The organism is Mycolicibacterium sarraceniae (genome assembly GCF_010731875.1).
Classification (GTDB): Bacteria; Actinomycetota; Actinomycetes; order Mycobacteriales; family Mycobacteriaceae; genus Mycobacterium; species Mycobacterium sarraceniae.
The window spans coordinates 955,593-1,010,677 of the sequence record NZ_AP022595.1 but is presented as its reverse complement, the minus strand read 5'-3'; the positions used below and the strand labels follow the sequence as shown (position 1 = coordinate 1,010,677).

General features: G+C 65.3%; 56 protein-coding genes and 2 pseudogenes (2 of these 58 cut by a window edge). 31 read left to right on the top strand and 27 right to left on the bottom strand.

The features are described 5' to 3' along the window. Both G6N13_RS05295 and G6N13_RS05290 read left to right on the top strand, forming a co-directional pair. Nucleotides 1–285, top strand: the 3' end of a protein-coding gene (locus G6N13_RS05295) for an SDR family oxidoreductase (protein ID WP_163695101.1). 495 nt of this gene lie to the left of the window's left edge; the window shows 285 of its 780 coding nt (coding positions 496–780); its start codon lies beyond the left edge, outside the window; its stop codon occupies nt 283–285. A 13-nt stretch (nt 286–298) separates the two neighbouring features. Then, on the top strand, nt 299–1,204 hold the full coding sequence (locus G6N13_RS05290; RefSeq protein ID WP_163695100.1) for an SDR family oxidoreductase: 906 nt from the start codon (nt 299–301) through the stop codon (nt 1,202–1,204). 61 nt (nt 1,205–1,265) lie between these two features. Here the strand turns inward: G6N13_RS05290 and G6N13_RS05285 are convergent, their stop codons facing one another. The 4 genes from G6N13_RS05285 to G6N13_RS05270 form a co-directional block, all read right to left on the bottom strand. Then, nucleotides 1,266–2,084 carry a hypothetical protein gene (locus tag G6N13_RS05285; protein ID WP_220096771.1) on the bottom strand — a complete coding sequence of 273 codons (819 nt, stop codon included), beginning with the start codon at nt 2,082–2,084 and terminating at the stop codon, nt 1,266–1,268. A 184-nt stretch (nt 2,085–2,268) separates the two neighbouring features. Next, nucleotides 2,269–2,748 carry a nitroreductase family deazaflavin-dependent oxidoreductase gene (locus G6N13_RS05280; RefSeq protein ID WP_163695098.1) on the bottom strand — a complete coding sequence of 160 codons (480 nt, stop codon included), beginning with the start codon at nt 2,746–2,748 and terminating at the stop codon, nt 2,269–2,271. Nucleotides 2,749–2,757: 9 nt separating this feature from the next. Further along, the gene (locus tag G6N13_RS05275) at nt 2,758–3,132 is read right to left on the bottom strand and encodes a DUF8021 domain-containing protein (RefSeq protein WP_163695097.1); all 375 of its coding nucleotides are present in this window, start codon (nt 3,130–3,132) and stop codon (nt 2,758–2,760) included. Further along, on the bottom strand, nt 3,132–4,295 hold the full coding sequence (locus G6N13_RS05270) for a steroid 3-ketoacyl-CoA thiolase (RefSeq protein ID WP_163695096.1): 1,164 nt from the start codon (nt 4,293–4,295) through the stop codon (nt 3,132–3,134). Before G6N13_RS05270 ends, G6N13_RS05275 begins: the two co-directional genes overlap by 1 nt. A gap of 145 nt (nt 4,296–4,440) precedes the next feature. Here G6N13_RS05270 and G6N13_RS05265 point away from each other — a divergent pair, with 145 nt between their 5' ends. The 8 genes and pseudogenes from G6N13_RS05265 to G6N13_RS05230 all read left to right on the top strand — a co-directional run bounded on the left by G6N13_RS05265 (nt 4,441) and on the right by G6N13_RS05230 (nt 11,254). After that, complete coding sequence (locus tag G6N13_RS05265; protein WP_163701741.1) at nt 4,441–5,682, top strand: cytochrome P450; 1,242 nt, start codon at nt 4,441–4,443, stop codon at nt 5,680–5,682. 40 nt (nt 5,683–5,722) lie between these two features. After that, complete coding sequence (locus G6N13_RS05260) at nt 5,723–6,730, top strand: acyl-CoA dehydrogenase family protein (protein WP_163695095.1); 1,008 nt, start codon at nt 5,723–5,725, stop codon at nt 6,728–6,730. Continuing rightward, complete coding sequence (fadE29, locus tag G6N13_RS05255; protein WP_163695094.1) at nt 6,730–7,893, top strand: acyl-CoA dehydrogenase FadE29; 1,164 nt, start codon at nt 6,730–6,732, stop codon at nt 7,891–7,893. The genes G6N13_RS05260 and fadE29 overlap by 1 nt, the downstream gene beginning before the upstream one ends. After that, nucleotides 7,890–8,864, top strand: a complete 975-nt coding sequence (locus G6N13_RS05250) for a bifunctional MaoC family dehydratase N-terminal/OB-fold nucleic acid binding domain-containing protein (RefSeq protein WP_163695093.1) — start codon at nt 7,890–7,892, stop codon at nt 8,862–8,864. Before fadE29 ends, G6N13_RS05250 begins: the two co-directional genes overlap by 4 nt. Then, the gene (locus G6N13_RS05245) at nt 8,861–9,262 is read left to right on the top strand and encodes a MaoC family dehydratase (protein ID WP_163695092.1); all 402 of its coding nucleotides are present in this window, start codon (nt 8,861–8,863) and stop codon (nt 9,260–9,262) included. Before G6N13_RS05250 ends, G6N13_RS05245 begins: the two co-directional genes overlap by 4 nt. Next, nucleotides 9,262–10,428: a 17-hydroxy-3-oxo-4-pregnene-20-carboxyl-CoA lyase gene (locus tag G6N13_RS05240; RefSeq protein ID WP_163695091.1), complete on the top strand. Its 1,167-nt coding sequence runs from the start codon at nt 9,262–9,264 to the stop codon at nt 10,426–10,428. The genes G6N13_RS05245 and G6N13_RS05240 overlap by 1 nt, the downstream gene beginning before the upstream one ends. A gap of 107 nt (nt 10,429–10,535) precedes the next feature. Further along, nucleotides 10,536–10,988: pseudogene (locus G6N13_RS05235) on the top strand (hypothetical protein); the annotation flags it as partial. A gap of 23 nt (nt 10,989–11,011) precedes the next feature. Beyond that, the gene (locus tag G6N13_RS05230) at nt 11,012–11,254 is read left to right on the top strand and encodes a hypothetical protein (protein ID WP_163695090.1); all 243 of its coding nucleotides are present in this window, start codon (nt 11,012–11,014) and stop codon (nt 11,252–11,254) included. 84 nt (nt 11,255–11,338) lie between these two features. Here G6N13_RS05230 and G6N13_RS05225 read toward each other — a convergent pair. Then, a pseudogene (locus tag G6N13_RS05225) lies at nt 11,339–12,740 on the bottom strand (IS1380 family transposase). Nucleotides 12,741–13,221: 481 nt separating this feature from the next. Further along, nucleotides 13,222–13,803, bottom strand: a complete 582-nt coding sequence (locus G6N13_RS05220) for a plasmid pRiA4b ORF-3 family protein (RefSeq protein WP_235677938.1) — start codon at nt 13,801–13,803, stop codon at nt 13,222–13,224. 404 nt (nt 13,804–14,207) lie between these two features. Between G6N13_RS05220 and G6N13_RS05215 the strand changes: the two genes are divergently transcribed. After that, entirely contained in the window at nt 14,208–15,032 is an 825-nt protein-coding gene (locus G6N13_RS05215; RefSeq protein WP_163695089.1) for a sulfotransferase family protein, read from the top strand. Nucleotides 15,033–15,036: 4 nt separating this feature from the next. Here G6N13_RS05215 and G6N13_RS05210 read toward each other — a convergent pair whose 3' ends face one another. Next, nucleotides 15,037–15,897, bottom strand: coding sequence for an enoyl-CoA hydratase ChsH3 (locus G6N13_RS05210; protein WP_163695088.1), 861 nt, complete (start codon nt 15,895–15,897; stop codon nt 15,037–15,039). A gap of 1 nt (nt 15,898) precedes the next feature. Next, nucleotides 15,899–17,611 carry a 3-oxosteroid 1-dehydrogenase gene (gene kstD / locus G6N13_RS05205; protein ID WP_163695087.1) on the bottom strand — a complete coding sequence of 571 codons (1,713 nt, stop codon included), beginning with the start codon at nt 17,609–17,611 and terminating at the stop codon, nt 15,899–15,901. Nucleotides 17,612–17,763: 152 nt separating this feature from the next. Here kstD and G6N13_RS05200 point away from each other — a divergent pair, with 152 nt between their 5' ends. Genes G6N13_RS05200 through G6N13_RS05180 form a run of 5 tightly spaced genes read left to right on the top strand, consistent with a single transcriptional unit; the run spans nt 17,764 to nt 23,011 of the window. After that, nucleotides 17,764–18,549, top strand: coding sequence for a 2-keto-4-pentenoate hydratase (locus G6N13_RS05200; protein WP_163695086.1), 786 nt, complete (start codon nt 17,764–17,766; stop codon nt 18,547–18,549). Nucleotides 18,550–18,562: 13 nt separating this feature from the next. Further along, on the top strand, nt 18,563–19,480 hold the full coding sequence (locus tag G6N13_RS05195) for an acetaldehyde dehydrogenase (acetylating) (RefSeq protein WP_163695085.1): 918 nt from the start codon (nt 18,563–18,565) through the stop codon (nt 19,478–19,480). Next, complete coding sequence (gene dmpG, locus G6N13_RS05190; RefSeq protein WP_163695084.1) at nt 19,477–20,529, top strand: 4-hydroxy-2-oxovalerate aldolase; 1,053 nt, start codon at nt 19,477–19,479, stop codon at nt 20,527–20,529. The genes G6N13_RS05195 and dmpG overlap by 4 nt, the downstream gene beginning before the upstream one ends. A gap of 39 nt (nt 20,530–20,568) precedes the next feature. Next, the gene (locus G6N13_RS05185) at nt 20,569–22,677 is read left to right on the top strand and encodes a RecQ family ATP-dependent DNA helicase (RefSeq protein WP_163695083.1); all 2,109 of its coding nucleotides are present in this window, start codon (nt 20,569–20,571) and stop codon (nt 22,675–22,677) included. After that, a complete protein-coding gene (locus G6N13_RS05180; RefSeq protein ID WP_163695082.1) occupies nt 22,619–23,011 on the top strand; it encodes a hemophore-related protein in 393 nt (130 codons plus the stop codon). The genes G6N13_RS05185 and G6N13_RS05180 overlap by 59 nt, the downstream gene beginning before the upstream one ends. Here G6N13_RS05180 and G6N13_RS05175 read toward each other — a convergent pair whose 3' ends face one another. Next, nucleotides 23,012–23,917 carry an IclR family transcriptional regulator gene (locus G6N13_RS05175; protein WP_163695081.1) on the bottom strand — a complete coding sequence of 302 codons (906 nt, stop codon included), beginning with the start codon at nt 23,915–23,917 and terminating at the stop codon, nt 23,012–23,014. A 123-nt stretch (nt 23,918–24,040) separates the two neighbouring features. Here G6N13_RS05175 and G6N13_RS05170 point away from each other — a divergent pair, with 123 nt between their 5' ends. The 3 genes from G6N13_RS05170 to G6N13_RS05160 are packed head-to-tail and all read left to right on the top strand — an operon-like array spanning nt 24,041 to nt 27,105. Beyond that, nucleotides 24,041–25,168, top strand: a complete 1,128-nt coding sequence (locus G6N13_RS05170; protein ID WP_163695080.1) for a hypothetical protein — start codon at nt 24,041–24,043, stop codon at nt 25,166–25,168. 3 nt (nt 25,169–25,171) lie between these two features. Further along, the gene (locus G6N13_RS05165) at nt 25,172–25,954 is read left to right on the top strand and encodes an SDR family oxidoreductase (protein ID WP_163695079.1); all 783 of its coding nucleotides are present in this window, start codon (nt 25,172–25,174) and stop codon (nt 25,952–25,954) included. Continuing rightward, entirely contained in the window at nt 25,954–27,105 is a 1,152-nt protein-coding gene (locus tag G6N13_RS05160; RefSeq protein ID WP_163695078.1) for a sulfotransferase family protein, read from the top strand. The genes G6N13_RS05165 and G6N13_RS05160 overlap by 1 nt, the downstream gene beginning before the upstream one ends. Here G6N13_RS05160 and G6N13_RS05155 read toward each other — a convergent pair. Next, a complete protein-coding gene (locus G6N13_RS05155) occupies nt 27,102–27,569 on the bottom strand; it encodes a hypothetical protein (protein WP_163695077.1) in 468 nt (155 codons plus the stop codon). The two genes, G6N13_RS05160 and G6N13_RS05155, sit on opposite strands and share 4 nt — an antisense overlap. Then, a complete protein-coding gene (locus G6N13_RS05150; protein ID WP_163695076.1) occupies nt 27,566–28,711 on the bottom strand; it encodes a 3-ketosteroid-9-alpha-monooxygenase, oxygenase component in 1,146 nt (381 codons plus the stop codon). Before G6N13_RS05150 ends, G6N13_RS05155 begins: the two co-directional genes overlap by 4 nt. Nucleotides 28,712–28,823: 112 nt before the next feature. Here G6N13_RS05150 and G6N13_RS05145 point away from each other — a divergent pair, with 112 nt between their 5' ends. Further along, nucleotides 28,824–29,108 (top strand): hypothetical protein, encoded by a 285-nt coding sequence (locus G6N13_RS05145; RefSeq protein WP_163701738.1) that lies wholly within the window; start codon nt 28,824–28,826, stop codon nt 29,106–29,108. Nucleotides 29,109–29,185: 77 nt separating this feature from the next. Here G6N13_RS05145 and G6N13_RS05140 read toward each other — a convergent pair whose 3' ends face one another. From G6N13_RS05140 to G6N13_RS05120, 5 genes are read right to left on the bottom strand one after another with little or no spacing between them, the layout of a single operon-like run. After that, on the bottom strand, nt 29,186–29,587 hold the full coding sequence (locus G6N13_RS05140; RefSeq protein WP_163695075.1) for a nuclear transport factor 2 family protein: 402 nt from the start codon (nt 29,585–29,587) through the stop codon (nt 29,186–29,188). 13 nt (nt 29,588–29,600) lie between these two features. Continuing rightward, nucleotides 29,601–30,479 carry a TIGR03619 family F420-dependent LLM class oxidoreductase gene (locus G6N13_RS05135; protein ID WP_163701735.1) on the bottom strand — a complete coding sequence of 293 codons (879 nt, stop codon included), beginning with the start codon at nt 30,477–30,479 and terminating at the stop codon, nt 29,601–29,603. A gap of 5 nt (nt 30,480–30,484) precedes the next feature. After that, nucleotides 30,485–31,663, bottom strand: a complete 1,179-nt coding sequence (locus G6N13_RS05130; protein ID WP_163695074.1) for a thiolase family protein — start codon at nt 31,661–31,663, stop codon at nt 30,485–30,487. Next, complete coding sequence (locus G6N13_RS05125) at nt 31,663–32,727, bottom strand: thiolase family protein (RefSeq protein ID WP_163695073.1); 1,065 nt, start codon at nt 32,725–32,727, stop codon at nt 31,663–31,665. Before G6N13_RS05125 ends, G6N13_RS05130 begins: the two co-directional genes overlap by 1 nt. Before the next feature lie 13 nt (nt 32,728–32,740). Continuing rightward, nucleotides 32,741–33,733, bottom strand: a complete 993-nt coding sequence (locus tag G6N13_RS05120; RefSeq protein WP_179965083.1) for a Zn-ribbon domain-containing OB-fold protein — start codon at nt 33,731–33,733, stop codon at nt 32,741–32,743. 67 nt (nt 33,734–33,800) lie between these two features. On the opposite strand from G6N13_RS05120, the gene G6N13_RS05115 reads away from it, so the two are divergent. After that, nucleotides 33,801–34,832 carry an LLM class F420-dependent oxidoreductase gene (locus G6N13_RS05115; RefSeq protein WP_163695072.1) on the top strand — a complete coding sequence of 344 codons (1,032 nt, stop codon included), beginning with the start codon at nt 33,801–33,803 and terminating at the stop codon, nt 34,830–34,832. A 55-nt stretch (nt 34,833–34,887) separates the two neighbouring features. Here G6N13_RS05115 and G6N13_RS05110 read toward each other — a convergent pair whose 3' ends face one another. Next, nucleotides 34,888–35,607, bottom strand: a complete 720-nt coding sequence (locus G6N13_RS05110) for an acetoacetate decarboxylase family protein (RefSeq protein ID WP_197746826.1) — start codon at nt 35,605–35,607, stop codon at nt 34,888–34,890. Between the two features lie 57 nt (nt 35,608–35,664). Here G6N13_RS05110 and G6N13_RS05105 point away from each other — a divergent pair, with 57 nt between their 5' ends. Both G6N13_RS05105 and G6N13_RS05100 read left to right on the top strand, forming a co-directional pair. Beyond that, a complete protein-coding gene (locus G6N13_RS05105; protein WP_163695071.1) occupies nt 35,665–36,876 on the top strand; it encodes a cytochrome P450 in 1,212 nt (403 codons plus the stop codon). Nucleotides 36,877–37,143: 267 nt separating this feature from the next. Next, nucleotides 37,144–37,833 (top strand): cutinase family protein, encoded by a 690-nt coding sequence (locus G6N13_RS05100; RefSeq protein ID WP_170310474.1) that lies wholly within the window; start codon nt 37,144–37,146, stop codon nt 37,831–37,833. Here the strand turns inward: G6N13_RS05100 and G6N13_RS05095 are convergent. Beyond that, nucleotides 37,830–38,630, bottom strand: coding sequence for a crotonase/enoyl-CoA hydratase family protein (locus tag G6N13_RS05095; RefSeq protein WP_163695069.1), 801 nt, complete (start codon nt 38,628–38,630; stop codon nt 37,830–37,832). The genes G6N13_RS05100 and G6N13_RS05095 overlap by 4 nt on opposite strands. A 68-nt stretch (nt 38,631–38,698) precedes the next feature. On the opposite strand from G6N13_RS05095, the gene G6N13_RS05090 reads away from it, so the two are divergent. The 3 genes from G6N13_RS05090 to G6N13_RS05080 are packed head-to-tail and all read left to right on the top strand — an operon-like array spanning nt 38,699 to nt 43,064. Next, nucleotides 38,699–40,351 (top strand): medium/long-chain-fatty-acid--CoA/3-oxocholest-4-en-26-oate--CoA ligase, encoded by a 1,653-nt coding sequence (locus G6N13_RS05090; protein WP_163695068.1) that lies wholly within the window; start codon nt 38,699–38,701, stop codon nt 40,349–40,351. Further along, a complete protein-coding gene (locus G6N13_RS05085) occupies nt 40,351–41,472 on the top strand; it encodes an NAD(P)H-dependent flavin oxidoreductase (RefSeq protein WP_163695067.1) in 1,122 nt (373 codons plus the stop codon). The genes G6N13_RS05090 and G6N13_RS05085 overlap by 1 nt, the downstream gene beginning before the upstream one ends. A 35-nt stretch (nt 41,473–41,507) precedes the next feature. Beyond that, nucleotides 41,508–43,064 carry an acetolactate synthase large subunit gene (locus tag G6N13_RS05080; protein WP_163695066.1) on the top strand — a complete coding sequence of 519 codons (1,557 nt, stop codon included), beginning with the start codon at nt 41,508–41,510 and terminating at the stop codon, nt 43,062–43,064. Nucleotides 43,065–43,070: 6 nt separating this feature from the next. On the opposite strand, the gene fadD17 is transcribed toward G6N13_RS05080, so the two are convergent. From fadD17 to G6N13_RS05065, 3 genes are read right to left on the bottom strand one after another with little or no spacing between them, the layout of a single operon-like run. Beyond that, nucleotides 43,071–44,600: a long-chain-fatty-acid--CoA ligase FadD17 gene (gene fadD17 / locus G6N13_RS05075; RefSeq protein WP_163701725.1), complete on the bottom strand. Its 1,530-nt coding sequence runs from the start codon at nt 44,598–44,600 to the stop codon at nt 43,071–43,073. Nucleotides 44,601–44,608: 8 nt separating this feature from the next. After that, nucleotides 44,609–45,706 carry an acyl-CoA dehydrogenase family protein gene (locus tag G6N13_RS05070; protein WP_163695065.1) on the bottom strand — a complete coding sequence of 366 codons (1,098 nt, stop codon included), beginning with the start codon at nt 45,704–45,706 and terminating at the stop codon, nt 44,609–44,611. A gap of 33 nt (nt 45,707–45,739) precedes the next feature. Continuing rightward, entirely contained in the window at nt 45,740–46,924 is a 1,185-nt protein-coding gene (locus tag G6N13_RS05065) for an acyl-CoA dehydrogenase (protein ID WP_163695064.1), read from the bottom strand. A 174-nt stretch (nt 46,925–47,098) separates the two neighbouring features. Here G6N13_RS05065 and G6N13_RS05060 point away from each other — a divergent pair, with 174 nt between their 5' ends. Beyond that, nucleotides 47,099–47,290, top strand: coding sequence for a ferredoxin (locus G6N13_RS05060; RefSeq protein ID WP_163695063.1), 192 nt, complete (start codon nt 47,099–47,101; stop codon nt 47,288–47,290). Between the two features lie 13 nt (nt 47,291–47,303). After that, complete coding sequence (locus G6N13_RS05055; protein WP_163695062.1) at nt 47,304–48,227, top strand: 3-oxoacyl-ACP reductase; 924 nt, start codon at nt 47,304–47,306, stop codon at nt 48,225–48,227. 3 nt (nt 48,228–48,230) lie between these two features. Here the strand turns inward: G6N13_RS05055 and G6N13_RS05050 are convergent, their stop codons facing one another. From G6N13_RS05050 to G6N13_RS05040, 4 genes are read right to left on the bottom strand one after another with little or no spacing between them, the layout of a single operon-like run. Then, nucleotides 48,231–49,688, bottom strand: coding sequence for an alpha,alpha-trehalose-phosphate synthase (UDP-forming) (locus G6N13_RS05050; RefSeq protein WP_163695061.1), 1,458 nt, complete (start codon nt 49,686–49,688; stop codon nt 48,231–48,233). A 3-nt stretch (nt 49,689–49,691) separates the two neighbouring features. Then, a complete protein-coding gene (locus G6N13_RS24080; protein WP_170310435.1) occupies nt 49,692–49,856 on the bottom strand; it encodes a hypothetical protein in 165 nt (54 codons plus the stop codon). Between the two features lie 31 nt (nt 49,857–49,887). Beyond that, the gene (locus G6N13_RS05045; RefSeq protein WP_163695060.1) at nt 49,888–50,319 is read right to left on the bottom strand and encodes a hypothetical protein; all 432 of its coding nucleotides are present in this window, start codon (nt 50,317–50,319) and stop codon (nt 49,888–49,890) included. A gap of 29 nt (nt 50,320–50,348) precedes the next feature. Beyond that, nucleotides 50,349–50,732: an intersectin-EH binding protein Ibp1 gene (locus G6N13_RS05040; protein ID WP_163695059.1), complete on the bottom strand. Its 384-nt coding sequence runs from the start codon at nt 50,730–50,732 to the stop codon at nt 50,349–50,351. Between the two features lie 471 nt (nt 50,733–51,203). Between G6N13_RS05040 and G6N13_RS05035 the strand changes: the two genes are divergently transcribed. Further along, nucleotides 51,204–52,034 (top strand): SDR family oxidoreductase, encoded by an 831-nt coding sequence (locus tag G6N13_RS05035; protein ID WP_163695058.1) that lies wholly within the window; start codon nt 51,204–51,206, stop codon nt 52,032–52,034. On the opposite strand, the gene G6N13_RS24885 is transcribed toward G6N13_RS05035, so the two are convergent. Together G6N13_RS24885 and G6N13_RS05025 are read right to left on the bottom strand one after the other, a co-directional pair. Further along, complete coding sequence (locus G6N13_RS24885; protein ID WP_235677937.1) at nt 52,017–52,268, bottom strand: NAD(P)-binding domain-containing protein; 252 nt, start codon at nt 52,266–52,268, stop codon at nt 52,017–52,019. The two genes, G6N13_RS05035 and G6N13_RS24885, sit on opposite strands and share 18 nt — an antisense overlap. Nucleotides 52,269–52,328: 60 nt before the next feature. Continuing rightward, the gene (locus G6N13_RS05025; protein ID WP_163695057.1) at nt 52,329–53,897 is read right to left on the bottom strand and encodes an LCP family protein; all 1,569 of its coding nucleotides are present in this window, start codon (nt 53,895–53,897) and stop codon (nt 52,329–52,331) included. Nucleotides 53,898–54,162: 265 nt separating this feature from the next. Here G6N13_RS05025 and G6N13_RS05020 point away from each other — a divergent pair, with 265 nt between their 5' ends. Then, nucleotides 54,163–54,663 (top strand): DUF427 domain-containing protein, encoded by a 501-nt coding sequence (locus G6N13_RS05020; RefSeq protein WP_163695056.1) that lies wholly within the window; start codon nt 54,163–54,165, stop codon nt 54,661–54,663. Nucleotides 54,664–54,750: 87 nt separating this feature from the next. Beyond that, nucleotides 54,751–55,085 carry the 5' end (the start) of an ammonium transporter gene (locus G6N13_RS05015; protein WP_163695055.1) on the top strand. The gene runs 967 nt beyond the window's last position, so the window shows 335 of its 1,302 coding nt (coding positions 1–335); the start codon lies at nt 54,751–54,753; the stop codon falls past the right edge of the window.

The window sequence follows — 55,085 nt, the reverse complement described above, 5'->3', positions numbered from 1 at the left end:
ACCACGCTCGCCGTGGAATGGGCTCCGAAGGTCCGGGTCAACTGCGTCGTCGTCGGCATGGTCGAGACCGAGCAATCCGAACTCTTCTACGGTGACGCCGATTCGATCGCGGCGATCTCGAAGAACGTGCCGCTGGGCAGGCTGGCCAAACCCGAGGATATCGGTTGGGCCACCGCATTTTTGGCTTCTCCCGCGGCGTCCTACATCAGTGGCGCGTCGCTGGAGGTACACGGTGGCGGGGAACCGCCGCACTACCTGTCGACCACGACTGCCGACATCAAATAAGGAGACAAGACAAATGGGACTTCTCGACGGTCGCGTGGTCATCGTGACGGGTGCCGGTGGTGGCCTCGGGCGGGCACACGCACTGGCATTCGCCGCTGAGGGCGCGCGTGTGGTGGTCAATGACATCGGCGTCGGCCTCGACGGCTCACCGGCCGGCGGCGGTAGCGCCGCCCAAGGCGTCGTCGACGAGATCACCGCTGCCGGTGGGGAAGCCGTCGCCAACGGCTCCAACGTCGCCGACTGGGCGCAAGCCGAGGGACTCATTCAGACCGCCGTGGACAATTTCGGTGGGCTCGACGTGTTGGTGAACAACGCCGGCATCGTCCGGGACCGGATGTTCGTCAACGCCACCGAAGACGAGTTCGACGCTGTCACCGCCGTGCACCTCAAGGGGCACTTCGCCACCATGAAGCACGCCGGCGCTTACTGGCGTGCGCAGTCCAAAGCCGGCAATGCCGTTGACGCCCGGATCATCAACACCAGCTCGGGTGCCGGGCTGCAGGGCAGCGTCGGGCAGGCGACCTACAGCGCCGCCAAGGCCGGTATCGCCGCGCTGACGTTGGTCGCCGCCGCCGAGATGGGCCGCTTCGGTGTGACCGTCAACGCCATCGCCCCGTCGGCGCGCACCCGGATGACCGAGACGGTCTTCGCCGACATGATGGCCACGCAGGACAGCGATTTCGACGCCATGGCGCCGGAGAATGTCTCGCCGCTGCTGGTCTGGCTCGGCAGCGTCGAGTCCAAGGACATCACCGGCCAGGTTTTCGAGGTCGAGGGTGGCATCATCCGGGTGGCTGAAGGCTGGAACCGCGGCGGGACCATCGACAAGGGCGCCCGCTGGGATCCCGTCGAGCTCGGCCCGGTGGTCCGCGACTTGATCGCGAAGTCGCGGACCCCGCTGCCGGTCTTCGGGGCCTAAGCCTGAATCCACCGCCCGTCGGTGGATTCAGGCGAAGGTGCCCAGGATCGCCGTTCGCGAATCACCCGCCGGCGCGCGGGCTGCGCGCGTGAGCGGACGTGGACTTGGTCGCTGTGCCGGTACGGTTCGTCGCGGTCGGCTTGCCCGCCTGCCGCGCGGACCGGGCAGCGGCCGACGGTTTGGCCAGGCCGGATGCGGATTGTTGGGGACTGTTGAGCTGGCCTGTGACGACCTCGTGAAACGTCTGAACTGCGGCTTCCAGCTTGTCGAAGTTGTTGTCGAAGCGGCCTTCTGCCTGATCGAACCAGCTGTTGACTTGGCCTGGGTGCAGCTGAACGCCCAGCGTTTTCGAGACCTCGCCGAGCGCCTTCGAGAGGTTCAGCTTGGCCCTTTCGAACTCCGCGTCGGTCAGCTTCTGTCGCCGTTCGAGTCGGCCTTGGAGCGTTGTCAGCGTCTTGTCGAGGTTCGTCAGGTTCGCTGTGCGCTGCGCATGGAGCAGCGTCGTGATTACCCCACCCTGTGCGCTCAGCACACGGGTCACGGCATCGACCGCGCGATCGAATTGAGGCGGAAGGATCTGCCTCTTGAGCTCTTCGGCGGCCTTGGCGATGGGCTTGGCGAGCCATTCCCTCTGCGACCAGACGAGTGCGACTCCGACTGACACAACGCCGACTGGACCGGAAACAAGTCCGGCAACTACTGCGACCGTCGCCCCGATCGTCGGCAGATAGTCCGAAATCTGCTTCCGCGTAGCGGCGCGGGCCGGCGCGACGATGGGCACAGCCGCCAAGGCGACCGCTCGGTGCGTGACGGCCTGGTCGGACTGGGCCGGCGTCGGGGGTGTCGCCGCAATCAAGCCGGCTGCGGCCGTGATCGCCACGGCCGTCGCAAGTGTGTGCCGCCCGACCAACAAACCCCGCATGGATTCCCCAACCCAACTCTCGTCGGCACGCCCGCCTGGCGGCCGGGAGTCACGAGTATAAGCGCAAGCCAGCAAACTCTGCCAACGGGTAGTTGAACTGTGGGAAAAGGTGGTTGAAGTGGTCAGCAACCCATCGGCAGCGTCAGGCCGGGTCGCAGATGATGATCGGGATCTTGCGCTCGGTGTAGGACCGGTAGTTCGGGAAGTCGGGATACATCTCGTCGAGCTTGGGCCAGTACTCATCGCGCTCGGCGTCGGTGGCCTCGCGTGCGACGAGCGGGAATACGCCCTTCTTCGTCCGGAACGAGATGGCCGGATTGGCCTTGAGGTTGAGATACCACATCGGGTCGGTCGCCCGGCCGCCTTGGGACGCAACGAGAACGATCCGCTGCCCTTCCTGCAGGAACAGCAGGGGGCTCTCGCGCAGCTGCCCGGACTTGCGTCCCGTCGTCGTCAGGATGCCGACCTCAGCGCCATGCAGGAATTTGTCGCCGAAGCGCCCGTTCGTCTTCTTGAAGATCCACGTGTTCGCCTTCGACATCCATTTGATGGCTATGCCGGCGAACGGGGAGTTCAGGTTCTTGATCTGCCTGGGGCTCAGGGGGCGAGGGGTATTGGTCATTGGAGGAACCTATCGCGCCAGGAACGGGCGGATGTCCGCCCGAATACGGTGGATCAGGCCGTCGGAGGCCGGAATCAAGAACGTCTCGTCGATATGCGCGCCGACACGTCGTCCCGCCAGCGAGGGTTTGGTGACGAGGTCAAAGCGGGCGTGGACCTCGTCACCGACCACGCTGAACTCTGGCTCGGTGACCGATGCGATCACTTTGTACTGCGGTCCGTTATTGAGGCTGCGGCGCAGGTGATTTCCGGAGAAGCCGGTCTTGAGCCCGACCTCGACGCGCGTGCAACCCGGGGCGAACGGCACCTGGTCAGCCCGGTGGCTGGCCAATGCCTCGATATAGGCCAGGGCCGCCGCGATCCGCTCTTCCTCGCTTGCGGCCACTAGATCCGCTCGATGATGGTGCCGGTCGACAGCGCGCCGCCGGCGCACATGGTGATCAGGGCGGTGCTCTTGTCGGTGCGCTCCAGCTCGTGCAGCGCGGTGGTGATCAACCGGCTACCGGTGCTGCCGACGGGGTGGCCCAGCGCGATGGCGCCGCCGTTGACGTTGACCTTCTCCATATCGGCGTCGTGGACCTGGGCCCAGCTCAACACGACTGACGCGAACGCCTCGTTGATCTCGACCAGGTCGATATCGCCCAGCTTCATGCCGGCCTTGTCCAGCACCCGTTGGGTGGACTGCACCGGGCCGTCGAGATGGTAGTAGGTCTCGGAACCGACCAGGGCCTGGCTGACGATCCGGGCGCGGGGTTTCAGTCCCAGTGCGCGAGCCTTGTCTTCGTCCATCCACAGCACCGCCGCGGCACCGTCGGAGATCTGCGACGAGGTGCCCGCAGTGTGGATGGCGCCTTCCATCACCGGGCGGAGCCCGGCGAGGCCTTCCATCGTGGTATCGCGCAGCCCCTGGTCGCGGCTGACGAAGTGGCGCTCCGCGGTGGGCTGCTTGTTTTCGTCGATCACCGGTGCCTCGATCGGGGAGATCTCCCGGTCGAAGCGGTGCTCATCCCAGGCTCGCTTGGCTCGTTGCTGCGAGAGGAATCCTAGGTGGTCGAGGTCTTCGCGGGTGATGCCGCGGCGCTTGGCGATTCGCTCGGCCGCGGTGAACTGATCGGGCATATCGATATCCCACGACGCGGCGCGGATCAGCGACCGATCCGGCCCGGCGTTGGCGCCGAGGCCGACCCGGCTCATCGCCTCGATACCGCAGGCGATGCCGACGTCGATCGCGCCGGCGGCAATCAGGCCGGCAATCAGGTGATTGGCCTGCTGCGCGCTGCCGCACTGACAATCGACGGTCGTCGCGCCGATCTGCTCGGGCAAGCCCGCGGTCAGCCACGCCACCCGGGTGATGTTGTTGGACTGCTCGCCGAACTGGGTGACGCATCCACCGATGAGCTGCTCGACCTCGTTGGCGTCGATACCGGCCTTGTCGATCACGGCCTTTTGAACTGCGCCCAACAATTCGGTCGCATGCAGTCCGGACAGCCAACCGCCCCGCTTACCGATCGGGCTGCGGGTGGCTTCGACGATGACAGGATTACCCATGACGTCAGGCTAGAACACGTTCCATTACTCTGACAAGCGAGGATGCCGCGGTGCCTTTTTTCTGCGGTGAAGCCATGTTTTACTGGCACTAGAACACGTCATTTTGATTGGCACTAGAACACGTCGTATTGAGGAGCGCATGACTATGCCAACCCCCAACATCCCGTCCGGCTTCGACTTCCTGGACCCCGACCTCTGTGTCCAGCGGCTGCCGGTCGAGGAACTCGCCGAGCTGCGCAGGGTCGCGCCGATCTGGTGGTGCGAGCAGGCTATCGGTAAGGGTGGCTTCAACGACGGCGGCTACTGGGTCGTCTCCAAGCACAAGGACGTCAAGGAGGTCTCGCGCCGTAATGACGTCTTCCTCAGCAATGACAACACTGCGATCCCGCAGTTCCCGGACGAGATGGCGCGCGAAGACATCGACGTGCAAAAGATTATGTTGCTCAACATGGACGGCGAGCACCACGACCGGTTGCGCCGAATCATCTCCAAGGGCTTCACACCGCGGGCGATCAATCAGCTGCGCGACGAGCTCGACCGTCGGGCCCAGAACATCGCCAAGGAGGCCGCCGCTCAGGGCAGTGGGGACTTCGTCGAGCAGGTGGCCTGCGAGCTGCCGCTGCAGGCTATCGCCGATTTGCTGGGTGTGCCCCAGGAGGATCGCGACAAGCTGTTCCGCTGGTCGAACGAGATGACTGGTAACACTGACGAGGAATTCGACGTCGACCCCAAGCAGTCGTCGATGGAGGTGCTGGCCTACGCCATGCACATGGCCGAGGTGAAGGCCAAGAACCCCGGCGGCGATATCGTCACCGCGCTGATCAACGCCGATATCGACGGCGAGAAGCTCTCCGACGACGAGTTCGGCTTCTTCGTCATGATGCTGGCCGTCGCCGGCAACGAGACCACCCGCAACTCGATCACCCACGGGATGATCGCCTTCGCGAACAACCCCGACCAGTGGGAGCTCTACAAGAAGGAGCGCCCCGAGACCGCTGCCGATGAGATCGTCCGCTGGGCTACGCCGGTCACCGCCTTCCAGCGCACCGCCGCCGAAGATGTCGAGTTGTCCGGCGTGCAGATCAAGAAGGGCCAGCGGGTGGTCATGTTCTACCGCTCGGCCAACTTCGACGAAGAGGTCTTCGAAGATCCGCACACGTTCAACATCCTGCGCAACCCCAACCCGCACGTGGGCTTCGGTGGCACCGGGGTGCACTACTGCGTCGGGGCGAACCTCGCCAGGATGACGATCAACCTCATCTTCAACGCCGTTGCCGACAACATGCCCGATCTCACACCACTTGGCGAACCCGAGCGGTTGATGTCGGGTTGGCTCAACGGAATCAAGCACTGGCAGGTCGATTACACCGGCGCCGGAGCCAGCTGAGCGCAACGCGCCGGCCGCAACGAATCAAGGAGGATTCTTCGTGGATTTCAGTCCGGACGAAGGGCAGCAGGCTGTCACCGATGTGGTGACGTCCGCGCTCGAACGGGACAACAGCTGGGACGCGCTGGTCGCGGGCGGCATCGTGGCGTTCGGCGTCCCGGAGCGGCTCGGCGGTGACGGACTCGGGCTGGCCGAGATCACGTCGGCGCTCACCCAGATCGGTAGATTCGGCAACGTCAGCCCGGCCTTCGCGACCCTGGGTCTTGGCCTGCTTCCCTTGCTGGACTTGGCTTCTGACGAGCAGCAAGATCGCTACTTGGCCGGCGTGGCCGAGGGCGCGGTGCTGACCGCGGCGCTCAACGAGCCGGGGCACTCGCTGCCCGAGCGGCCCGCCTCGCGGCTGACGGACGGCAAACTCAACGGCACCAAGGTCGGCGTTCCCTATGCGGAACAGGCGGAGTGGATCGTTGTCAGCACCGACAGCGGCGTGGTCGTGGTCTCGCCCAAGGCCCCGGGTGTGAGCTTGACGAAGACCCCGACATCGAATCACTCGGACGAATACGTCGTCGCGTTCGCTGACACCCCGGTCGCCGATGCAGATGTGTTGGGCGGCAGTGATTCCGTGCGCCGACTGAGTCAGCTGGTGGTGGCCGCCGTCGGCGCCTACGCGTCCGGTCTGGTCGCGGGCGCGCTGCGGCTAACCGCCGATTACGTCGCCAACCGGCACCAATTCGGCAAGCCGTTGTCGACGTTTCAGACCGTCGCCGCTCAGCTTGCGGAGATCTACATCGCCTCGCGGACGATCACGCTCGCGTCGACGTCGGTGTCCTGGTTGCTGTCCGAAGGTCGCGATGCCGCCGAGGATCTTGACGTCCTCGGCTATTGGGTGACATCCCAGGCGCCGCCTGTCATGCAACTGTGCCACCATTTGCACGGCGGCATGGGGATGGACATCACCTATCCGATGCACCGGTACTACGAGTCGATCAAGGACCTCACCCGGCTATTGGGTGGCCAACAACATCGCCTTGAACTGGTGGGAGCGTAATGTTTATCGAGCTGACGCCCGAGCAGAAGCAGCTGCAAGCCGAACTGCGCGAATACTTTTCGAATCTCATTTCCCCTGAGGAAGCTCAGGCGATGGAGTCCGACCGGCATAACGAGGCCTATCGGGCGATCATCAAACGAATGGGTTCCGACGGAAAGCTGGGCGCCGGCTGGCCCAAGGAGTACGGCGGGCTCGGCTACGGACCAATCGAGCAGTCGATCTTCGTCAACGAGGCCCAGCGTGCCGACGTGCCGCTGCCCGCGGTGACTCTGCAGACCGTCGGACCCACGTTGCAGCAGTACGGGACCGACGCTCAGAAGAAGAAGTTCCTGCCCGCGATCCTGGCCGGTGACGTGCATTTCGCCATCGGTTACAGCGAGCCGGAGGCCGGTACAGACCTTGCGTCGCTGCGCACCACGGCGATCAAGCAGGGTGACGAGTACATCGTGAACGGCCAGAAGATGTGGACTACCGGCGGGCACGACGCCGACTACATCTGGCTGGCCTGCCGCACGGACCCCGATGCGGTGAAACACAAGGGCATTTCGATCCTGATCGTCGACACCAAGGATCCGGGGTATTCCTGGACGCCGGTCATTCTGTCCGACGGTGCCCACCACACCAACGCGACGTACTACAACGACGTACGGGTGCCTGCAGACATGCTGGTCGGTGAAGAGAACGGTGGCTGGCGGCTGATTACCACCCAGCTCAATAACGAGCGGGTCATGCTCGGTCCGGCCGGGCGGTTCGCGGCGCTCTACGACCGGGTGCACGCGTGGGCGTCCAAGCCCGGTAGCACGGGGGACACCCCCCTCGACCACGACGACGTCAAGCGCTCGCTCGGCGAGCTCAAGGCGATGTGGCGCATCAATGAGCTGCTCAACTGGCAGGTCGCGGCGTCGGGGGAGACCATCGACGTCGCGGACGCGGCCGCCACCAAGGTTTTCGGCACCGAGCGCATCCAGTACGCGGGCCGGTTGGCCGAAGAAATTGTTGGTACACATGGGAATCCGGCGGATCCGGAAACTGCTGAGCTGCTGCAGTGGCTGGACAGCCAGACCAAACGCAATTTGGTGATCACATTCGGTGGCGGAGTGAATGAAGTGATGCGGGAAATGATCGCGGCCGCTGGTCTGAAGGTTCCGAGGGTGCCCCGATGAGCGCAGTCGACGACATCAAGGCTGCGGCTGAACGGGTCAAGGCCGAGGGTAAGAGCAAGCCCCGGGTCGGCCGGCATCCGGTCAACCAGCCGATGATCGACCACTGGCTCGACGCGATCGGCGACAAGAACCCGATCTACCTCGATGAGGATGCCGCCAAGGCGGCTGGCCATCCCGGTCTCGTCGCGCCGCCCGCGATGATCCAGGTCTGGACGATGATGGGTCTCGGCGGCGTTCGCCCCGACGACGATCCGCTGGGCAAGATCCTCGAATTGTTTGACGAGGCAGGCTATATCGGCGTCGTCGCCACCAATTGTGAGCAGACCTACCATCGGTATCTCCGCCAGGGTGAAGAGGTCAGCGTTGCCGCCGAGCTGACCGATGTGGTCGGCCCGAAGCGCACCGCCCTCGGTGAGGCGTTCTTCGTCACGCAGACCATCACCTGGTCCGTCGGCGACGAGGATGTCGCCGAAATGATGTGGCGGATCATGAAATTCATCCCCGCTGACAAGGATGGCGCTAAAGAGCCCGCCGTTTCGTCGGTGCCCGATGACCTTGACGCGGATTCCGCAATGCGGCCGGCGTCATCGCGGGACACCAAGTTCTTCTGGGACGGCGTCAACGCACATGAGTTACGCATCCAGAAGCGAGATGACGGCACGCTGGTGCATCCGCCGATTCCGGCGGTGTGGCTGGACAAAGAGCAGGAGACCGACTACGTCGTCGCCAGCGGAAAGGGCACCGTCTTCAGCTTCGTGGTGCACCACGCACCCAAGGTGCCTGGCCGCACGCTGCCGTTCGTCATCGCCCTCGTCGAGCTCGAGGAAGGCGTGAAGATGCTCGGCGAGCTGCGCAACGTCGACCCCTCGACCGTGGAGATCGGAATGCCGGTTAGCGCACTGTATATCGACTTCCCGGCCAACGATGTCGGCCCCGCCTGGACCAACTACGCATGGGAGCCGGCCAAATGAGCGCGCCCGCTATTGAGGTCGGCACCAAGCTGCCCGAGCTCAAGTTCTACGGCGACCCGACGTTCATCGTCTCGACGGCGATCGCCACCCGGGATTTCCAGGATGTGCACCACGACCGAGACAAGGCGCAAGCCAAGGGCTCCAAGGACATCTTTGTCAACATCCTCACCGACACCGGTCTGGTGCAGCGGTTCATCACCGACTGGGCCGGGCCGACCGCCGTCATCAAGTCGATAGGTTTGCGCCTGGGTGTGCCCTGGTACGCCTACGACACGGTGACGTTCACAGGTGAGGTCACCGCAGTGGAAGACGGTTTGATCACATGTGCGATCGTGGGCAGCAACAGTCTTGGCGATCATGTGATCGCCAACGCCACGCTCACGGTGGGGGCCGCCTGATGCCGGGCGAGCTGTCGGGGAAGGCCGCGATCGTCGGTATCGGCGCGACTGATTTCTCCAAGAACTCTGGTCGCAGTGAGCTGCGGCTGGCCTCGGAGGCCGTGCTGGACGCGCTCGATGACGCCGGCCTGACCCCCGCCGACGTCGATGGTATGACCACCTTCACGATGGACTCCAATACCGAGGTTGCCGTTGCGCGGGCCACCGGAATCGGTGACCTGAAGTTCTTCTCCAAGATCCACCACGGCGGTGGCGCGGCCTGCGCCACCGTGCAGCAGGCGGCCATTGCCGTGGCCACCGGTGTCGCGGATTGCGTTGTCGCATACCGCGCTTTCAACGAGCGCTCCGGGATGCGGTTCGGCCAGGTACAGATGCGGCTGGTCGAGAATTCCGACTCCACCGGCGTGGACAATTCGTTCTCCTACCCGCATGGGCTGTCGACGCCGGCGGCGCAGGTGGCGATGATCGCCCAGCGCTATATGCATCTGTCGGGTGCGACCAGCCGCGATTTCGGCGCGGTGTCGGTCGCGGACCGCAAGCACGCGGCCAACAACCCGAAGGCGTACTTCTACGAGAAGCCCATCACCATCGAGGATCATCAGGCCTCACGGTGGATCGCCGAGCCGCTGCGGCTGCTCGACTGCTGCCAGGAGACCGATGGCGGTGTGGCACTGGTGATCACCTCACCGGAGCGGGCCAAAGACTTGAAGCACCGGCCTGTCATCATCGAAGCGGCGGCGCAGGGGTCGAGCCCGAATCAGTACTCGATGACGAGCTACTACCGGCCCGAACTCGGACTGCCCGAGATGGGGCTGGTGGGCAGGCAGCTATGGGAGCAGTCCGGGCTGAGCCCGGCCGATATCCAGACGGCGATCCTCTACGACCACTTCACTCCGTTCACGCTGATTCAGTTGGAGGAGTTGGGGTTCTGTGCGCAGGGCGATGCGAAGGACTACATCAAGGACGGCGCGTTGGAGCTCGGCGGACGGCTGCCGATCAACACCCACGGCGGCCAGCTCGGTGAGGCCTACATCCACGGTATGAACGGCATCGCCGAGGGCGTGCGGCAGCTGCGCGGAACGTCGGTCAACCCCGTGCCGAACGTCGAGCACGTGCTCGTCACCGCCGGCACCGGCGTGCCGACGTCCGGCCTGATCCTCGGCTAGCTTTTCGGAACGTCACTCCAGAGTCGCGTTCGGCGTCCACCGTGACTTTGGTGCGACGCTCGCGGGGGTTGTCGGTGGGTGGAGGCCCACTTCCGCCATCGGTGAGCGGCCGGCGCGGAATTCGGGCGGCCCGCGAGACCATGGGGCTCGTCGACGGGGGAGCCCAGTCGCCCAAGGAAACCTGGCTCAGACTGCTCTTGATCGACGCCGGCCTGCCACGCCCTCAGACCCAGATCCCGGTGTTCGACGAGTTCGGCGAACTGGTCGGCTATCTCGACATCGACTGGGAGGACATCAAGGTCGCGGCCGAGTGTGACGGGGAACAACATCGCAAAGACCGCTGGCAATACACGCGCGACAACCGTAGGCGCGAGTTTCTGGAACAGCCTGGTTCGATCATCATTCGAGTCTTGGCGGGCGATCGGCAGGCGGACATCATCCGACGGGTCCGGGAGCCGTCGCCCGCCGAACGTGACACCAGAGCCAGGTTCAGCGTTCAGCGTGACACTGGTGTGACGCTCGGCGAAGGAGTCGAAATGCTCAGGTCAGGTTGTTCTTGACCTGGGAGTCTTACATCTCAGCGATGGCCAGCGCCGTCTCCGGCAGCACGGGATCGTTTGGTGAGCTGGAGAACTCGATGTTCGCCAGGGCCGTGCCCTCGGTGAATTACACCTCGGTGATCCCCTTCGAGCCGTCGGGTGACCTACCGGTGGCGATGAGTCCGTTGTCGCCGTCGCCGACATCAGCGGGCTGCTGGTGCCCCGTCAACGTCCTTAGCCTCGATCCACCGATGTTCGTTGGTAGTGGTGGTGGGGTTGAGTTTTGATCGTGGTTGCTGTTGCCGGCAGGGGGTATCTGCTGGTCTGCCCAGCTTTTCCTGTGTTGTTCGGTCGGGCCTTTCGGCGGGTGGTCAAAAGGTCGTGGTGGCTGGCGGGCTGTGGCCGATGGTGTTGCGCCACTGGGTGAGCCAGTGATCGACCCAGGGCCAGTGGGCTGGTAGGTGCAGGATGGGTCGGCGTTGCGGCCGTGCCAGTCGGGCTGCGATGTTGATGATCTTGCGGCGCAGGGTGGTGCCGCGGGCGGCGGCGTTGGTGCCGCCGGCCAGGACGCCGGTGGCGCGCAGCAGGTTGTGGGCGATCGCGGCGCATAGGATCCAGGCGCTGTTGGCGTCGAAGCGCCCGGAGGGGATGTGGGCCAGTGGGCCGTCGATGAGGTCGGCGAACACGGTTTCGATGATGGCGTGGCGGCGGTGGGTGATATCGGCGGCGTCGATGGGTTCGTCGGTGTCGGTGAAGAACGGGTGATAGCGCCACACCGGGAACAGGGCGTCACGGTAGCGGGCGTCTTTGACGCGGCGCACGATCAACCGGGCAGTCATCGGGTGATCGGTGGAACCGAAAGCGGTGTAGGTGGTTTCAGCGACTTCGGCATCGCAGATCCAGTCCCCGGTATCGGGGTCACGCACCGCGCCGGGGTAGTTGACCGGCCTCCACGCATCATCGGCGATGGTGTCGATGGCTGCCGTCACAGCCCGGGTTTTGGTCAGCACCAGCGAGAACCGGGCCCCGGCCCGTTGGCGGGCCGCCACCACGGTGCTGTTGCCGTAGGCCGAGTCTGCGCGCACCAGGATCTGACCACCGACTCCGGCGGCACGCGCGGTCACCACGGCGTGGGCGATCATGGACGCCGCGCCCCGCCCGGAGTTCGCTCTGCCGGCCCGCAGCCGGGCACCGGTGATCACCGGGGCGCTGTGGTCGGTGCTGATCGTGGTGATCAATGGCGAGAGTCCTTTGCGCAGGATTCTGCGTGCCGGCGATCGTGGTGTGCCCGTAGGGGCCCTGCTTGGCGTGTCCATACACCGGGCGCAGCAGGGAGTCGATGTCGATGAAGGCCCGCTCATCGGCCCCAGGCAACAGTGGCACCCGCTGACACAGCGCCCCCAGGTGTTCGCGCAGGACCGATTCGAGTTGCCGTGCATGACCGAAGGTGAACTCCCGCAACAGGGTTCCGATGATCGAGGGTGCATACACATCCCCGAACAGGGTCTTCATCCCACCGGCACGCACAATATCGAGGTCGTCGATACTGTCCGCGCCAGCGCACATCCCGGCGATCAGCGTGGTCAGCTTCGGTGACGGATTGGCCGCACCGGATTTGATCCGCTCGCCGATGAACGCGATCTTGCGCTCCAACAACTCTGACAGCCCGGTTTGAGCGGCCAGCGTCATCACCGCCACCAGCCCGGCGCACGACACGAGATGCTCTTCATCGAACACCGCAGACTCGGCGGCGAACCTATGGGAAACTTGCACTCGAAGTGCCCTTCCGAGTTGGTCCGATTGTTTGTGTAAGAACTTCAATCATCCCAGTTCAAAGGGCACTTTTCTAATACCGACACCCGAACCCTCATCAAGTCAATCGGTGGATCGAGGCTAAGACGTTCGGCTCACCGCTCGGCGCCGCAGCGTAGAAGACCGCGGCACCGGCTGGCCGCCCTCGGACGTATGCAGTGTCGAGCAATCAATCGTGTTGTCTCACAGCTGCTTTCAGCATCAATTGAGGTGTAGAACCTCGTCGAGTGGCGCACGCGGGTCGGGCGATGACGGCCGTACTGATCACCACGCTGAGCATCAGTGTTCCTACGCCGCTGCGGGAACTGATCATCCCCGGGGTTTCGCAACCGCACCACCTCCGTCGCTCGATCCACCTCCGTGGCCCGATCCCTGCTGGTGACGGGAGGCTTGCGAACCCAGCTCCGTGGACCTGGGCAGTCGTGCAGGGCTTAACTCGTCATCAGCGCGGACAGGGCGTCGTTGGTCTCGGCCACCGAGAACGGTCGGGGTGCCAGCCCGGGGGCAGCCAATCCCGCATGTCCGGAGCGGTGAGCCCCATCGGCGTTGCGTGCGGGTCGTACCCGCCGCGAACCCACGCAGCCAACTCCTCGTAGCCGCCCAGGCCGCCACAGTCCTCCGGCGGGCAGGCCATCTTGCCGGTGAGGCAGACCGGCGCCGGGGGCGGATCATCGAAAACGTCCTCGACCACCAGCACGTGCTCCCATCCGTCGCCGAAGTCATAGTCATAGAACAACCGGTCGCCCTTGTCGGACACCACCTGGTCAAGCCGCACACTGTCTTCGGTGACACCGTCGTCGCCTTCGCTGAGATCGAACCCGGTGACGAAGTAGGCACGAGTACGCCGGTCCGGCCCGACACCGAATTTATGCAGATGACCGTCCTGCCAGCCCCTCGCAACCTGCAGCACGACATGCAACTCATCGAGCACGAGATCGCCCGCCAGGTCCAACCGACGCCAGATCGGCGGCGTGGCGTACATCAGATCCACCCGCACCCGCAAACCCCGCGCACGCTCCGGCACAGCCCGCACCTCGGGCGTTGGCTCGTCGAACACCCCCGCGAATACGTCCCGGCCAGCGCCACGCCCACGCTGTCCCCGGGCACCCCACTCTTGCTCTTGCTCTTGCGCTTCCGCTGCGGCACACCCCCACCCGACCAGCCCCCTCAATCACTCGCGACCAGCGGGCTCACCGACCCCAGCTCCTACACCCTCAACCGTGAAGAGCCATCTTCAGCTCGTGACATCGGCCGAGCGGGTCGTTATCGCGAATAGATGATTGGTTCGGGCATTGGCTGCATCAACGTCAAGCGCCGGAGGTAGCCTGCGTGGAAATGGCGTCGTGTCAGGTTCGCAACGTGGATCGAGGCTGAGCTGCCGTCTTAGCCGCGACGCGCGCGGGTCATGAAAATCGACGGGAGGGCTGGATGCGCAACGGTATTCATTTCATTTCTGGTTTACCGCGGTCGGGCTCGACGTTGTTGGCCGGCATCTTGCGGCAGAACCCGCGCTTTCATGCTGGAATGACCAGCCCGGTCGGATCCATGTACATGGGTCTGGAGCAGTCGATGAGCCGGCGCAATGAAACGGCGGTGTTCATCGACCCTCAGCAGCGCCGAGAGGTCTTGTCGGGTCTGTTCACCAACTATTACGGCGACATCCAGTCGTCCAAGGTCGTGTTCGACACCAACCGGTTGTGGTGCGCCAAACTGCCGGCGCTGACTCAGCTCTTCCCTGATGCGAAGACCATCTGCTGTGTGCGTGACGTGAACTGGATCATGGATTCCATCGAGCGTCTGGTTCGCCGCAACGCTTTTGAGCCATCGGGCATGTTTGGCTTCGAGTCCGGAGGAACGGTGTTCTCGCGTATCAGTGCCGCTGCCAGTTCGGACGGGCTGGTCGGGTACGCCCTCGACGCGCTCAAGGACGGCTTCTTCGGTGAACAGGCCCCCAGCATGATTCTGGTCGAGTACGAGGCGCTGGTCAGTAACCCCGGCCGGGCCCTGAAGATGATCTACGACTTCGTCGGCGAACCGTGGCTCGCCCACGATTTCGACAATGTCGAATATGCGGCTGACGAGTTCGATCTGGCTTTGGGAGCGCCGGGACTGCACACGATCCGACGCAAGGTCGAGTTCATCGGCCGCCAAACCGTATTGCCGCCGCAGCTCTTTCATCGGTTCGACGATGACATGTTCTGGCGTAACCCTGAGGCCAACCGCCACCAGGTCACCATCATCCGCCCAGGCTGAACCTTCAGATCGGGATGAGCTCCACGTCGGAGAGCACGACGGCGTCGTCCCGGCTTGGTGCGGTGACCACGCCCACGTAGCGGCCGTCGTCCTTCCACACGTTGACCGTGATGGTCTCACCGGGGTACACCACCCCTGCGAAGCGCGCGCCGTAGGTCTGCACCTGCGACACGTCGGAATCCAGCAGCGTGTCCACCAGCGCCTTGCAGGTCATCCCGTAGGTGCACAGGCCATGCAGGATCGGCTTGGGAAAGCCTGCCGCAGCGGCGAATTCGGGATCGGAGTGCAGCGGGTTGCGGTCCCCGCACAGCCGGTACAGCAGCGCCTGCTGGGGCAGTAGCGGTACCGAGATCTCATAATCGGGTGCGCGATCCGGGGCGGCCACCGACGTCGACGGGCCCCGCTGGCCACCGAAACCGCCCTCACCGCGGGCGAAGATCGACCGTTTGGTGGTCCACAACAGCGTGCCGTCGGGGTCGGTCACCGTCGTCTCGCTGACGATGACAGCCGCCTTGCCCTTGTCCCAGATCTCGGTGAGCCGCTGCGTTGAGCGCGCGGTACCGCTGGGCGGCAGCGGAGCCGGCACCGTGACTGACTCGCTGGCGTGCAGCACCCGGCTCAACTCGATGTCGATACCGGGGTACTTCACCTCGGGCGGCTCGGTCATGTGGAAATTGGCCGCCACGTTGCCGAAGCTGGGCAGCACCTGCGGGGTACGGTCGGCGAGGTAACGCAATTCCTTGGCGTCCAGGGGATCCGCACCAGCACCAAGGCTGAGCTGATAGAGCTGCACATCGCTGCTCGTCCAGGTGAACTCGACAGGTTCCAGTTCGGCCGCGAGTGCGACGGAGACGTCGATCGGCATGTCAGCCCTTCCCTGTGCTCGATGTCGCCGGCCCAGCGGCTCCGGCGATATGCAACGCGGCGAGGTACCCGAACGCCATCGCGGGGCCGATGGTGCCGCCGGGTCCGGGATAGGTGTGGCCCATCACCGGCGAGCTGACATTACCGGCCGCATACAGGCCGTCGATCACCGAACCGTCGTCGCGCAGGGCCCGTCCGTGCACATCGGTGCGGATGCCACCCTTGGTGCCCAGATCGCCCGGCACCATCTTGGCGGCGTAGAACGGCCCGTGCTTGATCTCGCCGAGGTTGGGATTGGGCTTGTTGGTCGGATCGCCGTAGTAGCGGTCGTAGGCGCTCTCGCCGCGGTGGAAGTCCTCGTCCTTGCCCGCGCGGGCAAAGCCGTTGAACCGCTCGACGGTCGCACCGAGAGCGTCGGCCGGAAGCCCGGTCACCTTGGCCAGCTCCTCGATGGTGTCGGCCTTGACGATGACGCCGGACTCCATCCACTTCTTCGGAATCCGCTGTCCGGGCTGCAATCCCGCGAAGATGTACCGGTCGCGGTACTGCTGGTCGAAGACCAGCCAGGCCGGCACGTTCTCGCCTGGGCCGGGCCCCTGGCCGTACTCACCGCCATACATGTGGTGGCAGGCTTCGACATAGGGCATCGACTCGTTCATGAAGCGCTTGCCGGCCAGGTTGACGATGATCGAGCCGGGTGAGTTGCGCTCCGACAGTGCGAACCACGGCGCGCCGACCAGCGGAATCGTTGGGCCCCACCAGGCGTCCTCCATCAATTCCAGTGCCGCACCGAGCTTCTCGGCCGCCACAATGCCGTCGCCGGTATTGGCCTCGGCCCCCACCGTCCAATCCGCAGTGATCGGCGCGCGCTGATACTTGACGCGCATCTGCTCGTTGCGCTCGAATCCACCGCTGCCCAGGATCACACCGCGGCGGGCGCGGATCAGTTGCGGGTCAGCAGATTCGGGTCCGGTGGTGTCGCGGACGTAAATGCCGCGCACCACCCCGTCCTCGACGTAGAGGTCGGTCAGCGCGGTGTTCAGCAGCACAGGAACACCCGCCTGCTGTAGGCCGATTCGCAGCGGCGCGATCAACGCGCGGCCCATTCCGACGAGGTTCTTGCCGCGGGCACCGGCCCACATCGTGCGAATGCCGACCTTCAGGCTGCGCAGCACGCCGCGGGGATGGCGCTTGAGCTGGTTGAGGCGCACGAAGTCCTGCTGCATCACAACCACATTGAGCGGCACCTTGCCGTATGGCGGTTCCAGGAATTTCTCGTCGGGTCCGAGCTTCTTGGCGTTGAACGGCTTCGGCTCGATCGAGCGTCCCCCGGGGCGTCCGCCGGGGGCTTCGGGGTAGTAGTCGGAGTAGTTGGGCACCCAGCACATCTTCAGCGGCGAGTGCTTGAGCACGAACGACAGCATCTCGGGAGCGCGGTCAAGGTAGGTGTCGATGCGCTCGGCCTCCACCACATCGCCGATGATCTCGTGCAGATAGGTGCGGGCAGCGTCTTTGGTGTCGGTAACCCCGTCACGCTTGAGGATCTCGTTGTTGGGGATCCATACGCCACCGCCGGACCGTGCGGTCGAGCCGCCGAAGTGTGGGGCCTTCTCGACGACGACCGCCGATAGTCCCTGGTGAGCGGCGGTGAGTGCCGCGACCATGCCGGCCGCGCCGCTTCCGACGACGACGACGTCGAACTCCTGAACTGTCATACTAGAACACGTTATAGAATTGCCCCGTCCGGGCGCTACTGACCCCTCCTTTCCGATCAGCGGAACGGTTACCCCAAGGCGCTGGGACCGCATTAGAATTGCCCGCACCGGGCGCCGTTCGCCCCGGTCACACCGACGATGGGACCCCGGGAATGCTGAGCGTTTCGACGCGCGACGAGCTTGCCGCCGACCTTGCCGAGGCCGAGCGCAGCCGCGTCCCGATGACTCCGTTGACGTCCAATCACCCCGATATCGACGTGGTTGACGCCTACGAGATCCAGCTGATCAACATCCGGCAGCGGGTCGCCCAGGGTGCCAGGGTGGTCGGGCACAAGGTGGGTCTGTCGTCGGAGGCCATGCAGAAGATGATGGGCGTCGACGAGCCCGATTACGGCCACCTGCTGGCCGATATGGAGGTGTTCGAGGACCAACCGGTGCCCGCCGGGCGTTTCCTGTTCCCGCGCGTCGAGGTCGAGGTCGGTTTCATCCTTGCCGACGACCTGCCCGGTGCCGGATGCACCGAGGATGACGTGCTGGCCGCCACTGCCGCCTTCGCCCCGGCGATCGAGCTCATCGACACCCGGATCAAGGACTGGAAGATCGCGCTGTGCGACACGATCGCCGACAACGCATCGTCGGCGGGCTACGTGCTCGGCAAGGAACGGGTATCGCCCAAAGACGTTGATATCAGGGCCATTGACGCGGTGCTCACGCGCAACGGGGAAGTGGTGGCCGAAGGCCGCAGCGACGCCGTGCTGGGCAATCCGGTCACCGCGGTCGCATGGCTGGCCCGCAAGGTCGAAAGCTTCGGGGTGCGTCTGAAGGCGGGCGACATCGTGCTGCCGGGGTCGTGCACCAGGGCCATCGACTGCCGCCCCGGCGACCAGTTCGTCGCTGACTTCGCCGGGCTGGGCTCAGTCCGGCTGTCATTCGAGTAAGAGGAGTACCCAGATGGGCCAGAAGAGCTCAGTTGCCATCGTCGGATCGGGCAATATCAGCACCGACCTGCTGTACAAGTTGTTGCGTTCGGAGTGGCTCGAGCCGCGCTGGATGATCGGTATCGACCCCGAGAGCGAAGGCCTGGCGCGCGCCCGCAAGCTGGGGCTGGAGACCAGTCACGAGGGCGTCGACTGGCTGCTGGCGCAGCCGGAGAAGCCGGATCTGGTGTTCGAGGCCACCAGCGCCTATGTGCACCGGGCCGCCGCACCGCGGTATGAGGAAGCCGGCATCCGGGCCATCGATCTGACCCCGGCCGCCGTCGGCCCCGGTGTTATCCCGCCGGCCAACCTGCGTGCGCACCTGGACGCTCCCAACGTCAACATGGTCACCTGCGGAGGTCAGGCCACCATTCCGATGGTCTACGCCGTTTCGCGGGTCGTGGGTGTGCCCTACGCCGAGATCGTCGCGTCGGTGTCCTCGGCCTCGGCCGGTCCGGGAACCCGGGCCAATATCGACGAGTTCACCAAGACCACCAGCGCGGGCGTCGAGGTGATCGGTGGCGCCAAGCGTGGCAAGGCGATCATCATTCTGAACCCGGCTGATCCGCCAATGATCATGCGCGACACTATCTTCTGCGCGATTCCCGAGGACGCCGACCATGCCGCGATCACCCAATCGATCAAGGATGTGGTGGCCGAGGTGCAGACCTATGTGCCCGGCTACCGGTTGCTCAATGAGCCGCAGTTCGACGAGCCGACGGTGTACAACGGCGGTAACCACCTCGTCACGATCTTCGTGGAAGTGGAGGGTGCGGGTGACTATCTGCCGCCCTACGCGGGGAACCTGGACATCATGACCGCCGCAGCCACCAAGGTCGGCGAAGAGATTGCCAAGGACCGCGCGTCAGCTGGAACAGGAGCGCAAGCATGAGTGCAGAAGTGTGGTTCGACCCCAGCTGGGATGTCCGGATGACGGACACCTCGCTGCGTGACGGCAGCCACCACAAGCGTCATCAGTTCACCAAGGACGAGGTCGGCGCGATCGTCGCCGCCCTCGATACCGCGGGCGTGCCGGTCATCGAGGTAACCCACGGCGACGGGCTGGGCGGATCCAGCTTCAACTACGGGTTCTCCAAGACCCCGGAGCAGGAGCTGATCAAGCTGGCCGCCGAGACGGCCAAGGAATCCAAGATCGCGTTCCTGATGCTGCCCGGTGTCGGCACCAAGGAGGACATCAAGGAAGCCCAGAACAACGGTGGCTCGATCTGCCGGATCGCCACCCACTGCACCGAGGCCGACGTCTCGATCCAGCACTTTGGTCTGGCCCGGGAGCTCGGTCTGGAGACTGTTGGGTTCCTGATGATGAGCCACACGATCTCGCCGGAGAAGCTCGCTGCCCAAGCCCGGATCATGGCCGACGCGGGATGCCAGTGCGTCTACGTCGTCGACTCCGCCGGCGCGCTGGTGCTCGAGGGCGTGGCCGACCGGGTCGCGGCGCTGGTCGCCGAACTCGGCGATGACGCGCAGGTGGGTTTCCACGGCCACGAGAACCTGGGCCTCGGTGTCGCCAACTCGATCGAGGCCGTCCGTGCGGGCGCCAAGCAGATCGATGGATCGTGCCGTCGGTTCGGCGCCGGTGCGGGCAATGCGCCCGTCGAGGCGCTGATCGGGGTGTTCGACAAGATCGGCGTGAAGACCGGTATCGACTTCTTCGATATCGCCGATGCCGCCGAGGAGGTGGTCGCCCCCGCGATGCCGCAGGAGTGCCTGCTGGACCGCAATGCGCTGATCATGGGCTACTCCGGGGTGTACTCGAGCTTCCTCAAGCACGCCATCCGCCAGTCCGAGCGTTACGGTGTGCCGGCTCATCAGCTGTTGCACCGGGCGGGGCAGCGCAAGCTGATCGGCGGCCAGGAGGACCAGCTGATCGATATCGCGCTGGAGATCCAGCGGGAGCAGGCAGCGGCTGCCACCTCCTAGATCGCGGCCTCGTCGGACTCGACGGGCACCATGGTAGCCATGACGAGTCGCGACGACGCGCAAAAGATCCTGGAACAGCTGGCTGGGCCGACCGCGGTCCTGCGCGACGACCAGTGGACGGCCATCGAAGCGTTGGTGGTTCAGCGCCGGCGGGCGCTGGTCGTGCAGCGCACCGGGTGGGGCAAATCGGCGGTGTACTTCATCGCCGCCAAGCTGCTGCGCGAGCGGGGCCACGGTGCCACGGTGATCGTGTCGCCCCTGCTGGCGTTGATGCGCAACCAGGTTGCGGCCGCGCAACGCGCCGGTGTGCGGGCGGCCACGATCAATTCCGGCAACGTCACCGAGTGGGACGAGATTCATCAGCGGGTCAACAACGGTGACCTCGACGTCCTACTGGTCAGCCCGGAACGGTTGAACAACCCGGACTTTCGCGACAACGTGCTACCAGCCCTGGCCGCCGATGCCGGGCTTGTGGTGGTCGACGAGGCGCACTGCGTCTCGGACTGGGGCCACGACTTTAGGCCCGACTACCGGCGGATCCGCACTTTGCTGGCCGAACTCGGTTCAGAGGTACCGGTTTTGGCGACCACCGCCACCGCCAACGACCGTGTGGTCAACGATGTCGCCGCTCAGCTGGGCGTCGGCGGTGCCGGCAATGTGCCGGGCGGTGGCCTCGACACCCTGGTTCTGCGCGGTGGGCTCGATCGTGAGTCGTTGCGGTTGTCGGTGATACAGGCCGGCGGTGGGGCGCAGCGCACGGCCTGGCTGGCCGAGCATCTGGAATCGCTGCCGGGTTCTGGAATCGTTTACACGCTGACCGTCGCCCAGGCGCATGATGTGGCGGCGCTGCTGCGCGAGCACGGGCACGAGGTGGCCGCGTACACCGGATCGACGGAAAACGCTGAGCGAGAACAACTCGAGGCCGATCTGCTGGGCAACCGGGTGAAGGCGCTGATCGCCACCTCGGCGCTGGGGATGGGATTCGACAAGCCGGATCTCGGATTCGTCGTGCACCTCGGAGCGCCGTCGTCACCGATCGCGTATTACCAGCAGGTCGGTCGTGCGGGCCGTTCGACGGCCAGCGCCGAGGTGGTGCTGTTGCCCGGACGTGAGGACCAGGACGTCTGGCGGTACTTCGCGTCGGTGGCATTCCCCTCGGAAACTATGGTGCGCAACGTCATTGGTGAACTGGAGCCCGATCGGCCGTTGTCGACACCCGCCCTGGAGCCGCTGGTGGATCTGGGCCGCACCCGGCTGGAGATGGTGCTCAAGGTGCTCGACGTCGACGGGGCGGTGCGGCGGGTCAAAGGTGGCTGGCTGGCCACTGGACAATCGTGGGTTTACGATGAGGTCCGCTATCGCCAGCTCGATGAGGCCCGCCGCCGTGAGCAGCAGGCCATGCTCGACTACCAGAGCACCGACGAGTGCCGAATGACGTTCCTGCGCAGGCAACTCGACGATCCTGATCTCAGCGACGGCGAACGCTGTGGGCGATGCGATAACTGCGCGGGTGCGCATTTCAGTGTCGCGGTGAACGACGAGGCGACCGCACTGGTGCAGGAGCGGCTGATGCGACCCGGCGTGGAGATCGCCCCGCGCAAGCAGTGGCCGTCCGGGTTGGCGAAGCTGGGCATCGAACTGAGCGGCCGTATCGGTGACGGGCCCGAGCCGGGCCGGGCGATCGGGCGACTCACCGACTTGGGCTGGGGCCCGCGGCTGCGGCGCTTGCTCGACGAGCCCGACGGCGACGTGCCGCCAGATGTGGTGCAGGCCGCCGTCAAGGTGCTGGCCGCCTGGGACTGGGGCACCCGTCCGACCGCGGTGCTGGCGCTGGACTCGGACTCCCATCCCGTCCTGATCGCCTCGCTGGCGCGGGAGCTGGCTCGCCTTGGCAGGCTGACCGACCTCGGCGTGCTGCGGTACGCGGCGGGGCGCCGGCCGGTCAGCGCGGCCAACTCCGCCTATCGGGTCGCCGCCCTGGACGGTGCATGGTCGCCGGAATCGGCGTTGATCGCTGCGGCCGGTGGACCGGTGCTACTCGTCGACGATCTGACCGATACCGGATGGACGCTGACGATGGCCGCGCGCGTTGTGGCCGACGCCGGCGCACCCGCCGTGCTGCCTCTGGTGCTCGCCGCCACCAGCTGAGCCAGGTAACACCGGCTCAGACGCGCGCGACGTTCTTTTCAGTGGCTGCCGCAGCTCGGACTGCACGGCCGCCGGCCTGTCGGCCACGGTCAGCTCGGTCACCAAGAACCTATCGGACTATTTCGCGGTACATCCCGATGCCAACCAGGCCCTGATCGACGCGACCCGGCAGTCCGGGTTCTCCGCGATCGGCGCGTGCAACAGCTACTTCAACGACCATCCTGACCAGGCCAACGACATCCGAGCCATCAAGGCGCCGCTGGTCGATTTCCAGAACCGCTGTGGCCTGCAGGTGGAACCGGCCGAGGCGCTGGTCGACATCGGCGAGCTGTAGTCACCACCGAGGTTTTGCGCCGCCGAGCTGCTTGGTGAGCGTATCGGCGGCGGTGACCAAACCGCGTGCGTGCTTGGCGATCTCGGCGTCGGTGAGTGCCCGGCCAATCTGCAGCGACACCACCATCACCTGCCGGTGGTGGTGGTCGTAGACGGGTGCCGAGATCACGCTGACGTTGTGGCGCTGGCGGGTGCCCGCTGCTTCGCTGGCCAGATAAACCCGCTCGCCGATATCGGAGATCAACTCACCCAGCAGGGCGCGCAGCTCGTCGGGCAGGGTGCTCGACATGCCCGCCATCATCGCGTACAGCCGCCGGCCACCGGGGGTGAGACGTTCGACGAGATATCCCGCCGTTCGGCATTCGGCGATTACGCGGTCGAGCCGCCGCGTTTCGGTGCGCAGCGGGATGGTCGGAGCCCGGTCCAGCCAGCTGCTTAAGGCGCCGTCGTCCCACAGCACGAACATCAGCCCTACCGGCGGGGCGAACGGATAGCTCTGCCCGACCCTGACCCCAACGTCGGCGCCGGGTGGCTCGACCAGCTCCAGCAGCGTGATCCGGTCGTCGACAACGGCGGCCAACGCCGCGGTGGTGTCGAAGGTTTTCGACAACTGGGCCAGTTCGGCACGGGCGGCCGGGTTGACTCGTAGCGACTCCTGCGCGAGGTGGCCCAGCCCGATCAGGCTGGGGCCCAGCCGGTAGGTCTTATCGGCGGCGTCGCGGACCAGGTAGCCGGACTCGGTCAGGGTCGTGACGATGCCCAGGCAGGTGGGCTTGGCCAGGTGCAGCCGGCGGGCCAGTTCCGAGAGGCCGAACCGCTCCTGCGGGTGCTTGGCCAGGAAATCCAGAATCGCCACAACGCGCTGCGTCGGGGGAGATGATCGACCTGGAGTGGATGTATCCGGCATTGCAAAATCCTACCTCTACGGTCCAGATATGGACCGTGACTTGGTTGACCCGAATGAGAACGCGTTCTAGTCTCAGCCAGAGGACGTACCAGTGCGGTCCAATACTGAAACGCGAGGCGGTCGATGTACACCCAGCCACTAGTGGACGCCATTGCCGAGTCTGAACATCTGGTCAGAGACGCTCCGTTCATCGAGAGCGAGGCCGACTTGCTGGAGGGGCTGCAGTATCTGGCAGGCTGCGTGGCCGCGTGCACGCATGTCGCCTTCGACTACGACCGCGACCATCCGTTCCTGCATTCGGGCACGGGGCCGTTCACCAAGATGGGACTGGACAACCCCGACACGATGTACTTCGGCACCCGGGTGCTGGCCGGCCACGAGTATGTCGTCACCGGCACGCGCGGGACCACCACCGACGTCAGCTTCCAGTTGCTCGGTGGCGAGTACACCGACGAAGTGGTCCCCGACAGTAAGACGGCGTTCGACGACCGTAAGCTCGACATCGCCGCCGATGGCACGTTCGAGTGGCGGTTCATCCCGGATACCAACGCACAGTTGGTGATTCGTGAGGTCTACAACGATTGGTCCGCGACGCGCGGCAGCTTCGCGATCGCCCGCACCGATACCGCTGGAACTGCGCCGCCGGCGTTGACCGTCGATCTGATCGAACGGCGCTGGGCCACTGCGGCCACGCAATTGGTGCAGCGGGTCAAGACCTGGCTGCAGTTCCCGAGGTGGTTCTACGACACCCTGCCGGTCAACACCCTGACCGCGCCGCGCCTCACTCCCGGTGGGCTGGCCACCCAGTACTCGTCGGTGGGGCACTACGACATCACGCCGCAGCAGGCACTGATTCTCACCTTGCCGGTCACCGACGCTCCCTACCTCGGCTTCCAGCTCGGCAGCCTGTGGTACATCTCGCTGGACTACATCAATCACCAGACCTCACTGAACGGCACTCAGGCACAGGCCGATCCGGACGGCAAGATCCGTATCGTCGTCGCCGACCAGAACCCGGGTGTGACCAATTGGGTCGAGACGCTCGGGCACGCCAAGGGCTACCTGCAGTTCCGCTGGCAGCGGGTCTCGCGGGAGCTCACCGAAGCCGATGGTCCAACCCTGGAACTGGTCGACCTCGACGCGGTGGCAGCCAAACTGCCCTACTACGAGCACAACAAGATTTCCGATGACGACTGGCGCCAGCGAATCGCGCTGCGTCAGCAACTAATTGGCAACAGGATGGTGGGTTGACGCATGACCGGCTTGCTCGAGAACAAGGTCGTCGTGATCAGTGGCGTTGGTCCAGCGCTGGGAACGACACTGGCGCGCCGATGTGCCGAGGAAGGCGCGGATCTGGTGCTCGCGGCCCGGACCGTGGGGCGCCTGGACGATGTCGCCAAGACGGTCACCGACCTTGGTCGCCGCGCGGTGTCGGTGGGCACCGACATCACCGACGAGGGCCAGGTCGACAACCTGGTCAATCAGACGCTCAACGCATACGGCAAGGTTGACGTGCTGATCAACAACGCGTTCAAGGTGCCGTCGATGAAACCCTTCGCCAACACCTCGTTCGAGCATATCCGCGAGACGGTGGAGCTGACGGTGCTCGGTGCACTGCGGCTGATCCAGGGTTTCACACCGGCGTTGGTCGATGCCAAAGGCTCAGTGGTGAACGTGAACTCGATGGTGCTGCGGCACTCCGACCCCAAGCAAGGTGCCTACAAGCTGGCCAAGGCCGCGCTGCTGTCGATGTCGCAGTCGTTGGCCAGTGAGCTTGGGGAGCGGGGCGTCCGGGTTAATTCCGTTCTGCCGGGCTATATCTGGGGTGGCACCTTGCAGGGGTACTTCGAGCACCAGGCCGGCAAGTACGGCACGACCGTCGACGAGATCTACAAGGCCGCGGCCGTCAACAGCGATCTCAAGCGGCTGCCCACCGAGGACGAAGTCGCCTCGGCCATCTTGTTCATGGCCAGCGATCTGTCCAACGGCATCACCGGTCAGACCCTGGACGTGAACTGCGGGGAGTATCACAACTGATGGGTGAAAAGACCGCGAGTGACTTTCTCAGCGTCGAGTCGGTACGGGCCTCAGCCGTCAAGGCGACCGGCTTGGACGACTTCGGCGTCGACGATGACAATTACCAAGAAGCGCTGAGCGTGCTGCTCGAATCGTTTCGCAACGACGCCGACCTCACCGAGCTCGGCAGCAAAATGTCACGCTTCTTCGTGCGAAATGCGTTGGTGGCCAGGCTGGTTTCCGAGGCTGCGTTCAAACAGCATCCCCAACATGTCGACGTGCCGATCGAGCGACCGATCTTCGTCACCGGGCTGCCGCGCACTGGAACCACCGCGATCCACCGGCTGCTGACCGCCGACCCCCGGCATCAGGGGCTGGAATTGTGGCTGGCCGAGTTCCCGCAACCCCGGCCGCCGCGGGAGACCTGGAAGGACAACCCGGTCTTCCAGCAACTCGATGCGCAGTTCACCCACGCCCATCAGGAGAACCCGGATTACACCGGGCTGCACTACATGACGGCCGACGAGGTGGAGGAGTGCTGGCAGCTGTTGCGGCAGTCGTTGCACTCGGTGTCCTACGAGACGTTGGCTCACCTACCAACCTATTCGCAGTGGCTGGCTCGCCAAGACTGGACCAAGTCATACGCCCGGCATCGCAAAAATCTGCAGCTGATCGGGCTCAACGACCCCGAGAAGCGTTGGGTGCTCAAGAATCCCAGCCATTTGTTCGCGCTGGACGCGGTGTTTGCCGTCTATCCGGATGCGCTCATCGTGCAGTGCCACCGGCCGGCCGAGACGATCATGGCGTCGATGTGCTCGCTATCGCAGCACACCACCGAAGGCTGGTCGAACACCTTCACAGACGAGGTGATCGGCGCCGATTCGCTTGAGACCTGGACACGCGGCTTGAGGCTGTTCAACGAGGAACGCGCCAAGCAGAATCCGGCGCAGTTCTACGATCTGGACTACTTCGAGCTCATCCGCGAACCGATCCGCGCCGTGGAAAAGGTCTACGAACAGTTCGGTATTGAGATGACTGATGATGCGCGCGCGGCAATCCAGCGCACCGACGAGGAGAGCAAGCAGGGCCCGCGAGCGCCCAAGCACACCTACTCGCTGGCCGACTACGGGTTGACCGAGGAGCAGGTCACGGCGAGCTTCACCGGGCTCTAACCGTCGCCCGGGGCGGGGGCGCTGGAGTACTCCTCCAGGCAGCCCTCTGCCACGGCGTGCTTGATGCTGTCCGACAGCCTGGGGCACGAGCGGGTGCGGGCGCTTGACCCACCCGCCTCACGAATCTCGGCGAAGTAGGCACATCGCTGCTGGGATTCGCTGCTCCACTGCACTGCGGTGTGTGCGGCGCCGAGTTTTTTCACCTTCACCGCGATATGGCAGTACCGGCAGTCGATATCGGCCAAACCCGCCGTCAGGTAGCGCTCCCGATCCTGGCGGGTGGCCTCGTGCAGGGCGGCCGCGCGCTGGGGGTCGGAGGCGAAATCGGGTGCCTTGGACCACGATCCGGGAACGCCGCCATTGTGCTCGGGCGGCTCGTCGTGCTCGTGTTCGTGCACGCCGAGCAACTCGAGCATGGACCGCGCCAGATCGTCAACGTCGGGCGTCTGGTCCCTGGGGGTCATGTCGCGGGCTGTTCTGTCTTCTCAGCCTGCTTCTGGAGGTTCTCCTGAACCTCCACACGCCACTTCTCATTGGCCGGCGCGGTATCGACCTCGAGCTCGAACCGGTCGGTCATGTCCGGGGAAATATCGGCGACGTCCACATAGAACTGCTGATACCACCGGCGCATCTGGTAGACCGCGCCGTCTTCCTCGACGAGCAGCGGATTGTCGATGCGGGTCTTGTGCTTCCAGATCTCGACGTCCTGCAGGAAGCCCGTGCTGACGCCGACGGTCATCGCATCCGAGAGCTTGTCGCTCATGGAATCGTCCATGCCCTTGGGCTTTTCGACGATCACACCCCACTGCAGCATGAACGAATCCTGCGTCACCGGGTAGTGGCAGTTGATCAGGATCGACTCGGCCTTGAAGCCGTGGTAGTTGTTGTGCAGCCAGTTGATCATGAACGACGGCCCGAAGTACGAGGCCTCCGAGTCCAGGTGGGAGTCGGAGTAAGCCGAACCGCCGACCGTGACATCGGGCCGGCCGACGTTGTGCAGGTACTGCGAGGCGATGTGGCCCTCGAAGACGTTCTTGAAGTACGTCGGCAAGCCGAAGTGGATGTAGAAGAAATGCGCCATATCGGTGACGTTGTCGACGATCTCGCGGCAGTTGGAGCCTTCGATCAGCATCGAGTTCCACTTCCACTCGGTCCACTCACCGCTGGTGTACTCCGGGATCTCCGGAATCTGCACCTCGGGCTGCGGCGGATTGCCCTCGTGGTCATGCCAGACGAACAGCAGACCGTTGCGCACGTCGGTCTCCCAGGAACGGGTGCGGGCCAGCTTGGGGGTGCGCTTGGCGTAGGGCACCAGGCGGCAGCGGCCGTCGCCGCCCCAGCGCCAGTCGTGGAACGGGCACGCCAGGGCATCGTCCTTGACGGTGCCCTGAGAGAGGTCGCCACCCATGTGACGGCAGTAGGCGTCCAGGACATGGACCGCGCCCTGGGAATCGGCGAAGACCACCAATTTCGTCCCGAATGCATCGATCGGGTGTGGCTTGCCGTCCACATAACTGGTCACCGGACCCAGGCAGTGCCAGCCCCGGGCGTACCGGTCTGGCAGGGTCCCGGTGTCGATCTCGCGAATGCCGGTAGTCACCCTCATGCCTCCACTCGTAGGTTCTAACTAGAACACGTTACAGTTTTACTGTCTCATCGCGCAATCTTCAGCGGCTTTACCTGGGGATTACCTTCCGCAATTGCGGTATGTGTCAACGATGGCGATGTATTCGTTCGAGGGACGGTCACCGCGGGTCGATCCCACCGCGTTCGTCGCGCCGACGGCGGTGCTCATCGGGGCCCGCAGCATGATTGCCGCGCACTCGCTGGTGGTCGGTGGCACCCCTATCCCCGACGAGGTTCTGGTCACCGGGTCGCCGGCGAAGGTCAAGGGAACGATCGCCGGGACTGGCGCCGAAGTCTGGGTGAACCTCAACCCGAAGGCGTACCAGGATCTCGCCCAGCGTTACCGGATGGGCTTCCACGAGATCCTGGAGATCTGACGAGGGTCACTCGCGAGCCTGTGAGTGTCGACACCGCCACTCGCACTTCGTGTCGACGACAACAGCCTGGGCGCGACTTAGATCTTGGTCGCGCTCGCGGCGGCCTTGTCGAGTTCCCAGTAAGCCCGCAGCGCGACGATCTTGCCCTGCGCGTTGACCCGGTAGGTGAACACACCCTCGGCGACCACCCGGTAGCCGCTGGACTCGATGACGATGTGTCCGACGTTGGCTTCTTCGTCACCGCACTGATAGGTCTTCTCGAAATTGAAGACGAGCTTGCTCGGGGCGATCGCCATGTCGTAGAACTTGGCGATCGCCTCCTTGCCGCGGTGGCCCGTGCCCTCGGGATCGAAATGCGAAGGGCCGATGGGATCTTCGATGACAGCGTCGTGGGCGAACACCGACAGCCAGGTCTCTTTGTCGCCGGCCATCGCGGCCTCGCGTGAGCGCCGTCCCGCTTCGTGCGCCGGCGTGCTCATCACCCTGCCGCCATCAGTCTTGCCAACCCGAGTGGATGTAGGTGTCGGCGAAGCGCTTCATCGAGTCGATCTTCTTGTCCACCGGCGCGTCGAAGGGCAGGCCCTCGAACACCCACGGAATACCGATGTAGTCGGTGACACCGGCCGCGACCAGGTCGCGGTGACCGTCGACACCGAACTTGTCGATGCACACGGCCTGGTACTCGAAGGGGTCGTCGGCGCGGCCTGCGTCGGCAAGCATCTTCTTGAGCTGACCGATGGTCTCGCCCAATTGATCGCACGTCATCATCGCGCTGGTCCAGCCGTCGCCGATCCGGACGGCGCGCTTGAGCGCGACATCGGTGTGCCCGCCGACGTAGAACGGCACTGACGTGGACGGGGCGGGGCTCATCTGCAGCCGGTCGAAATCGTAGAACTCGCCGTGATGCTCGACCATGCCGCCGGCGAGTACCAGCTTGATGACGTCGATCATCTCGTCGACGCGCTTGCCGCGCTTGGCGTAGGGAACCCCACACCACTCGAATTCCTCGGGAGCCCAGCCGATTCCGACGCCGAAGCCGAACCGGTTGTTGGTCAGGTTCGCCACCGAACCAACCTGGCGGGCCAGCAACAGCGGATTGCGCGACCCGAGCTTCATCACGTTGGTGTAGAAGCGCAGCTTCGACGTCACCGCACCCAGCGCACCCGCGAGGATCAACGGGTCGACCCACGGCGAGGTCTCGTCGAACATCCGCTTGCCGTCGGCGGTGTAGGGGTAGTCGACGGACTGCTTCTCGAAATAGAAGATCGAGTCCGGCAACGCGATGTTATCGAAGCCGAGTTCCTCTGCGGCCTTAGCGATTTCGATGAGCTGGTCGAGTGGGCTGAACGCGATGCTGATCGTGTACTGCATCTTCGTCATGTGGTGGCTGGCTTATCCGAGCCGACAACCCACATCGAGAAGTACTGCGCGCCGCCGCCGTATGCGTGGCCGAGCGCCTTGCGCGCACCCTCGACCTGATGGTCGCCGGCTTTGCCCATCACCTGGATCGCGGACTCGGCGAACCGGATCATCCCCGATGCGCCAATCGGATTGGAGCTCAACACACCACCGGAGGGGTTGAACGGGATCCGTCCACCGATCGCCGTCTCGCCGGCCTCGGTGAGCTTCCAGCCGTCGCCCTCGGCGGCGAAGCCCAGGCTTTCCAGCCACATCGGCTCGTACCAAGAGAACGGGACGTACACCTCGGCCACATCGATCTCATCGATCGGGCTTTCGATTCCGGCGTCTTTCCACAAGGCCGCGGCCGCATCCCGGCTGGCTTGCGGATTGACCTGGTCGCGCCCGGCGTAGGCCAATGGCTCGGTGCGTAGCGCGGTCGCGTGGATCCAGGCGACGGGATTCCCCGCGGCCAGATGGGCCTCGGCGGCTTCCTCGTCACCGATCACCATGGCTGCCGCACCGTCCGAGGACGGGCAGGTCTCGTCGTAGCGGATCGGATCCCACAGCATCGGGGACTCCATCACCTTCTCAACGGTGATATCGGGCTGGTGCAGATGCGCCAGCGGGTTTTTTGCACCGTTGAGTCGGTCCTTGACGGCCACGATCGCGCCGATATGAGTCGGAGCGCCCGACCGGCGAATGTAGGCCCGCACGTGCGGTGCGAAGTAGCCACCGGCCCCCGCGCCGACCGGTTTGGTGAACGGCACCGGAATGCTCAACGCCCACATGGCATTCGATTCGGACTGCTTCTCCCACGCCATCGTCAGCACGCGCTTGTACTTGCCGGATTGCACCAGGCTGGCGGCGACGATCGCGGTGGACCCGCCGACCGACCCCGCGGTGTGCACGCGGATCAGCGGCTTGCCGGTCGCGCCGACGGCATCAGCCATGAACAGCTCGGGCATCATCACGCCCTCGAAGAAGTCGGGCGCCTTGCCGACGACGACGGCGTCGATGTCATCGAACGTGGAGCCCGAGTCCGCAAGTGCCCGGTCGATCGCTTCGCGCACGAGGCCGTTCATCGAGACGTCCTTGCGCTTGGCGACGTACTTCGTCTGCCCGGTGCCCAGGACTGCGGCTAGCTTCTTGCTCATCAGTTCTTGCCCTCCAGGACTGCGACGAGATTCTGTTGCAGCGCAGGGCCGCTGGTGGCGTGCGCAAGCACGCGGCCCGCCGAACGAGAGAAGATGTGCTGGGCGGCGCAACCGATCCGCTCCAGGCCGGCCGAGAACATCGGGTTGGCCGCCAGCGCGCCCCCTGAGGGGTTGATCTTCGTCGACGCGGGCAGGCCGATCGCCTCGGTCAGGATTAGCTGCTGATGGCTGAACGGTGCGTACAGCTCGGCGATCTCGATCGAGCTGGTATCACCGCGGGTCGCCGCCGTAGCCGAGGCCGCGGTGGACGGCGACGTGGTCAGGTCGCGCGCGCCGAGTACCGGCGTCTCGATGCGGTGCTCGATGCCGGTGATCCAGGCCGGGTTCTCCCGAAGCTCGCGGGCCGTGTCGCCGGCGGCGAGGATGATCGCTGACGCGCCATCGGTGATCGGCGCAATATCGTGGTGCCGCAACGGGTCTGTGAAGTACGGCCGCGACAGCAGCTCGTCAATGGTACCGGTGACCTCTTCTTGGTCGGTGCGGCCTCCGGCGGCGTAGGCGTCCAAGGCCACCTGCGCCATCTCCTCGGCGGTCCACTTGCCCGAGTCGAGGCCGAGGCGGGCCTGCAGGCCGGCCATTGACACCGAGTCGGGCCACAGGGGGGCGACCGTGTACGGATCGGTCTGTAGCGCGAGTACCCGGCGAAGCGTGCCCGCCGACGGCTTACCGAAGCCGTACACCAGCGCGGTGTCGACCTGGCCGGTCAGGATCTTGATGTAGGCCTCATAGAGAGCCCATGCCGCGTCCATCTCGACATGCGACTCGTTGATCGGGGGAATCGCCCCGATTGAGTCGATCGCTGAGATGAACGAAAAGGCGCGGCCGGCAAGGTAGTCCGAGGAGCCTGAGCACCAGAAGCCGATATCGGTCTGCTGTAGTCCGAGTTCCTCGTAAAGCCGATGGAAACACGGCATCAGCATCTCGACACCGTTGGTGGTGCCGTTGCTGCGTCGGACATGCGGCGCATGGGCGAAGCCGACGACCGCTACATCGCGAAAAGTCATGTGGCGAGTCCCTTTAGAGGTGATGCTTGTAGGTGTCGTAGTCGGCGTCGGGTCCGCCGGTGGGCTTGAAGTACTCGATGTTGTCGATGCCGAGCCCCCATTCCTCGCGAGGCTTCCACACGGCCTGCACTCGCATTCCCATCCGCACGTCGGCGATGTCGATCTCCTGAATCAGGTGCAGGAAAGGGATATCGGCGCCGTCGAGCAGCACATAGGCCGCGACGTACGGCGGCTTGATGCGCTGGCCCGCGAACGGGATGTTGATGATGGCGAACGTGGTGACGGTGCCGACATCCGGCAGCTCCAGGAGGGTGTCCAACTCGAGGCCGGTGGCCGGATCGGCCTCCCTCGGCGGGAAGTACACCTTGCCGTTGGCTCCGGTGCGAGCGCCGAGCAGCTTGCCGTCTTCGAGTCCGCGCAGGAACGCGCTCTCCGGACGTGATGCGGTGTGCTGGATTTCGATGCTGCTGGGCGAGACGAGGATGGTCACCGGCTCGCGGTCGTCGACATCATCGGGCACCGGCTCGGGCTCGTCTCCAAGCTCGAAATACGCGATATCGGTGATCGCGCCGACCGGCTCGTCGACCCAGTGCGCGTGCACTCGTGCGCCGGTGCTGATCGCGTCGGACGAGTCCGCGGCGACCGCATGGAGAAGCCCGGTGTCCGCGCCGTCGAGTTTGATCAGCGCCCAGGCGAATGGCTTGTCCAGCGGCTGTCCTTCGAGCGGCTCGGACTGCCACGTCCACGACAGCACCGTCCCGACGCTGGCGACCGGCACCACCTCTGTTAGCGGCGCATAGTCCACGGGGTCATACTCAGCGGGCGGTACGAGCACGCGTCCGTCCGAGCCGCGGACGCCCAGGATGCGTCGCCCGCGCAGGGCGGTGAAGAACTGGCCAAGGAGAGGTCCGACTGAACGGGTGTAGTCGAATGACAGCTTCAGCGGTGCCGAAAGGGGCTTCTGATGCGCGTCGATCTGCACCGGGCTGCTTTGGCTGGTGGTCACAGCATCGAGTAGAACAGGTTCTAAGAAACGTGGCAAGGACCTTGTCCCGGACAGAAAGGCGGCACCGATGAAGCTGGGTCTGCAACTTGGCTATTGGAGCGCACAGCCTCCGACGAATCATGCGGAGTTGGTGGCGGTGGCCGAGGAGGCCGGCTATGACACGGTGTTCACCGCCGAGGCGTGGGGCTCGGATGCCTTCACGCCGCTGGCGTGGTGGGGCCGTGAAACCAGCCGGATGCGGCTGGGCACTTCGGTGGTGCAACTCTCGGCACGGACCCCAACCGCGTGCGCGATGGCGTCGCTGACGCTGGACCATCTCTCCGGCGGCCGCCACATCCTCGGCCTGGGGGTGTCGGGCCCGCAGGTCGTGGAGGGCTGGTACGGGCAGCGCTTCCCCAAACCGTTGGCGCGGACCCGCGAATACATCGACGTGATCCGCCAGGTCTGGGCACGGCAAGCCCCGGTCACCAGTGCCGGCCCGCACTACCCGCTGCCGTTGAGCGGGGAGGGCACCACCGGGCTGGGCAAGCCGCTGAAGCCGATCGTGCACCCGTTGCGCGCCGATATCCCGATCATGCTCGGCGCCGAAGGCCCCAAGAACGTCGCGCTGGCCGCCGAGATCTGCGATGGCTGGCTGCCGATCTTCTACTCGCCACGCCTGGCCCCGATGTACAACGAGTGGCTCGATGAAGGATTCGCCCGTCCCGGTGCCCGCCGCTCCCGGGAAGACTTTGAGATCTGTGCCACCGCGCAGGTGGTGGTCACCGATGACCGGGCCTCGATCCTGGAACTGATCAAGCCGCACCTGGCGCTCTACATGGGCGGAATGGGCGCCGAAGACACCAACTTCCACGCCGATGTCTACCGCCGGATGGGCTACTCCGACGTCGTCGACGAGGTCACCCGACTGTTCCGCTCAGATCGCAAAGACGATGCGGCCAAGGCCGTTCCCGACGAACTCGTCGACGACTCGGCGATCGTCGGCGACATCGACTACGTGCGCAAACAGATCGTCGCCTGGGAAGCCGCCGGCGTCACCATGATGGTCATCGGCGCTCGCACCCCCGAACAGATACAAGAGGCTGCGGCCCTCTTGTAGACACTTCTTGCGAGTTGTCTAGCCGGGGCTCTAGATTGACCGGATGACGTTCGGCTTAACGCAGGATATGGGCGTCGCCGAACGTCATCTCGACATGGGCGACCGATCCCGAGACCATCGCGCGCTTGGGCAGCCCGAGCGAGGCCAGCTCCTTGGCGTACGGGTGATCGCCCAGTCGCAGCGTGGCGCCACCCGGCCGGAAGCGGACACCGGAATTATTCATCTCCCAGGGCACCTCGCGAGTGGTGCCCTCGGAGAAGGTGTAGGTCTTGAGAACCCGGCTGCGCGGGCGCAGCGACGGAATCGGCAGACCCCCGTGGAATTCGATCCCGGCGATCAGCGATCCGCCCTCGCTGACATCGAAGGTGAACGGGCTCGCGTGGCGAACGTTGAAGTCCGCCATGATCTTGGGGAAGCCCCAGATGGTGCGGCCGGCCTCCAGAGTGAAGGACTGGTCGACGGGCAGGTGATGGATGAACGCCGCGGCGTCGCCAAGAGCTTTGAGGCCGTGGGCATCCGAGCCCGGGGGATTGACCATCACGCACGTACCGAATTCGTGGTACTTGCCCAGATCGCCGTCGATGTAGCGGGCAAGCATCAGATTCACCACCGCACGGCCCGGCCGGAACTGGCAGACCTGCAATCCGCTGTAGGCGACGAGTCGCTGCGCGGCATCGGCCGGAACCGAGAACATCGCCGTGTGAACGTCGGCCTTGCGAATGTGCACCGGCATGGTGAGCACCGTGCCGGCAATGGTGTGCTGCGAAACAGGCATGCGGACACTGTAATCCGCTTTGACAGCCCGCGTGGACAGAAGTATGGAGGGAAGTAGATGACAGGCACCCTGGCTTCGGCCAAGCCGAATGTTGATCTGACCGAGGGCAGTTTCTACGCCGACGGAGGTGCGCGCGACGCGTATCGCTGGATGCGCGCCAACGAGCCGGTGTTCCGCGACCGCAATGGTCTGGCGGCCGCGGCGACCTACCAAGCGGTCCTCGACGCCGAACGTGACCCCGAGACGTTCTCCAACACCGGGGGCATCCGGCCCGACAACCCCGGTATGCCGTACATGATCGACATGGACGATCCTGGACACCTCTTGCGCCGCAAGCTCGTCAACGCGGGCTTCACCCGCAAGCGTGTGATGGACAAGCTCGCCGGAATCGACACCTTGTGTGACGCGCTGATCGACGCGGTCTGCGAGCGCGGGGAATGCGACTTCGTTCGCGATATCGCCGCGCCGCTGCCGATGGCCGTTATCGGTGACATGCTCGGCGTGGCTCCCGAAGAACGTTCGACGCTGCTGAAGTGGTCCGACGATCTGGTGTGCGGCTTGAACTCGGCTGCCGACGCCGAGACGTTGCAAGCGGTGATGGACGCCTTCGCCGGGTACTCCGCGTACGCAACCGAGACCATCGCCAAGCGCCGGTCCGAGCCGACCGATGATCTGTTCTCGATTCTGGTCAACTCCGAGGTCGACGGCCAGCGGATGGACGATCAAGAGATCATCATGGAGACCCTGCTGATTCTCATCGGCGGGGACGAGACCACCCGGCACACGTTGTCGGGCGGCACCGAACAGCTTGTGCGCCGCCGTGATCAGTGGCAGAGGCTGGTAGCGGACGTGAGCCTGCTGCCCAATGCCATCGAGGAAATGCTGCGCTGGACCTCGCCGGTGAAGAACATGGCCAGAACGGCGATGCGGGACGTCGAATTCCACGGTGCCCAGCTGCGTCAGGGCGAGAAGATGCTGCTGATGTTCGAGGCGGCCAACTTCGACGAGTCGGTCTTCGGCGACCCGGAGAACTTCCGCATCGACCGGAACCCCAACAGCCACGTGGCATTCGGCTTCGGAACCCACTTCTGCCTGGGTAATCAGCTGGCCCGGTTGGAGCTCAGCACGATGATTCGCAAGCTCCTCGAGCGACTACCGGACCTGCGACTGGCCGACGAGACCGCGCTGCCCCTGCGGCCGGCCAACTTCGTGAGTGGGTTGGAAGCGATGCCGGTGGTGTTCACTGCGTCGAAGCCGGTGCTGGCGTAAGGCAGGCAGGTCGTCACCGTTTTTTGGTGACCCTCGCTCGCGGGAGGGTTAGCGTTGTCGTGCCAGTCACTGGAAACTTCCGCTCAGGAGCGACATCCGCGGTGGAGTCTGTGGGTTTGGGCTGTAACACTTTTGGGAATCATGAACGCACCTCGTGGTACAGCGATGCGGCTGGCCGAGGTGGTATGACACGAAACGAACTGGGGCGATATGATTGTCATCGAATCCGATCGGGCCCAACGCGTGCGCCGGCTGTTTTTGGCCGCGATGCTCACTCTCACCGCGCTGACGGCGGCACCGTTCGGGATCCCATCAGCAGCGGCGGCAGAGCGTTGTCCCGATGTCGAAGTGGTGTTCGCCCGCGGAACGTTCGAGCCGCCAGGCGTGGGGGGAATCGGCCAGGCCTTCGTTGACCAGCTGCGGGGAGAACCTCAGCTGGCCGGAAAATCGGTCGATGTTTACGCGGTGAATTACCCTGCCTCGCTGAACTTCTCGACGGCAGCAGACGGCGTCATCGATGCCAGCGACCGGGTCCGCGACATGGCGGGGAGATGCCCGACCACCAAGATGGTGCTCGGCGGCTACTCGCAGGGGGCCGCGGTGGCCGGTTACGTGACCGCCGACAAGATCCCCGACGGCTACGTCCCGCCGAACGGCATCAACGAACCCATGCCTCCCGAGCTCGCCAGCCACGTCGCCGCCGTAGCGTTGTTCGGGAAACCATCGAACGGTTTCTTGAACGCCGTTGACCGCAGTGCGCCGCCGATCACCGTGGGCAACCTGTATGCCGGCAAGACCATCGACCAGTGTGTGCCCGAGGACCCGATCTGCTCACCGACGGGCAGCGATAACGGTGCCCACCAGGCCTACGCAGACAACGGAATGACCGCGCAGGCCGCCGCGTTCGCCGCGCAGAAGCTCACTTCGGCCGCGGCGGTGAACACCGCCAGCAACTAGCGCATCTTGAACTGCGGGGCGCGCTTCTCCTTGAACGCCAGCGGACCTTCCTTGGAATCCTCGGACAGGAACACCGGGATGCCGTTGGCGGTGTCAGGCTTGAACGCGTCGAGTTCGTGCATGCCTTCGGATTCGCGGATGGTCTTCAGGATCGCCTGCACGGCCAAGGGGCCGTTGTTGTTGATCACCGCGGCGATCTCGAGCGCCTTCTCCAGCGCGGTGCCATCGGGCACCACATAGCCGATCAGCCCGTAGGACAGCGCCTCGGCGGCGGTGATGTGGCGTCCGGTCAGCAACAGGTCACAGGCAATGGTGTACGGGATCTGCCGCGGCAGCCGCACTGCCGAGCCACCCATCGGGTACAGGCTCCACTTGGCTTCCGAGATGCCGAATTTCGCGCTTTCGCCGGCGACCCGGATATCGGTGCCCTGCAGGATCTCGGTACCGCCCGCGATGGCCGGGCCCTCGACGGCGGCGATGAGCGGCTTGGTCAGCCTGCGCCCCTTCAGCAGCCCCTCGATTTTGGTCGGATCAAACGCGCCACTCTTGAAGGTGTCACCGGGGGGCGCCTCGGTGGCTTTCTTCAGGTCCATGCCCGCGCAGAAGTAGCCCCCCGCGCCCGTCAGGATGCAGGTTCGGATCTCGGGATCCTCGTCCACGCGGTTCCAGGCGTCGACCATAATCGAGAGCATCTCGGTGGAAAGCGCGTTGCGCGCCTCAGGCCGGTTCAGTGTGACGATGAGGGTGTGTCCGCGCTGCTCAATGAGGGCGTCGGCTTGTTTTTTGGGCTCGCTCACGGGTATTCGCCTTCCAGCATCTTTGCCACAGACTTGTGTCGAAATGTAACACGTTCTAGTTTGGGTCCGTGGCCCTAAACATAGCTGATCTAGCCGAACACGCCATCGACGCCGTGCCTGATCGCGTGGCCTTCATTTGTGGTGACGACCGAATCACGTTCGCCGAGCTCGAGGAGAAAGCGAATCGCTTCGCCCACTACCTCATCGACCACGGCGTCAAGAAGGACGACAAGGTCGGGCTGTACTGCCGGAATCGGATCGAGATCGTCATCGCGATGCTCGGCACGATCAAGGCGGGCGCCATCCTGGTGAACGTCAACTTCCGCTACGTCGAGGGCGAACTGCGCTACCTGTTTGAGAACTCCGACATGGTTGCGTTGGTCCACGAGCGTCAGTACGCCGACCGGGTCGCCAACGTGCTGCCGGAGACCCCTGAGGTGAAGACGATCCTGGTTGTCGAAGACGGCAGCGACCTGGACTACCGGCGCTATGGCGGCGTGGAGTTCTACGCCGCCATCGCCGAGAGCTCACCGGAGCGGGACTTCGGGCAGCGCAGCGAGGACGATATCTACCTGCTCTACACCGGCGGGACCACCGGCTTCCCCAAGGGCGTGATGTGGCGCCACGAGGACATCTACCGGGTTCTGTTCGGCGGCACCGACTTCGCCACGGGTGAGTTCATCAAGGACGAATACGACCTGTCCCGTGCCGCGGTGGCAAACCCGCCGATGGTTCGCTACGCGATCCCGCCGATGATCCACGGCGCGACCCAGTCGGCTACCTGGATGTCCATCTTCTCGGGCCAAACCACCATCCTGGCACCCGAATTCGACGCCGACGAAGTCTGGCGCACCATCCACGACCACAAGGTGAACCTGTTGTTCTTCACCGGTGACGCCATGGCGCGGCCGTTGCTCGACGCGCTGCAGGCCGCCCACGACAGCGGCAAGGACTACGACCTGTCCTCGCTGTTCCTGCTGGCGAGCACCGCGGCGCTGTTCTCGACCAGCCTCAAGGAGAAGCTGCTCGAACTGCTGCCCAACCGAGTGATCACCGACTCGATCGGTTCATCGGAAACCGGCTTCGGTGGCACCAGCATCGTGGCCAAGGGGGAGCACCGCAACGGTGGTCCGCGGGTGACGATCGACCATCGCACCGTCGTGCTCGACGAGGACGGCAACGAAGTCAAGCCCGGTTCCGGGGTGCGCGGTGTCATCGCCAAGAAGGGCAACATCCCGGTCGGCTACTACAAGGACGAGAAAAAGACCGCTGAGACGTTCAAGACCTATAACGGCGTGCGCTATGCGATCCCCGGCGACTACGCCGAGGTCGAGGTGGACGGTTCCGTCACGATGCTGGGCCGCGGCTCGGTGTCGATCAACAGCGGCGGCGAGAAGATCTACCCCGAAGAGGTTGAGGCCGCGCTCAAGGGCCATCCAGATGTGTTCGACGCCCTCGTCGTCGGTGTGCCCGATCCGCGCTTCGGCAGCCACGTCGCCGCCGTGGTCGCGCCCCGCAAGGGCGCCCGCCCGACGCTGGCCGATCTGGATACGTTCGTGCGCAAGGAGATTGCCGGCTACAAGGTTCCGCGCAGCCTCTGGCTGGTCGATGAGGTGAAGCGTTCGCCCGCCGGCAAGCCGGACTACAAGTGGGCCAAGGATCAGACCGAGTTGCGGGCTGCCGACGAGGTGCACGCCAAGTACGCGGGCGCCACCAGCTGATGCACACAGAACTGTGCGATCGGTTCGGCATCGACTACCCGATCTTCGTTTTCACCCCGTCGGAAAAGGTCGCCGCGGCTGTCAGCCGGGCCGGCGGCATGGGTGTGCTGGGGTGTGTGCGGTTCAACCACCCCGACGACCTGGAAGCCGTACTGCAGTGGATGGACGCGAACACCGACGGTAAGCCGTACGGCGTCGACGTCGTGATGCCAGCGAAGGCGCCCACCGAAGGCACCGCCGTCGACATCGACAAGCTCGTGTCGCAGCCGCATCGCGATTTCGTCGCCAAGACGCTCGCCGACCTCGGGGTGCCCCCGCTTCCCGATGACGGCGAACGCAACGAGGGCGTGCTCGGCTGGCTGCATTCGGTGGCTCGCTCACACGTCGACGTCGCGTTGCGACACCCGATCAAGCTGATTGCCAACGCGCTCGGCTCGCCGCCCAAGGACGTCATCGACCTGGTGCACGAAGCTGGTGTGCCGATCGCGGCGCTGGCCGGTTCGGCCAAGCACGCGCAACGACATGTCGACAACGGCGTCGACATCGTCGTCGCCCAGGGCCATGAGGCCGGCGGTCACACCGGCGAGATCGGCTCTGTGGTGCTCTGGCCCGAAATCGTCGATGCGCTCGACGGCAGGGCCCCGGTGCTCGCGGCGGGCGGTATCGGCACGGGCGGGCAGGTGGCGGCCGCGCTGGCGCTCGGAGCCTCTGGAGTCTGGATGGGATCGGCATTCCTGACCTCCGCCGAATACGACCTCGGACACCGCCAGCCCGGCGGAACGTCGACTATTCAGGACGCGCTTCTGCGGGCCACCTCCAGCGACACCGTGCGCCGCAAGATCTACACCGGCAAGCCGGCGCGTCTGCTGAAGACCAAGTGGACGCAAGCCTGGGATGCCGAGGGCGCGCCGGATCCACTGCCTATGCCGCTGCAGAACATCCTGGTCAGTGAGGCGCATCAGCGGATGAACGAGTCGGACAATCCCGACACCGTCGCCGTGCCGGTCGGCCAGATCGTCGGCCGGATGAACGAGATCCGCCCGGTCGCCGACATCATCGCCGAACTGGTCGCCGGCTTCGAGGACGCAACTCGGAAACTGGACACGATCCGCGACAGCTAGCAGGGCTGCCGGCTGATCTGGCTATGCTCGGTCGGGTGAACGGCGCACAAGCACTGATCACCACGCTGGTCGACAACGGGGTGCGGGTCTGTTTCGCCAACCCTGGGACGTCGGAGATGCATTTCGTCGCCGCGCTGGACACCGTGCCGCAGATGCGCGGTGTGCTCACCCTTTTCGAAGGAGTCGCCACCGGGGCGGCCGACGGGTACGCCCGGATCTCGGGCCAACCGGCCGCGGTGCTGCTGCATCTGGGGCCCGGGCTGGGCAATGGGCTGGCGAATCTGCACAACGCCCGGCGCGCGCATGTGCCGATGGTCGTCGTCGTCGGCGACCACGCGACCTACCACACGAAGTACGACGCTCCGCTGGAATCCGATATCGATTCGGTCGCCGGCACCGTGTCCGGCTGGCTGCGGCGAACCCTCGCGGTCAGCGAGGTGGCCGCCGACGCCGCCGAGGCGATCGCGTCGACGCGCGCCCGTAAGCACATCGCCACGCTGATCCTGCCTGCCGACGTCTCCTGGGACGACGGTGCCACCACCCTGGAAAGCGCTGTGGTGCAAGTTGATCCGCCACATGTGGATCTCAGTGAGGCCGAAGCCGCACTGGGCTCGGGTGAGCCGACGGTGATCTTGGTGGGCGGTGACGCCACCGGTGGGGCCGGTCTGTCCGCGGCGGTCAGGATCTCGCAGGCGTGTGGTGCGCGCGTGCTGTGCGAGACCTTCCCGACTCGGCTGGAACGCGGGGCGGGCCTGCCCGCGGTGGAGCGGCTGGCCTATTTCGCGGAGGCGGCCGTTGCGCAGCTCGCCGGCGCGCGGCACCTGGTGTTGGCGGGCGCGCCCCATCCGGTGTCGTTCTTCGCCTACCCCGGCAAAGCGAGCGACTTGGTGCCCGAGGACTGTGCCGTGCACGCGCTGGCAGGCCCGGTCGGTGCCGCCGCGGCAATCGAGGTGCTGGCAGACCGGATCGCACCGTCCGAGATCGCCGCCACCGCGGAGCCGGCGCGGCCGGCGCTGCCGCACGGCCCACTCACCGTGGCGACCTCAGCCGATGTGATCGGGGCGCTGCTGCCCGAGCGGGCCATCGTCGTGGACGAGTCGAACACGTCGGGAGTCCTTCTGCCCCAAGCGACCGCGGGCACCCCAGCGCACGATTGGCTCACGCTCACCGGAGGGGCGATCGGTTTCGCACTGCCGGTGTCCGTCGGTGCCGCGATCGCCGCACCAGACCGCCCGGTGCTGTGCTTGGAGTCCGATGGCTCGGCGATGTACACCATTTCGGCGCTGTGGACCCAAGCCCGCGAACGGCTCGACATCACCACCGTCGTCTATGCTAACCGCGCCTACGACATCCTGCGGATCGAACTGCAGCGGGTCGGTGCCGAGGCCGCGGGATCCGGGCCAGGCCCAAAAGCCGAGTCGCTACTCGATTTGACCAGTCCCACAATGGATTACGTCCAGATCGCCAAGGGTATGGGCGTTCCTGCGCGGCGGGTCGGCACCGCCGAAGAGCTCGCCGACGCCCTGCAATGGGCGTTCGATGAACCGGGACCGCATCTGATCGAGGCGGTCATGCCGTCGATGGTGGTGTAACCCGGTTCAACGCTGGATTTCGAAGACCGGGTCCGCACACTCCAGCGCCTGCGCTGAAAGCTTGCGTTTGATCACCTTGAACGTCTCGGTGCGCGGCAGTCCGGTACTCACCCGCACGAACGCCGGCCACTGTTTGGGCCCGAGATCATCTTGGGCGGTGAGGAATTTGCGGAAAGTGGCCGGGTCGAACTCCGTGCCCTCCGGGAGCACCAGTGCGGCCATCACCCGATCCCCGATCGCAGGGTCGGGGATCGGGTAGACCACGGCCTCGGTGACGTCGGGGTAGCGCATCAACACCCGCTCGATGGGCGCGGTGCCCAGGTTCTCCCCGTCGACCCGCATCCAGTCGCCAAGCCGGCCGGCGAAGTACACGTAGCCATCGTCATCCCGGTAGGCGAGGTCCCCGCTGTGATAGACCCCGCCGGTCATCCGCTCAGTCTCGGCGTCGGGCGCGTTGTGGTAACCGCGGAAATTCCCAGGGCCGGTGAGGTTGACCAGCTCGCCGATCACCCCTGGCGGGCACGTCTCACCGGTCTCGACGTCGACGATCTCGAGCCCTTCAGGCAGCGGCCCCAGTGCACCCTCCGGAGTGTCTGGGGTGCGAGCGATGTTCACGCCGCCCTCGGTGGAGCCGAAGCCGTCGACCACTGTCACGCCGAAACGTTGTGCGAACCGGTCGATATCGCGTGGTGCGGCCTCATTGCCGTAGACGATGCGCAGCGGGTTGTCGGCATCGTCGGGAAGAGCCGGGGTGGCCAGGATGTAGGACATCGGCTTGCCGACGTAGTTGGCGTAGGTGGCGTTGAACCGGCGCGCGTCGGGAATGAACTGCGAAGCGGAGAACTTGCGGCGCAACGCAATCGACGCCCCGGCTGCCACGGCTACCGCCCAGCCCGCCATCACCGCGTTCGAGTGGAACAGCGGCATCGACAGGTAGCAGGTGTCGGCCGGGCCCAGCCCGAACCGCTGCGCCAGCATCACCCCGGGACATGCCACTTTCTCGTGAGTGCAGCGCACCGCCTTCGGGTCACCGCTGGTGCCCGAGGTGAAGATCAGCATGAACAGGTCATCGAAGCGGCTGGACGCGAACGTGATCGGCGTGCCACGGAACTGTGCGAGCTCTTCGGCCCACGCGGACGTTCCGACGTCGATGACCGCCATCCCCTCGGGGGTGAAACCGGCGCCGTAGGTTTGCGGGCCCACCTCGCCGTCGGCGAGCACCAGTTGACAGTCGGCTGTCTGGATATCGCGCGCCAGCGCTTCACCGCGGCGGGTGGGGTTGAGGCCGACCGGGACGAGCCCGGCCAACCCCGCTGCTACCAGCAGCGAGGAAAAGAACGGCGTGTTACCCAGCAGCGCGCCGATGTGCGGCGGCTTGGCCGGATCGAGCCGGGCTTTCAGTGCCGCCGCCAGGTCGGCGGCATCCTGAATATGTTGGCGCCAGCTCGAATACGAGCCGTCGTCAGCATGGATCCCGCGATCGTCGACGTCGGTCAACCGCGCGAGCAGATCGGTGACGGTCTGCTCGTCGCTCACAGGTCCGGTCAAGCCGGTGTATCGGCCAGCTCGCGGCCGATCCGCAGCAGCTGGGCGGTGGCGCCGCCGAGAGCGAACTCGAGCTGCTTGGCGATGATGAAGTAGCGGTGCACCTGGTGGTCGGTATCGATGCCGACACCGCCGTGCACGTGCACGGTGGTGTGGGCGACGCGATGGCCGGCCTCGGCAGCCCAGAACGCTGCGGTGGCCACCTCGACATCGGCGGGCAGATCCTCGGACAGCCGCCACGACGCCTGCACGAGCGCCAGCCCCAAGCCCTTGATATCGATGTAGTCGTCCGCGAGCCGAGCCGACACTGCCTGGAAGCTGCCAATCGGCCGGTCGAACTGCTCACGGGTGCGGGCATATTCGGCCGTCAGCTCTAGCGCGCGTTCGAGCACACCGAGCTGGAACGCGGCGTGCCCCAGCGTCTTCTGAGTAGTCAGCCAGGCCAGCGCGTCGGCGTCGCCGACGATGCGGTCGGCCCCGACCTCGACGCCGGCCAGGTCGAGCTCAGCGGCACTGTTCTTGCCGGTGGTCAGCAGTGCGGTGACCGACACCCCGGCATCGGCGGCTGCCACCAGGAAAACCTTGGTGCCGGAATCGGTTTCGGCCGGGACCAGGAACGCATCGGCAACCGGGCCGAACTCGACCTGGGTGCGGGCACCGGTCAGCTTGAATCTGTCACCGGATGCGGTCGCCTGCACCGGGCCCTGGCCGAACTCCCCGTCGAGCGCGACGGTCAAGATCTTCTCGCCCGACACGGCCGGTGCCGCCCACTGGTCGCGCAGTTCGGGCGCACCGAACCGGGCCAGCGCGCCGGCACCCAGGATCACCGACTGCAGGTACGGCACCGCACCCAATTGGCGGCCCAGCGCGGTCAGGATCGCGGTCTGTTCCAGGACGCCATACCCGCCGCCGCCGATGGACTCTGGCGCGGCCGTCGACAGAATGTCGGCGTCGATGAGTTTGCGCCACAGCTCGGTATCGAAGCGCTGGTCGAGGCCGTCGAGCTCACGCTGGTGTTGCGGTGTGCACACCGCATCGACGATTGTGCCGACCAGCCCCGAGAGATCCTGCGCGGCTTCTGTTTTGGTGAAATCCATGTCAGTCCTATGTCTTCGAGGTCTCGGGGAGTCTTAGCGGTTGACTCGGGGCAGGCCCAGCGCGACCATGCCGATGATGTCGCGCTGGATCTCGTTGGTGCCGCCACCGAAGGTGAGGATGAGGGCCGAGCGGTGCATCCGCTCGACACGGCCGCGCAGTAGCGCTCCGTGGGAATCCTGGCGCAGCGTGGCTGACGGCCCGAGGATCTCCATCAGCAGCCGGTAGGCCTCGGTGGCCAGCTCGGTGCCGAAGACCTTGGCCGCTGACGCGTCGGCCGGGTTGAGCGTTCCGCTCTTGGCCGAGGCCAGCTCCCAGTTGATCAGCTTGAGGTACTCGGCCTTGGCCAGCACGCGGGCCAGATTGAGCTGCACCCACTCGGAGTCGATCAGGCGATTGCCGTGCACATCCTTGGTGTTTTGCGCCCACTCGCGAACCTGGTTGAGCGCCAGGAAGATCGGCTGGGCCGACACCAGGGCGACCCGCTCGTGGTTGAGCTGGTTGGTGACCAGCTTCCAGCCGGCGTTCTCCTCGCCGACCCGGCTGGACGCCGGGACCCGCACGTCCTGGTAGTAGGTGGCGCTGGTGCCGACGCCGGCCATCGTGTGCACCGGAGTCCACGAGAAGCCCTCCGAGCTGGTCGGCACGATCAGCACGGAGATGCCGCGGTGCTTCTTGGCTTCGGGGTTGGTGCGTACCGCCAACCAGACATAGTCGGCGTACTGGATCAGGCTGGTCCACATCTTCTGGCCGTTGACCACGTAGTCGTCGCCGTCGCGGACCGCGGTGGTGCGTAGGGCCGCGAGGTCGGTGCCGGCACCCGGCTCGGAGTAGCCGATCGCGAAGTGCAGATCACCGGCGGCGATCTTGGGCAAATAGAACGACTTCTGCTCGTCGGTGCCGAACGCCATGATCGTCGGCGCGACGCTGTTGATGGTCAGGAAGGGCACCGGGGCGCCGGCGACGGCGGCCTCGTCGGTGAAGATCAGGGAGTCCATCGGGGTGCGGTTCTGGCCGCCGTACTCGGTCGGCCAGTTCAGCGTGAGCCAGCCGTCTTTGCCCATCTGGGAAACGGTCTCGCGGTAGACGTTGCCGGTGCCGATCTCGCCACCGGTGGTCGACATCAGCGCTTCCTGGCGCTCCGGGGTCATCAGCTTCCCGAAGTAGGTCCGGAGCTCGCGGCGCAGCTCCTCTTGTTCGGGCGTGTAACTGATCCGCATCGACTCAATCCTTCGCTGGAGTTGCTGGCTGCCGGCACCCGCCGACACTCCTGGTTGTAACACGTTCTAGTCTTGTGGTCTAGCGCCGGTTCACGCCAGGTTTCGAATGATCTGGTCGTATCGTGGTGCTGCACAGGCCCCCGCCCGCGGGGTTAGTCCGGCAAGGAGGTTGTCATGCGCGTGGAAGTCGACCGTGATCGCTGTGAAGGTAACGCTGTCTGTGTGGGAATTGCCCCGGACCTGTTCGAACTCGACGATGAGGACTACGTGGTCGTCACCAAGGATCCGATCCCTGGCGACGAGGAAGACGTAGCCGAGCAATCCATCGCCGAGTGCCCCCGCGCCGCCCTGACCCGCAAAGACTAGAGGTATTCGTAAGTTGACTGCACAAGACGTGTCAGATCTGTCCGGACGGGTGGCCGTGGTGACCGGCGCAGCCTCGGGTCTCGGCCGTGCCGAGGCCATCGGGCTGGCAAAATCCGGTGCCACGGTCGTCGTCAACGATATGGCCAAGGCACTGGATGAATCCGATGTTCTCGATGAGATCAGCGCCGCGGGCTCCAAGGGGGTGGCGGTTGCCGGTGACATCAGCGCGCGCTCGACGGCCGATGAGCTGGTGGCCACGGCCGACGGGCTCGGCGGGCTGAGCATCGTCGTCAACAACGCCGGCATCACCCGCGACCGCATGTTGTTCAACATGACCGATGAGGACTGGGACGCGGTCATCGCGGTGCATCTGCGCGGGCACTTCCTGCTCACCCGTAATGCCGCGACGTACTGGCGTGCACAGGCGAAGTCCGCCGGGACGGGTGGGGACGGCTCGGTCTACGGCCGCATCATCAACACCACATCGGAAGCCGGGTTGTCCGGGCCGATTGGCCAGGCCAACTACGGTGCGGCCAAGGCCGGCATCACGGCGCTGACGCTTACGGCGTCGCGGGCGCTTGGGCGCTACGGCGTGCGGGCTAACGCGATCGCCCCGCGGGCGCGGACCGCGATGACTGCCGACGTGTTCGGTGACGCGCCCGAGCTGGCCGAAGGCGAGATCGACCCGCTGTCGCCCGAACATGTGGTGACGTTGGTGCGCTTCCTGGCCGCGCCGGCATCGGAGGCGGTCAACGGTCAGGTCTTCGTCGTCTACGGACCGTCGGTCACCCTGGTGGCTGCGCCCACGGCAGAACACCGATTCGATGCCGACGGTGCCGCGTGGGATCCGTCGACGCTGGGTGCCGCCATGGGGGCTTACTTTGCTGACCGCGACCCCGAGCGCACGTTCGGTGTCCTGGGTCTGATGGGTGACTGACCGCTAGTCCGGATCGCCCTTGCTGTTGGCGTTGCCGAGTACGTCGAGGAAGGCTCTTGCCCAACGGTCGACGTCGTGGGCGAGCACTTGGCGTCGTAGCGCCCGCATCCGCCGCCTGCCCTCTTCAGGGGCCTGGTTGACGGCGGCCTCAAGGGTGTCCTTGACACCCTCCAGGTCATGCGGGTTGGTTAGGTAAGCCTGGCGGAGTTCGGCTGCGGCACCGGTGAATTCGCTGAGCACCAACGCACCGCCCAGATCGCTGCGGCAGGCCACGTATTCCTTTGCCACCAGGTTCATCCCGTCGCGAAGCGGCGTCACCAGCATGACGTCAGCGGCAACGAAGAAGGCGATCAAGTCATCTCGGGGCACTGGCCGGTGGATGTAATGCACCACGGGGTGGCCGACTTCGCCGTATTCACCGTTGATATGGCCAACCTGCTGCTCGATCTCGTTGCGCAACACGCGATAGCTTTCCACCCGCTCCCGGCTCGGGGTGGCCAGCTGGACCAGGACGGTGTCGTCGCGCTTGGCGCGTCCCTCGGCGAGCAACTCCGAAAACGCTCTCAGCCGAACGTCGATGCCCTTGGTGTAGTCCAGGCGGTCGACGCCCAGCAGGATCTTGCGGGGGTCACCGAGCTCGGCGCGAATCTCTTTGGCCCGCCGGCGAATGTCACGAGAGCGCGCCTTGCGGTCCAGGTCGGCGGAATCGATGGAGATCGGAAATGCGCCCACCTTGACGGTGTGCGACCCCAACTGCACCTCGCCGAACCGGGACCGCACTCCGACCGAGGCCCGAGAGGTGTTGGCACCGACCAGCCGTCGCGACAGGAACAGGAAGTTCTGCGCGCCGCCGGCGAGATGGAAGCCGACCAGATCCGCGCCGAGCAGGCCTTCGATGATCTCGGTGCGCCACGGCATCTGCATGAACAGCTCGACCGGGGGGAACGGAATGTGCAGAAAGAACCCGATGGTCAGATCCGGTCGCAATGTCCGCAGCATTTTGGGCACCAGTTGCAACTGGTAATCCTGGACCCACACGGTGGCGCCGTCGGCGGCTGCCCGCGAGGTCGCCTCGGCGAAGCGCTGGTTGACATCGACGTATCGATCCCACCACTGCCGGTGGTAGATCGGCTTGACGATCACATCGTGATAGAGCGGCCACAGAGTCGCGTTGGAGAAACCCTCGTAATACTCGGCGACATCCTCGGCAGACAGCCGGACCGGGAAGAGTTGCAGGTCTTCCTCGACGATGGGATCTTCCGGGCCGTCGACGACGCCCGGCCAGCCGATCCAGGCGCCGCGCTTCTTGCGTAATAACGGTTCCAGAGCGGTGACTAGACCGCCAGGGCTGCGCTTCCAGGTGAGGCTGCCGTCCGGCAGCCGCTCCATATCGATCGGCAGCCGGTTGGCGACCACTACGAAATCAGAATTCCCGGAGCGGGTTTTCCTGCTCCCGGACACGGGCTACGCCTCGAGCTTTGATGGTCCAATACCGAGCATCGAGAGGAGGACCCGACACTCGTCGGCGTCGATGGCATAGGCCGCGACTACGCGCCGGGCCTGGCGCGCGGTGCTGTCGGCCAGGGGTTCCACGTCGTCGATATCCGGGGGGTCAGTTTTTGCAGGCATCTCACAACCTTAACGAAGGGGCAATCGGGGGTTACGGGCTCGACGAGATCGTCGACTTGGGCTGCACTGCGACGTTGTCCTGGCTTGTCTCGTAGCAGGCCACTGACTCCCAATAGCCGGTGCAGGGCGTGCCGTTGATATTTGGCACGAGGTCAGCCCCGACCCCGGTGTCGGACGTGGAGGTGATGTCCTGCGTGGTGCGCGGCTGCAGGTCGTCGAACGCCTGGTCACCGTTGGTGGTCGCCACCGCGGTCATGGTCGGCGTGCAGTCACCGGTGGACGGATCCAGTGACTCGCCCGACTGGCAGCCTGCCGTTCCACCCGGTTGCGACGCCACTGGGCCGGGCCCCGGGCCCGGATCGGGTACTCCGCCTTCGGCATGCGCCATTGGAGCCACGCTGACCGCGAGCGCAAACACGCTCGCGGTCAGCAGCTTTACCACCCAGGTGGGATGGACCAGCATCATTGCTCTCCCTGATTCCTCGAGAATTACTACGGGCTGGACGAAATGCTCGAATGCGGAGTGACTGCGGGCGCCTGATTCTCCTGCAGACCGATGCATTGGCCAGTGTTGGCACCCGTGCAGGGGATGCCCTGGACCTCGGGCAGGCTGTTGGAGTCACCCGGCATCGAGAACGATGTGTTGCCGCCGTTCGACGGTGTCGGGTAGTTGCCGCCCGGCTGGTTCGGCACCATTTCCGGCGTGCACTGGTCGGTGTAGAGATCCTCGGACTCGCCGGCCGGACAGGCAATGGCGGGGCCCGCCGGCGCGCCTGCAGGCGATGCGAAGAAGGCAACAGCGGGCGCGGCCGCGATTGCAATGCTGAATCCACCGGCGAGAAGGACTCGGCGGCCGACTGAGGAGGTAATCGCCATACTTCACACTTCCTAAAGAAGTCGACGGAGTTCCGAAGCCGGCCCTCCGTTTCTACGGACTGGACGAGACAGTGGAGCGGGGTTGCACTGCGGGAGCCTGCTGCTCTTGATGCAATCCTATGCACTGACTGGTGTTTGCGCCTTCTTTTAGTTTTGCTGAGCGGCCGTGTGAGGGCAGTGTATGGCGCCTTTCGCGTCCTGGGAGTAACTTCAGCGCCGGATTGGTGATGGCACTCATACCGCATGGGAATGGCCGAGCGGGCTCGTTTGGGTGGGCACATATCGACCGAGCACAGGCGCGTTCACGGGCGGCGAAAAAAGCCGCGAAATCCGCCGCCAGATATTCGCTGGTGCCGATCGTGGATTCCGGCCGGCACCGCCCGTGACGCAGGAGTGGGATGAGCGCTATGCGACGACATGGCGCCGTGGTTCGATACGTAGAACCTGTTCCAGTTGTGTGAGGAGTGCGGCGTGCAGCTCTCGTTCGAGGATCGGACATACCTGGTCACCGGTGGTGGCAGCGGTATCGGCAAGGGTGTGGCGGAGGGGCTGGCCAAGGCCGGTGCCACTGTCATGATCGTCGGCCGCAACGCCGATCGGCTGGCCACTACCGTGGACGAAATCAAGGCCGTCGCACCGAACGGCGACGTGAAGTATTCACCCGCCGACGTCACCAACGAGGACCAGATCGCCGCGGTCGTCGACGAGACCACAGCGTGGAACGGCCGCCTCAACGGTGTCGTGCACTGCGCGGGCGGTTCCCAGACCATCGGCCCGATCACCCAGATGGACTCCGAGGCGTGGCGCGCCACCGTCGACCTCAACATCAACGGCTCGATGTACGTGCTGAAGCACTCAGCCCGCGAGATGGTGCGCGGTGGCGGCGGCTCCTTCGTCGGGATCTCGTCGATTGCGTCCAGCAACACCCACCGCTGGTTCGGGCCGTACGGCGTCACCAAATCGGGTCTGGACCACCTCATCAAGCTCGCCGCCGACGAGCTCGGCGCGTCCTGGGTGCGGGTCAACGGCATCCGGCCCGGGTTGATCCGCACCGAGCTCGTGCAACTGGTGCTCGATTCGCCCGAGCTGCGCGGCGACTACGCGCAGTGCACGCCGCTGCCCCGCCCCGGTGAGGTCGAGGACGTCGCCAACACGGCGCTCTTCCTGCTCAGCGATGCTGCCCAGTGGATCACCGGGCAGATCATCGGCGTCGACGGTGGACAAAACCTGCGCCGGGGGCCGGATTACTCGGCGATGCTGGAGCCCGCGTTCGGCGCCGATGCGCTACGCGGAGTGGTCTGAGGCTCCGGCGTAACACGCTGCGAGGCTGCTGATCGCCGACCAATCGCGGCTGCTCGCCGCCTTCGGCGAACATTTCGACAGGCCGACGCTGGCCACCGGCCGGGCGCGCTGGGCCGCCAGCGCGTCCACCTTGGGCCTGGACCGGTCGTCGACGGTCACCTCGTGGCCGGCCTTGATCAGATTCGCGGCGATACCCGCACCCATAGTGCCCAGTCCGATGACTCCTGCGCGCAAGACGTCCAGCGTGACGACGCCGGCGGTGAAGCGCCGGGGTCAGTTGACGCGGCACCGGCCCTAGTTGACGCAGGGCACCTTGCCACCGTCGATCGGGGCCCCTTGGTCGGGGGTGGGGGTGATGGTCATCTCGGACCAGCTGCGGCTGCTCGTCGACGTCGCGGCGACATCCTGGGCCAGCGGTTCCTGCGGGACGTCGTATCCCTGGCCGAGCACCACCCGCACGTGATCGGCGGCCAGCGCGCTGGTGGCCTGCGGAGCGTTCTCCACACCGAGCACGGTGGCCACCGACTGCGCATCGGTCTGCCCGCCGGGGCCGTAGGTGATCACCGTGTCGATCGGTTCACCGGACTCGCGGTCACGGACCTCATCGATGCTGAAGTCGTGCTTGCCCAGCAGGGCGGCCGCCTGGGACGCCAGGCCGGAGGTATCGCTGGCGTTGACGATGCTGATCACGGTGTGCGGGTTGGGTGGTGGGATCGGTTGCGGGACAGCGCTGGTGGTTGCCGCTGCCGAGTCGCCGCCGATTGCTCTGGCGATCTCGGCGCGGATCCTGCTCGGGTCGACGATATTGACGTCCTGGCCGTTGATGGTGTCATAGCGCACCACCGGCAGCGTCCGGAACTCGACACTGCCGCCGGCCAGCGCGGCCATCCGGCGGAACTGGTCCTCGCCCCAGCCTTGCGACAGCACGATGTCCTCGCGGGCGACGCCCATCAACCGCTTGAACTTATCGAGGTCGGTGAACGAGCCCGACTCCTGCAGCTGATGCATGACCGACAGCAGGAAGGCCTGTTGGCGGTGGGTGCGGTCGAGGTCGCCGTTCTCCAGGCCATGCCGTTGCCGCACGAACGCGAGTGCCTGTTCGGCGTTCAGCGTCTGGCGGCCGGCCGGAAAGTTCGCCCCGGAGTAGTCGTCGTGGACCGCGTGGTTGAGGCAGACATCGATACCGCCGAGGCTGTCGGCGAGGTGGTAAAAGCTGGCGAGATTGACCTCGGCGAAATAGTCGATGGGCTGGCCGGTCAGATTGCGGACCGCGCGGATGGTCGCCTTGCGCCCGGCCTCCCGCCCGGCGCGCTCGAGTTCCGCGCGATCGCTGATGCCCTCGTCGACCAGCTTCTGCTCGGTTTGAAACTTGGTCAGTCCGTAGGCTTCCTTGATCTTGATGTGGCTGTAGCCCTTGATACCGCTGACCGCGACATAGTCGTCACGGGGGATCGAGAACGCGACGACCTGATCGTCGGCGCTGATGTGCACGAGGATCAAGGTGTTGGTGTTGTAGCCGCCTGAGTCAGAGTCCCCGGCGTGCAGCTTCTCCAGGAGTTCGTCCGGCAGTTCGCTGCCGGCCTGATCTTTGCGGGAATCGAGCCCGATCAACAGGATGTTCATCGCGCCGCCGCTGGAGCGCGGCTCGTCCGAGCCCAGCGCCTGCGACACCGTGATGCCACTGAGCAACCCGTGCGCCTGCGAATAGGCCAGGCCGGTCAGCGTCACCACCACCACCGAGGCGAGTCCGATCGCCGACCGGGCGATGATTCGTAGCGCCCGCCGCCCGGTTCCGGGCCGTCCGCGATGGCGGCCATGGCGGTTGCCCGCAACGGCCGCGTGCGGGGGCGGCGACGGATCCATGATCGACAGTATGCGGGCAAATGCTGGTGCGGCCCCAGCCTGGTGCAGCCTGAGTGCGGTCGACTCCGCAGTATTCACCGCACGGTGCCGCTATGCTGTGCATGTGCTTAGCATGATGTGCCGCGGCGGCCGCCGATGAAGCCGGCGCCATGCGACTGCCACCGGCTCCGATGCGTTGTCGACATGCTGAGCTAAGCAGTCGCTCAGCAGGCCGGGATCAGCCACCAATCGCCCACCATGTGGTCCGTTTTCGTATCGTCGAGGGATGAGCGGTTGGCCGATACCGGAACAAGCCGGACCGGATCAAGAATCAGTGTGGGACTACCCGCGCCCGCCGCGCCTCGAGCGGTTCGACGGCGCGATCACGGTCGAACTCGGCGGCCGCGTGATTGCGTCCACCACCCGAAGCTGGCGAGTGCTTGAGACCAGCCATCCGCCGACCTACTACCTGCCTCGCGAGGCCTTCGCCGACGGTGTGCTGCGCGACGCGCCGGGAGCGTCGATGTGTGAATGGAAAGGCCAGGCGCGCTACTACGACCTGGTGGCCGGCGACGCGGTGGCGTCCAGGGCGGCCTGGACCTATCCGCGGCCGACCCCTCCGTTCGCCGAGATCGCCGGCGCCATCGCGGTGATGGCCAGCATGGTCGACCGGTGCGCCGTCGACGGCGAGACGGTCATGCCCCAACCGGGCGGGTTCTACGGCGGCTGGATCACCAGCCGGGTCGTCGGTCCATTCAAGGGAATCCCCGGCTCGATGGGGTGGTGAGGTCCGCGAAACACGCCTGAAACACAATCGCCGCATCGCCGAAACTTTGCGCCGACATTCTCGTTCGGACCGTCGAAGGAGCCGGCTTTGAATGCGATCGATCCCGCCGCCACCGCGTGGCTGCTGGCCAGCACAGCACTTGTCTTGTTGATGACCCCCGGGTTGGCCATCTTCTACGGCGGCATGGTCCGCACCACCGGTGTGCTCAACATGATCATGATGAGTTTCATCGCGATCCCGCTGGTGACCGTGGCCTGGCTGCTGTTCGGTTACACCCTGGCGTTCTCCGGGGCCGGCATGGGTGGGTTCATCGGCGATCTGTCGCACATCGGGATGACCGGGATCAGCCCGAGCACAGTGCACGGTTCGGTTCCCGAACTGCTCTTCTCCACCTTCCAGCTTAGCTTCGCGATCATCACCGC

Excerpts from the sequence above, each read along its gene's own strand:
- dmpG (WP_163695084.1), top strand. The coding sequence starts at position 19,477 with ATGAGTGCAGAAGTGTGGTTCGACCCCAGCTGGGATGTCCGGATGACG.
- G6N13_RS05100 (WP_170310474.1), top strand. The coding sequence starts at position 37,144 with ATGCTCACTCTCACCGCGCTGACGGCGGCACCGTTCGGGATCCCATCA.
- G6N13_RS05175 (WP_163695081.1), bottom strand. The coding sequence starts at position 23,917 with ATGCCGGATACATCCACTCCAGGTCGATCATCTCCCCCGACGCAGCGC.
- G6N13_RS05045 (WP_163695060.1), bottom strand. The coding sequence starts at position 50,319 with ATGCTGGTCCATCCCACCTGGGTGGTAAAGCTGCTGACCGCGAGCGTG.
- G6N13_RS05140 (WP_163695075.1), bottom strand. The coding sequence starts at position 29,587 with ATGAGCACGCCGGCGCACGAAGCGGGACGGCGCTCACGCGAGGCCGCG.
- G6N13_RS24080 (WP_170310435.1), bottom strand. The coding sequence starts at position 49,856 with ATGCCTGCAAAAACTGACCCCCCGGATATCGACGACGTGGAACCCCTG.
- G6N13_RS05020 (WP_163695056.1), top strand. The coding sequence starts at position 54,163 with ATGAGCGGTTGGCCGATACCGGAACAAGCCGGACCGGATCAAGAATCA.
- G6N13_RS05185 (WP_163695083.1), top strand. The coding sequence starts at position 20,569 with ATGACGAGTCGCGACGACGCGCAAAAGATCCTGGAACAGCTGGCTGGG.
- G6N13_RS05245 (WP_163695092.1), top strand. The coding sequence starts at position 8,861 with ATGAGCGCGCCCGCTATTGAGGTCGGCACCAAGCTGCCCGAGCTCAAG.
- G6N13_RS05135 (WP_163701735.1), bottom strand. The coding sequence starts at position 30,479 with ATGCAGTACACGATCAGCATCGCGTTCAGCCCACTCGACCAGCTCATC.
- G6N13_RS05065 (WP_163695064.1), bottom strand. The coding sequence starts at position 46,924 with ATGCGGATCAGTTACACGCCCGAACAAGAGGAGCTGCGCCGCGAGCTC.
- G6N13_RS05280 (WP_163695098.1), bottom strand. The coding sequence starts at position 2,748 with ATGACCAATACCCCTCGCCCCCTGAGCCCCAGGCAGATCAAGAACCTG.
- fadE29 (WP_163695094.1), top strand. The coding sequence starts at position 6,730 with ATGTTTATCGAGCTGACGCCCGAGCAGAAGCAGCTGCAAGCCGAACTG.
- G6N13_RS05165 (WP_163695079.1), top strand. The coding sequence starts at position 25,172 with ATGACCGGCTTGCTCGAGAACAAGGTCGTCGTGATCAGTGGCGTTGGT.
- G6N13_RS05170 (WP_163695080.1), top strand. The coding sequence starts at position 24,041 with ATGTACACCCAGCCACTAGTGGACGCCATTGCCGAGTCTGAACATCTG.
- G6N13_RS05265 (WP_163701741.1), top strand. The coding sequence starts at position 4,441 with ATGCCAACCCCCAACATCCCGTCCGGCTTCGACTTCCTGGACCCCGAC.
- kstD (WP_163695087.1), bottom strand. The coding sequence starts at position 17,611 with ATGACAGTTCAGGAGTTCGACGTCGTCGTCGTCGGAAGCGGCGCGGCC.
- G6N13_RS05210 (WP_163695088.1), bottom strand. The coding sequence starts at position 15,897 with ATGCCGATCGACGTCTCCGTCGCACTCGCGGCCGAACTGGAACCTGTC.
- G6N13_RS05115 (WP_163695072.1), top strand. The coding sequence starts at position 33,801 with ATGAAGCTGGGTCTGCAACTTGGCTATTGGAGCGCACAGCCTCCGACG.
- G6N13_RS05025 (WP_163695057.1), bottom strand. The coding sequence starts at position 53,897 with ATGGATCCGTCGCCGCCCCCGCACGCGGCCGTTGCGGGCAACCGCCAT.
- G6N13_RS05230 (WP_163695090.1), top strand. The coding sequence starts at position 11,012 with ATGGCCAGCGCCGTCTCCGGCAGCACGGGATCGTTTGGTGAGCTGGAG.
- G6N13_RS05240 (WP_163695091.1), top strand. The coding sequence starts at position 9,262 with ATGCCGGGCGAGCTGTCGGGGAAGGCCGCGATCGTCGGTATCGGCGCG.
- G6N13_RS05130 (WP_163695074.1), bottom strand. The coding sequence starts at position 31,663 with ATGAGCAAGAAGCTAGCCGCAGTCCTGGGCACCGGGCAGACGAAGTAC.
- G6N13_RS05155 (WP_163695077.1), bottom strand. The coding sequence starts at position 27,569 with ATGACCCCCAGGGACCAGACGCCCGACGTTGACGATCTGGCGCGGTCC.
- G6N13_RS05125 (WP_163695073.1), bottom strand. The coding sequence starts at position 32,727 with ATGACTTTTCGCGATGTAGCGGTCGTCGGCTTCGCCCATGCGCCGCAT.
- G6N13_RS05150 (WP_163695076.1), bottom strand. The coding sequence starts at position 28,711 with ATGAGGGTGACTACCGGCATTCGCGAGATCGACACCGGGACCCTGCCA.
- G6N13_RS05145 (WP_163701738.1), top strand. The coding sequence starts at position 28,824 with ATGGCGATGTATTCGTTCGAGGGACGGTCACCGCGGGTCGATCCCACC.
- G6N13_RS05200 (WP_163695086.1), top strand. The coding sequence starts at position 17,764 with ATGCTGAGCGTTTCGACGCGCGACGAGCTTGCCGCCGACCTTGCCGAG.
- G6N13_RS05060 (WP_163695063.1), top strand. The coding sequence starts at position 47,099 with ATGCGCGTGGAAGTCGACCGTGATCGCTGTGAAGGTAACGCTGTCTGT.
- G6N13_RS05250 (WP_163695093.1), top strand. The coding sequence starts at position 7,890 with ATGAGCGCAGTCGACGACATCAAGGCTGCGGCTGAACGGGTCAAGGCC.
- G6N13_RS05215 (WP_163695089.1), top strand. The coding sequence starts at position 14,208 with ATGCGCAACGGTATTCATTTCATTTCTGGTTTACCGCGGTCGGGCTCG.
- G6N13_RS05160 (WP_163695078.1), top strand. The coding sequence starts at position 25,954 with ATGGGTGAAAAGACCGCGAGTGACTTTCTCAGCGTCGAGTCGGTACGG.
- G6N13_RS05105 (WP_163695071.1), top strand. The coding sequence starts at position 35,665 with ATGACAGGCACCCTGGCTTCGGCCAAGCCGAATGTTGATCTGACCGAG.
- G6N13_RS05270 (WP_163695096.1), bottom strand. The coding sequence starts at position 4,295 with ATGGGTAATCCTGTCATCGTCGAAGCCACCCGCAGCCCGATCGGTAAG.
- G6N13_RS05110 (WP_197746826.1), bottom strand. The coding sequence starts at position 35,607 with ATGCCTGTTTCGCAGCACACCATTGCCGGCACGGTGCTCACCATGCCG.
- G6N13_RS05070 (WP_163695065.1), bottom strand. The coding sequence starts at position 45,706 with ATGGATTTCACCAAAACAGAAGCCGCGCAGGATCTCTCGGGGCTGGTC.
- G6N13_RS05195 (WP_163695085.1), top strand. The coding sequence starts at position 18,563 with ATGGGCCAGAAGAGCTCAGTTGCCATCGTCGGATCGGGCAATATCAGC.
- G6N13_RS05085 (WP_163695067.1), top strand. The coding sequence starts at position 40,351 with ATGCACACAGAACTGTGCGATCGGTTCGGCATCGACTACCCGATCTTC.
- G6N13_RS05040 (WP_163695059.1), bottom strand. The coding sequence starts at position 50,732 with ATGGCGATTACCTCCTCAGTCGGCCGCCGAGTCCTTCTCGCCGGTGGA.
- G6N13_RS05290 (WP_163695100.1), top strand. The coding sequence starts at position 299 with ATGGGACTTCTCGACGGTCGCGTGGTCATCGTGACGGGTGCCGGTGGT.